45 protein-coding genes, 1 tRNA gene and 1 pseudogene (1 of these 47 only partly in view) are annotated in these 57,671 nt (G+C 59.9%); 23 read left to right on the forward strand and 24 right to left on the reverse strand.

Translation table 11 applies throughout. The annotated features are described in order from the left end of the window. Positions 1-67: 67 nt before the first annotated feature. Both AB4P96_RS27460 and AB4P96_RS27465 read right to left on the reverse strand, forming a co-directional pair. Entirely contained in the window at positions 68-1,423 is a 1,356-nt protein-coding gene (locus AB4P96_RS27460; protein ID WP_236460306.1) for a tryptophan--tRNA ligase, read from the reverse strand. A 24-nt stretch (positions 1,424-1,447) separates the two neighbouring features. Then, entirely contained in the window at positions 1,448-2,077 is a 630-nt protein-coding gene (locus AB4P96_RS27465; protein WP_138449139.1) for an alpha/beta hydrolase, read from the reverse strand. A 147-nt stretch (positions 2,078-2,224) separates the two neighbouring features. Between AB4P96_RS27465 and AB4P96_RS27470 the strand changes: the two genes are divergently transcribed. Then, the gene (locus AB4P96_RS27470; RefSeq protein ID WP_017138275.1) at positions 2,225-2,662 is read left to right on the forward strand and encodes a YhcB family protein; all 438 of its coding nucleotides are present in this window, start codon (positions 2,225-2,227) and stop codon (positions 2,660-2,662) included. A 192-nt stretch (positions 2,663-2,854) separates the two neighbouring features. Here AB4P96_RS27470 and AB4P96_RS27475 read toward each other — a convergent pair whose 3' ends face one another. From AB4P96_RS27475 to AB4P96_RS27485, 3 genes are all read right to left on the reverse strand, one after another. Further along, complete coding sequence (locus AB4P96_RS27475; protein WP_169986872.1) at positions 2,855-4,579, reverse strand: ABC transporter ATP-binding protein/permease; 1,725 nt, start codon at positions 4,577-4,579, stop codon at positions 2,855-2,857. A 99-nt stretch (positions 4,580-4,678) separates the two neighbouring features. Beyond that, on the reverse strand, positions 4,679-5,239 hold the full coding sequence (locus AB4P96_RS27480) for a response regulator transcription factor (RefSeq protein WP_003171731.1): 561 nt from the start codon (positions 5,237-5,239) through the stop codon (positions 4,679-4,681). Then, positions 5,232-6,494, reverse strand: a complete 1,263-nt coding sequence (locus AB4P96_RS27485; protein WP_017138277.1) for an ATP-binding protein — start codon at positions 6,492-6,494, stop codon at positions 5,232-5,234. The genes AB4P96_RS27480 and AB4P96_RS27485 overlap by 8 nt, the downstream gene beginning before the upstream one ends. A gap of 205 nt (positions 6,495-6,699) precedes the next feature. Between AB4P96_RS27485 and AB4P96_RS27490 the strand changes: the two genes are divergently transcribed. The 11 genes from AB4P96_RS27490 to AB4P96_RS27540 all read left to right on the forward strand — a co-directional run bounded on the left by AB4P96_RS27490 (position 6,700) and on the right by AB4P96_RS27540 (position 23,067). Beyond that, positions 6,700-7,413 carry an SIMPL domain-containing protein gene (locus tag AB4P96_RS27490; protein WP_017138278.1) on the forward strand — a complete coding sequence of 238 codons (714 nt, stop codon included), beginning with the start codon at positions 6,700-6,702 and terminating at the stop codon, positions 7,411-7,413. Between the two features lie 765 nt (positions 7,414-8,178). Next, the gene (locus AB4P96_RS27495) at positions 8,179-10,323 is read left to right on the forward strand and encodes a hypothetical protein (protein ID WP_395600313.1); all 2,145 of its coding nucleotides are present in this window, start codon (positions 8,179-8,181) and stop codon (positions 10,321-10,323) included. A gap of 142 nt (positions 10,324-10,465) precedes the next feature. Continuing rightward, positions 10,466-12,067 carry an ABC transporter substrate-binding protein gene (locus tag AB4P96_RS27500; RefSeq protein ID WP_176991554.1) on the forward strand — a complete coding sequence of 534 codons (1,602 nt, stop codon included), beginning with the start codon at positions 10,466-10,468 and terminating at the stop codon, positions 12,065-12,067. 258 nt (positions 12,068-12,325) lie between these two features. After that, positions 12,326-13,954, forward strand: coding sequence for an ABC transporter substrate-binding protein (locus AB4P96_RS27505; RefSeq protein WP_017138281.1), 1,629 nt, complete (start codon positions 12,326-12,328; stop codon positions 13,952-13,954). A 364-nt stretch (positions 13,955-14,318) separates the two neighbouring features. Further along, entirely contained in the window at positions 14,319-15,863 is a 1,545-nt protein-coding gene (locus AB4P96_RS27510) for an ABC transporter substrate-binding protein (RefSeq protein ID WP_370589437.1), read from the forward strand. A gap of 170 nt (positions 15,864-16,033) precedes the next feature. After that, the gene (locus AB4P96_RS27515; protein ID WP_017138283.1) at positions 16,034-17,428 is read left to right on the forward strand and encodes an OprD family porin; all 1,395 of its coding nucleotides are present in this window, start codon (positions 16,034-16,036) and stop codon (positions 17,426-17,428) included. Positions 17,429-17,508: 80 nt separating this feature from the next. Continuing rightward, positions 17,509-19,107: an ABC transporter substrate-binding protein gene (locus tag AB4P96_RS27520; protein WP_138449133.1), complete on the forward strand. Its 1,599-nt coding sequence runs from the start codon at positions 17,509-17,511 to the stop codon at positions 19,105-19,107. 77 nt (positions 19,108-19,184) lie between these two features. Continuing rightward, on the forward strand, positions 19,185-20,195 hold the full coding sequence (locus AB4P96_RS27525) for an ABC transporter permease subunit (RefSeq protein ID WP_026013789.1): 1,011 nt from the start codon (positions 19,185-19,187) through the stop codon (positions 20,193-20,195). A gap of 10 nt (positions 20,196-20,205) precedes the next feature. Continuing rightward, positions 20,206-21,117 carry an ABC transporter permease subunit gene (locus AB4P96_RS27530; protein WP_017138286.1) on the forward strand — a complete coding sequence of 304 codons (912 nt, stop codon included), beginning with the start codon at positions 20,206-20,208 and terminating at the stop codon, positions 21,115-21,117. Positions 21,118-21,127: 10 nt separating this feature from the next. Then, positions 21,128-22,096, forward strand: coding sequence for an ABC transporter ATP-binding protein (locus AB4P96_RS27535; protein ID WP_017138287.1), 969 nt, complete (start codon positions 21,128-21,130; stop codon positions 22,094-22,096). Then, complete coding sequence (locus AB4P96_RS27540; RefSeq protein ID WP_017138288.1) at positions 22,096-23,067, forward strand: peptide ABC transporter ATP-binding protein; 972 nt, start codon at positions 22,096-22,098, stop codon at positions 23,065-23,067. Before AB4P96_RS27535 ends, AB4P96_RS27540 begins: the two co-directional genes overlap by 1 nt. A 205-nt stretch (positions 23,068-23,272) precedes the next feature. Here AB4P96_RS27540 and AB4P96_RS27545 read toward each other — a convergent pair whose 3' ends face one another. Both AB4P96_RS27545 and AB4P96_RS27550 read right to left on the reverse strand, forming a co-directional pair. Next, positions 23,273-23,536 (reverse strand): hypothetical protein, encoded by a 264-nt coding sequence (locus tag AB4P96_RS27545; RefSeq protein WP_017138289.1) that lies wholly within the window; start codon positions 23,534-23,536, stop codon positions 23,273-23,275. A gap of 470 nt (positions 23,537-24,006) precedes the next feature. Next, complete coding sequence (locus AB4P96_RS27550; protein ID WP_017138290.1) at positions 24,007-25,590, reverse strand: peptide chain release factor 3; 1,584 nt, start codon at positions 25,588-25,590, stop codon at positions 24,007-24,009. Between the two features lie 332 nt (positions 25,591-25,922). On the opposite strand from AB4P96_RS27550, the gene AB4P96_RS27555 reads away from it, so the two are divergent. The 5 genes from AB4P96_RS27555 (at position 25,923) to AB4P96_RS27575 (ending at position 31,033) form a co-directional block, all read left to right on the forward strand. Continuing rightward, a complete protein-coding gene (locus AB4P96_RS27555) occupies positions 25,923-26,639 on the forward strand; it encodes an ABC transporter permease (RefSeq protein WP_017138291.1) in 717 nt (238 codons plus the stop codon). Positions 26,640-26,659: 20 nt separating this feature from the next. Next, positions 26,660-27,556: a glycine betaine ABC transporter substrate-binding protein gene (locus AB4P96_RS27560; RefSeq protein ID WP_017138292.1), complete on the forward strand. Its 897-nt coding sequence runs from the start codon at positions 26,660-26,662 to the stop codon at positions 27,554-27,556. A gap of 11 nt (positions 27,557-27,567) precedes the next feature. Next, complete coding sequence (locus AB4P96_RS27565) at positions 27,568-28,221, forward strand: ABC transporter permease (RefSeq protein ID WP_017138293.1); 654 nt, start codon at positions 27,568-27,570, stop codon at positions 28,219-28,221. Further along, a complete protein-coding gene (locus tag AB4P96_RS27570) occupies positions 28,218-29,375 on the forward strand; it encodes a betaine/proline/choline family ABC transporter ATP-binding protein (RefSeq protein ID WP_017138294.1) in 1,158 nt (385 codons plus the stop codon). The genes AB4P96_RS27565 and AB4P96_RS27570 overlap by 4 nt, the downstream gene beginning before the upstream one ends. A 494-nt stretch (positions 29,376-29,869) precedes the next feature. Continuing rightward, positions 29,870-31,033, forward strand: coding sequence for a type III PLP-dependent enzyme (locus AB4P96_RS27575; protein ID WP_017138295.1), 1,164 nt, complete (start codon positions 29,870-29,872; stop codon positions 31,031-31,033). A gap of 59 nt (positions 31,034-31,092) precedes the next feature. Here AB4P96_RS27575 and AB4P96_RS27580 read toward each other — a convergent pair whose 3' ends face one another. The 4 genes from AB4P96_RS27580 to AB4P96_RS27595 all read right to left on the reverse strand — a co-directional run bounded on the left by AB4P96_RS27580 (position 31,093) and on the right by AB4P96_RS27595 (position 33,168). Next, entirely contained in the window at positions 31,093-31,368 is a 276-nt protein-coding gene (locus AB4P96_RS27580; protein ID WP_080593787.1) for a type II toxin-antitoxin system RelE/ParE family toxin, read from the reverse strand. Further along, entirely contained in the window at positions 31,368-31,634 is a 267-nt protein-coding gene (locus tag AB4P96_RS27585) for a CopG family ribbon-helix-helix protein (RefSeq protein WP_017138296.1), read from the reverse strand. The genes AB4P96_RS27580 and AB4P96_RS27585 overlap by 1 nt, the downstream gene beginning before the upstream one ends. Positions 31,635-31,699: 65 nt before the next feature. After that, positions 31,700-32,485, reverse strand: coding sequence for a tetratricopeptide repeat protein (locus AB4P96_RS27590; RefSeq protein WP_395600314.1), 786 nt, complete (start codon positions 32,483-32,485; stop codon positions 31,700-31,702). A 2-nt stretch (positions 32,486-32,487) separates the two neighbouring features. After that, positions 32,488-33,168 (reverse strand): Fe2+-dependent dioxygenase, encoded by a 681-nt coding sequence (locus tag AB4P96_RS27595; RefSeq protein WP_099548350.1) that lies wholly within the window; start codon positions 33,166-33,168, stop codon positions 32,488-32,490. 206 nt (positions 33,169-33,374) lie between these two features. On the opposite strand from AB4P96_RS27595, the gene AB4P96_RS27600 reads away from it, so the two are divergent. Together AB4P96_RS27600 and AB4P96_RS27605 are read left to right on the forward strand one after the other, a co-directional pair. Further along, a complete protein-coding gene (locus AB4P96_RS27600) occupies positions 33,375-35,660 on the forward strand; it encodes a TonB-dependent siderophore receptor (protein WP_176991551.1) in 2,286 nt (761 codons plus the stop codon). Between the two features lie 136 nt (positions 35,661-35,796). Beyond that, positions 35,797-38,322, forward strand: coding sequence for a PepSY domain-containing protein (locus AB4P96_RS27605; RefSeq protein ID WP_395600315.1), 2,526 nt, complete (start codon positions 35,797-35,799; stop codon positions 38,320-38,322). Between the two features lie 131 nt (positions 38,323-38,453). Here the strand turns inward: AB4P96_RS27605 and AB4P96_RS27610 are convergent, their stop codons facing one another. From AB4P96_RS27610 to ptsP, 4 genes are all read right to left on the reverse strand, one after another. Next, positions 38,454-39,995, reverse strand: a complete 1,542-nt coding sequence (locus AB4P96_RS27610) for an alkaline phosphatase (RefSeq protein WP_099548346.1) — start codon at positions 39,993-39,995, stop codon at positions 38,454-38,456. Between the two features lie 191 nt (positions 39,996-40,186). Continuing rightward, a complete protein-coding gene (locus tag AB4P96_RS27615; RefSeq protein WP_395600316.1) occupies positions 40,187-41,905 on the reverse strand; it encodes a PTS fructose-like transporter subunit IIB in 1,719 nt (572 codons plus the stop codon). Between the two features lie 11 nt (positions 41,906-41,916). Next, on the reverse strand, positions 41,917-42,858 hold the full coding sequence (pfkB, locus tag AB4P96_RS27620; protein ID WP_017138303.1) for a 1-phosphofructokinase: 942 nt from the start codon (positions 42,856-42,858) through the stop codon (positions 41,917-41,919). After that, positions 42,859-45,717, reverse strand: coding sequence for a phosphoenolpyruvate--protein phosphotransferase (gene ptsP, locus AB4P96_RS27625; protein ID WP_395600317.1), 2,859 nt, complete (start codon positions 45,715-45,717; stop codon positions 42,859-42,861). 294 nt (positions 45,718-46,011) lie between these two features. On the opposite strand from ptsP, the gene cra reads away from it, so the two are divergent. Both cra and AB4P96_RS27635 read left to right on the forward strand, forming a co-directional pair. Then, a complete protein-coding gene (cra, locus tag AB4P96_RS27630) occupies positions 46,012-47,007 on the forward strand; it encodes a catabolite repressor/activator (RefSeq protein ID WP_017138305.1) in 996 nt (331 codons plus the stop codon). A gap of 2 nt (positions 47,008-47,009) precedes the next feature. Beyond that, positions 47,010-47,786 (forward strand): TatD family hydrolase, encoded by a 777-nt coding sequence (locus AB4P96_RS27635; RefSeq protein WP_017138306.1) that lies wholly within the window; start codon positions 47,010-47,012, stop codon positions 47,784-47,786. Here AB4P96_RS27635 and AB4P96_RS27640 read toward each other — a convergent pair. The 6 genes and pseudogenes from AB4P96_RS27640 to AB4P96_RS27665 all read right to left on the reverse strand — a co-directional run bounded on the left by AB4P96_RS27640 (position 47,733) and on the right by AB4P96_RS27665 (position 54,395). Next, positions 47,733-48,161 (reverse strand): hypothetical protein, encoded by a 429-nt coding sequence (locus tag AB4P96_RS27640; protein ID WP_017138307.1) that lies wholly within the window; start codon positions 48,159-48,161, stop codon positions 47,733-47,735. The two genes, AB4P96_RS27635 and AB4P96_RS27640, sit on opposite strands and share 54 nt — an antisense overlap. Positions 48,162-48,287: 126 nt before the next feature. Further along, positions 48,288-49,217 (reverse strand): methyl-accepting chemotaxis protein, encoded by a 930-nt coding sequence (locus AB4P96_RS27645; RefSeq protein WP_395601004.1) that lies wholly within the window; start codon positions 49,215-49,217, stop codon positions 48,288-48,290. Beyond that, positions 49,194-50,285 (reverse strand): annotated as a pseudogene (locus tag AB4P96_RS27650) (methyl-accepting chemotaxis protein); the annotation flags it as partial. The pseudogene AB4P96_RS27650 and the gene AB4P96_RS27645, both read right to left, overlap by 24 nt. 495 nt (positions 50,286-50,780) lie before the next feature. Then, positions 50,781-51,617 (reverse strand): regulatory signaling modulator protein AmpE, encoded by an 837-nt coding sequence (gene ampE, locus AB4P96_RS27655; protein ID WP_395600318.1) that lies wholly within the window; start codon positions 51,615-51,617, stop codon positions 50,781-50,783. Next, positions 51,614-52,177 carry a 1,6-anhydro-N-acetylmuramyl-L-alanine amidase AmpD gene (ampD, locus tag AB4P96_RS27660; protein WP_099550501.1) on the reverse strand — a complete coding sequence of 188 codons (564 nt, stop codon included), beginning with the start codon at positions 52,175-52,177 and terminating at the stop codon, positions 51,614-51,616. Before ampD ends, ampE begins: the two co-directional genes overlap by 4 nt. A gap of 61 nt (positions 52,178-52,238) precedes the next feature. Then, positions 52,239-54,395 (reverse strand): DUF1631 domain-containing protein, encoded by a 2,157-nt coding sequence (locus AB4P96_RS27665; RefSeq protein ID WP_395600319.1) that lies wholly within the window; start codon positions 54,393-54,395, stop codon positions 52,239-52,241. Between the two features lie 244 nt (positions 54,396-54,639). On the opposite strand from AB4P96_RS27665, the gene nadC reads away from it, so the two are divergent. After that, positions 54,640-55,488 carry a carboxylating nicotinate-nucleotide diphosphorylase gene (gene nadC / locus AB4P96_RS27670; protein ID WP_186618175.1) on the forward strand — a complete coding sequence of 283 codons (849 nt, stop codon included), beginning with the start codon at positions 54,640-54,642 and terminating at the stop codon, positions 55,486-55,488. Between the two features lie 54 nt (positions 55,489-55,542). Here the strand turns inward: nadC and AB4P96_RS27675 are convergent, their stop codons facing one another. From AB4P96_RS27675 to AB4P96_RS27685, 3 genes are all read right to left on the reverse strand, one after another. Beyond that, complete coding sequence (locus tag AB4P96_RS27675; protein ID WP_017134512.1) at positions 55,543-55,848, reverse strand: DUF6388 family protein; 306 nt, start codon at positions 55,846-55,848, stop codon at positions 55,543-55,545. Positions 55,849-56,014: 166 nt separating this feature from the next. Further along, positions 56,015-56,087: transfer RNA gene (locus AB4P96_RS27680), tRNA-Thr, on the reverse strand. A 64-nt stretch (positions 56,088-56,151) separates the two neighbouring features. Continuing rightward, a complete protein-coding gene (locus AB4P96_RS27685) occupies positions 56,152-56,565 on the reverse strand; it encodes a pilin (protein WP_017134511.1) in 414 nt (137 codons plus the stop codon). Positions 56,566-56,767: 202 nt separating this feature from the next. On the opposite strand from AB4P96_RS27685, the gene AB4P96_RS27690 reads away from it, so the two are divergent. After that, positions 56,768-57,671: the 5' portion of a type II secretion system F family protein gene (locus AB4P96_RS27690; RefSeq protein ID WP_395600320.1), read on the forward strand. 305 nt of this gene lie beyond the right edge of the window; only the first 904 of its 1,209 coding nucleotides appear in the window; the start codon lies at positions 56,768-56,770; its stop codon lies off the right edge, out of view.

Here is a 57,671-nt window from a genome sequence, read left to right on the forward strand (position 1 = left end):
AAGGCAACAAAAACGGGCCGTCACTGTAACGACGGCCCTGGATAATGGCAATCAACCCTTGGTCGGGTTAATCCTCGATGGGGGTCAACGCAACGCGCAAGGCGGCGATGGCAGCATCACGCGACGTTTCGTCGGCAAATTCAGCGCTGTCGGCCACGGCAGCACCGTCCAGCCATACGCTGAAGCCTGTGGCCTCAGTGCGTACGTCCAGCGCGTCGCCGCTTTGCAGTTGCTTGGTCACTGCGCCCGCCGCTTTGCCGTCGGCAAAGTTGCGCGACAACAGCAATTGCTCGCCATCGGCCGACAGCAGGCGGAAGCGGAAGCTGCCGTCGTCTTCACGGAAGCTCACGAAGCGCGCAGCCTTCGCGGCTTTCTTCTTGGCCGCCACCGGCGCGGCGGCCTGGTTGACGAACGAGCGCAGGCCCACGGCTTCACGCAGCTCGGCAAGGAACGGCGCGGCCACGGCGCGGGCTTTCTTGGCGCCGATCAGCAGCAGGTCTTCCATGTCCGAGGGGCGCGACATCAACTGGTGGTAACGCTCACGCGGCTCGCTCAGTTGGCTGTCGAGCAGTTGGAACAGGCGGCTCTTCGCCTCGCCCCAGCCCAGGCCTTGCAGCAGATCGGCGCGGAACTCTTGTTCCTGAGCCTTGCTGGCAAACGCCTGGAACAAGGTGAACAGATGCGAATTGTCCGGGTCCTTGGCTTCGCCGGGCGCACGCGAGTCGGTGACGATCCGCGAGATCGCGTCTTTCATGTCCTTGGCGCTGGTGAACAACGGGATGGTGTTGTCGTAGCTCTTGGACATCTTGCGGCCATCGAGGCCTGGCAAAGTGGCGACGCTTTCTTCGATCAACGCCTCAGGCATGGTGAAGAATTCTTTACCGTTGCCGAACAGGTGGTTGAAACGCTGGCCGATGTCGCGGGCCATTTCCACGTGCTGGATCTGGTCACGGCCGACCGGCACCTTGTGCGCGTTGAACATCAGGATGTCCGCCGCCATCAGCACCGGGTAGCTGTACAGGCCCATGCTGATGCCCGCGTCCGGGTCTTCGCCGGCTTCAACGTTCTTGTCCACCGAGGCCTTGTAGGCATGGGCGCGGTTGAGCAGGCCCTTGGCGGCAACACAGGTCAGCAGCCAGGTCAGTTCAGGGATTTCCGGGATGTCGGACTGGCGATAGAAGGTCACCCGGTTCACATCCAGGCCACCGGCGAGCCAGGTCGCGGCGATTTCCATGCGCGAGCGCTGGATGCGCTGCGGGTCATCGCACTTGATCAGGGCGTGGTAGTCGGCCAAGAAGTAGAAGGAATCGGCATTCGCGTCCTGGCTGGCGAGGATCGCAGGGCGGATCGCACCGGCGTAGTTGCCCAGGTGCGGCGTGCCGGTGGTAGTGATGCCGGTGAGAATACGGGTACGAGTCGTCATGGGTAATCGCTTATCAGACTGCTATCAATTCGAGAGGCGCGGCAGCACCAGATCCTTGAGGTCGGTGAGCTTGCCATGAAAAAAGTGTCCGCATTCTGCCACTTTCAGCAGCTCATGGGGGCGTTTCAGGGCGGCGGACCAGTCGTACACGGTCTGTGGGTCGACCACTTCGTCGGTTTCCGGCTGGATCAGGGTTAACGGGCAGCCTTGGGGCAGCACGTCGCTATCGCGCAGGCGCATCACCGCAGCGGCAACCATGAACAGGTGCGCAAGCTTTTCGCCCTTGGCTTCCAGGCGGCCACCGAGGCTGGCCGCGACGTAGCCGCCGAAGGAAAAGCCGAGCAAAGTGATCGGCAGCTCGGGGTGCTTTTCCCGCAGCCAGGTGGCGGCCGCCTCGGCATCATCCACCTCACCGGTGGCCATGTCGTGAGTACCGGCGCTCGCGCCGACGCCACGGTAATTGAAACGTAAAGTAATCAAACCAGCATCGCGGGCAGTGCGTTGCAGGGTCGAAACGACTTTATTGAGCATGGTCCCGCCTTGCACCGGGTTAGGGTGGCAGATCAGCGCCAGGCCACGTGGCTCGGGGTGATCCAGGTACAAGGCTTCCAATTGGCCCACCGGGCCAGCGATCAAAACGGGGGTTTCACGCATGAGCAAGGGATGAACTCCGTGACCTCTCAAAGGGTCGACTCGTCTAGCTAAAAGTCTGTGCATGGCATCATTGCGAGCTTAATCGCGGTATACAGCGCAGGTTTGAGCCGTTAACGTAAAGCAAAGCCGTTTATAGAGGAAGGACTCGTGGAACACTCGCTCTTAGTTTGGTTGTTGCCGACTCTTGCCCTGGTTGCCGGTGTCGCCATTGGATTCCTGGTTGCCCGCCTGCTGCCGAATGCCGCGCCTAACCGCACGCAGCGTCAGCTGGATGACATTCAGGAACGTTTTGACAGTTATCAGAACGAGGTTGTTACCCACTTCAACAGCACCGCGACCCTGGTCAAGAAGCTCACCCAGAGCTACCAGGAAGTACAGGATCATCTCGCCGATGGCGCCAACCGCCTCGCCCTCGACGACATCACCCGCCAGCGCCTGCTGGCCGCGCTGCATTCCGATGCACCGCAAGCCCCACGGGAGCGCCTGACGCCACCGCGGGAAAACCAGGAGCCGCCACGGGACTACGCGCCAAAAACGCCGAACGCCCCAGGCATGCTGGATGAGCATTACGGTTTGAAGAAGTAAGTTTTTTCAAACACTAAAAAGCCCGGTTGATCGATGATCAGCCGGGCTTTTTTGTGGGCCTCAATCAAGCAGGCGACACCGGTCAACTGTGGGAGCTGGCTTGCCTGCGATAGCGGTGTATCAGCAAAGCTTCCATTGCCTACACACCGCCATCGCGGGCAAGCCCGACTCCCACATTGACCGCGTAAGACCTTAAGCCGGTTGTTGCTCCTGCAACAGCCCGCCTTCAATCCGCACATGCCGCCCATGAAAACGCTTGAGGCTGCTGCGATGGCCGACACTGACGATGCTCACGCCCGGCAGTTCATCGATCAGCGCTTGATACAGGTTCGCTTCATCCTCTTCATCCATCGCCGAGGTGGCTTCGTCCATGTACAGCCACTGCGGCGCGAACAATAAGGCACGCGCAAAGGCCAGACGTTGCTGCTCACCGGGCGAGAGCATGCGTTGCCAATGGTTGGCCTCATCCAGACGGCTGACCAGATGGGGCAAGCGGCAGGTTTCCAGGACCTGTGCATAACGTTCGGCCGGGTAGGTGCTGTCGTCTTGTGGATAACTCAACACGGCCTTCAGGCTGCCAATCGGCAAGTAAGGCTTTTGCGGCAGGAACAGATAACGCGCCGCCGGCAGGCAAATGCTGCCGTGGCCCGCCGGCCACAAGGCGCCCATGGCGCGCAGCAATGTACTTTTACCGCTACCGGAACGCCCACTGAGCATCACACGCTGGCCAGGCTCTACCGTCATGTCGGCGTCGGTGAGCAGGTGGCGGCCGTCGGCCAGGTCCATGCCCAGGTCTTTGACCACCAGTTGCTCGCCTTGCGGGCGCACATCGATGGCCGGAGCACGTTGTTCGTTGTGGCTCATGGCCTCATGGAAACTCAGCAGACGGTCACTGCTGGCACGCCAGCTGGCGAGGTCGGAGTAAGCGGTGATAAACCAGCTGAAGTTGCCCTGCACATTGCCGAACGCCGAGTTGATTTGCATCAGCTCGCCCAGTTCGATCTTGCCGGCGAAATAGCGCGGTGCCGCCACGATAAATGCAAAGACAACCGCGATCTGCTCATAGCCTGCGGTGAAGAATGTCAGGCGCTTGGACACCTTCATGATGTCCCAATAGTTGTGCCAGACCTTGCCGAACCGCGCACTCAAACGTTGATTCTCGTTTGACTCGCCATTGTACAAAGCAATGCTTTCGGCATTTTCCCGCACGCGCACCATGGAGAAACGCAAGTCTGCTTCGAACCGTTGCTGCTGGTTGCTAAGGCCGATCAAACGACGGCCGATCAGGTGCGTCAGCCAACTGCCGACGGCGGCATACAGCAATGCGCACCAGAACATGTAGCCGGGGATGGTGATACCGAAGACTTCGATGCTGCCCGACACGCCCCACAAGATAATCGAGAACGACACCAGACTGACCACATTGCGCAGCAGGCCCAAACCCAGAGCTAATGTGTTCAAGGTAAAGCTATTGAGGTCTTCGGAAATCCGCTGGTCCGGGTTATCGGTGTAGCCGCCCTGCTCCAACTGGTAGTAGTTCTTGTTGTTAAGCCAGCGTGCAAAGTGCTTTTCGGTGAGCCACGCGCGCCAGCGAATGGTCAACATCTGGGTCAGATAGAGGCGGTAGACCGCGCCGAGAATAGCCACTGCAGCGATACCGCAGAAATAGATGATCTGTTGCCAGAAGGCCGCAGTGTCCTTTTTTTCCAGGGCGTTGTAGAAATCCTTGTACCAGTGGTTAAGCCACACGGAAATCGCCACGCTGAACAGCGTCAGACCAATCACCACAGCCAGCAACAACCAGGCCTTGCCCTTCTCTTCACTACGCCAATACGGTGTGATCATCGCCCAGGTTCGGCGCAAGAATTGCCCACGCACCGCGTCGTTGACCGCGGAATACTCAGCGTTCTGATTCATCGTTCAGGCTCTGTAAGAAAATGTGACAGGCGTTTGAACCGATCATAGACGATCGGTTCAGCGCGCTGTGCAGCCTGAAGCAGATTGTTCAGACTTTGTTCAGCGCCGTACAGGACGCTTCTGCAGCTTGCGTTGCAGGGTGCGACGGTGCATGCCCAGGGCACGGGCAGTGGCGGAGATATTGCCTTCGTGTTCGGTGAGCACGCGCTGGATGTGTTCCCACTGCAGGCGGTCCACCGACATCGGGTTTTCCGGCACCAGGGTATCGAGGTCGGCGTGCTCTGAGAGCAACGCAGCCAGCACGTCGTCGGCATCCGCCGGCTTGCACAGGTAGTTGCAGGCGCCGCGCTTGATGGCCTCGACGGCGGTGGCGATGCTGGAGTAACCGGTGAGGATCACCACGCGCATTTCCGGGTCGAGCTCCAGCAGCTTGGGCAGCAGCACCAGGCCGGAGTCGCCATCCATTTTCAGGTCGAGCGCGGCGTAGTCCGGCAGGTCGGCCTGGGCGATGGTCAGGCCTTCTTCAGCCGAACCTGCGGTGCTCACGCGAAAGCCACGACGGCTCATGGCGCGCGCCATCACGCGGGTAAAGGTGGCGTCGTCATCTACCAGCAACAGGTGCGGCAGTTCTTCGCCTTCGACTTGGATCTCGTCACTCATCGATATCTCCTCGTGCGACACGGGGCAGGCGCAGCTCGGTGAGCGTGCCACCTTCCTCATGACTATAGAGCTTCACTGAGCCGCCCGCGCGGGTCACGCTGGCCTTGCTCAAAAACAGGCCGAGGCCGAAGCCTTTGCCCTTGGTGGTAAAGAAGGGTTTGCCGATTTGTTCGGCAATGGCCAGCGGCACGCCCGCGCCGTGGTCACGAATGCTGATGGTGACGTTTTCGGCGTCCCAGTCCAGCTGCACGCCCAAGCCTTCGGGGCAAGCGTCGGCGGCGTTGTTCAGCAGGTTGAGCAAGGCCTGGGTCAGGTCCGGCGGCGGCGCCATGCGCGGCACACTGCCCTGCCCTAATAGATGAAAACGGTAACTGGCTTCGGGGCGCATCAGGTGCCAGCGATTCAGGGCTTCGTCGAGCCACTGGGTCACGTCCTGCATCTCCACCGCCAGGCGGCGATTGGCTTCGGCGGCGCGCACCAGTTGCTGCAAGGTCTGCTTGCATTGCTTGACCTGTTCACGCAGCACGCCGAGATCTTCTTGCAACACCGGGTCGTGATGGTCCTGGGTCATTTCGTTAAGCAGCACGCTCATGGTCGCCAGTGGTGTGCCCAACTCGTGGGCGGCACCCGCGGCCTGGGTGGCGACGGCCAGCAATTGCTGGTCACGCAGGCCTTCTTCGCGGCGAATGGCGCGCAGCTCTTCCTGACGGCGCAGTTCTTCGGCCATGCGTGCAGCGAAGAACGTGATCACTGCAGCAGACAGCGCGAAGCTCAGCCACATCCCGTAGATCTGCAGGTTTTCGCGGGCGATGGGAAAGGTTTGCAACGGATAGAACTGCGCCAGCAGCAAGGTATAGAGCGTCAGCGCAATACCCGACAGCACTACCGAATAGCGCCATGGCAAGGTCACGGCGGCGATGGTCAGTGGCACCAGGTAGTAAGAAACAAACGGGTTGGTGGAACCACCAGAGAAATAAAGCAACACACTGTGGATAAACAGATCGCAGGCCAACTGGAGTGCGTATTCCAGCTCGGTCACAGGCCACGTGGTACGCAGGCGGATGGCCGTGAACGCGCACAGCACAGTGGAAAACGCCAGGGTCACACCCAGTTGCAGCCACGGCAGCGGCAGCAGGTCGAACCAATAGGCAAGCCCGACGGAGCCGGCCTGTGCGGCCAGTACCAGGGTGCGGATGAACGTCAGGCGCCAGAGGTTCTGGCGTGTGGCGGAAGTCAGTTTTACGGCGGCGAGCATGAGCTCTCCCGGTGAGCGCTGCAGGCGGATCGGCACGAGTATAAACGAAGCAGACCCGCTGGCACGGCGCGTGTGGCTCTTTGACGCAGGCCGGCCAAACGACCGTTCGTCGGCGCCATCACAACTTGTAGCGAATGTGTAAACCCGAAGAACCCGATGCCACCGTCTACAGTCATACCCGATACGAACACCTTAAGGAGCTTCCATGTCTCGTTTCACTCGCAGTGCAGCTGTTATCACCCTGGGCGTCGCCACCCTTGCCAGCCTCCCCGCTTTGGCAGCCGAAGGGCTGAACTACAACCAGATTTCCCTGCGCGCCGAGGTCAGCCAGGAGGTTGCTCGCGACAAGATGATCGTCACGCTGTACACCGAATCGCAAAATGCCGACCCGGCCAAGCTTGCTGCCGAAATCACCAACACCATGAACAAGGCGTTGGGCCAGGCACGTGAAGTCAAAGCCGTAACCCTGCGCCAAGGCAGCCGCAACAGCTACCCGATCTACGACAGCAAGAACCAGAAGATCACCGGTTGGCGCGAACGCGCCGAACTGCGTCTGGAAAGCGCCGACTTCCCGGCACTGTCCAAACTCACTGGCGAGCTGTTGAACACCCTGAAAATGGAAAACATGGACTTCGCCATCGCCGACACCACGCGCAAGGCCAGCGAAGATGCGTTGCTCAAGGATGCGGTCGCCGCGTTCAAGGCCCGTGCCCAGCTCGCAACTGACGCGTTGGGTGGCAAGGGCTACAAGATCGTCAACCTGAACTTCAACACCAATGGTTACCCGATGCCTTACGCCCGCAATGGCGGGATGATGATGAAGGCGGCCATGGCGGATTCGGCGCCAACGCCAGAAGTAGAAGCCGGCACCAGCCAGGTCAACATGAGCGCTGACGGCGTGATTGAGGTCTTGCACTAAACCCTTTGCGATATTAGAAACGGCGCAGCCTGACAGGCTGCGCTTTTTTTTGACCGCGCTTATGTCGCCCAACAGCCCCACACCGACATCGCAAAATCACAACTCACATCACCGCGCTCGAACGCCATACAGCAACATTTCATTAACGACGACCGTAAAATTTCAAGTGGAAAGCTTTCCCACTCAAACTGCCATGCAACAGTTGACAGTACCTTCATGTAAAACTTTTCTTCTGCACAGTCGGAATAAGTTTAAGCATCAACTTTACGTGCTCAACCAGGGTGTAAAGTGGAACTCGACGCTTCCAGACACCCACTGAGTGATCATCACTGCTGCCTTGACTTAACAAGCAACGTGTTTATTCGACGTTCTCTGTGCGATGCCTGCTATTGCACCGCAGCGTAAACTTGCGGCCGCCTGCTGCCCAGTGAGGATCGACAGTTAAGTTCACAACCCACTCAGTAAATCGAGCCGACCATGCAAACAATGGCACCCTCTTCGCTGCACGCTTGCGCTACACCAACTACTCCCTTGGATTCAAACTATCCAGAACAAGCACACACGGGCAATCGCGTCACTCGCGATCTATCCCCTCCGGATAGAAATTCAAGAGGCTTACCGAGGGGCCAACCGTTTTATCGCGGTGGGTTTCATGGACACTCGCCCTTCGACGATCTTAAACCGGGTAATATCCAGGGAGTCATTTATGGGTGGAGCGTCACTCCCCCCCCGGCGAACGCCTCCCTGCAAGAACGGGAGGCACGTATGGGTGACTATGCGGATCGCGTAAGGTGGAAGTTAAAGCTTGTGGAACACGGTAGCGAAGGCGAAAGGAATATTAAATTCCAAGATGCCCGTCAATACATGGAACCCGCAGGTTACTTCAGTGGCGGTTTGCTGGCAGCCGGGTATGACCCGCATGAAACAATCACGGTGACGTTCACCGCTTACACCAAGGAGCTTAATGGTGCTTCTCACCTGACCAGCAAAGACGAGCGCACCTACTTTGCATGGGAGATTGCAGCCGGAGCCCTTAAGCACGATAGACCCGCGGGAGGCGGCGTGATTAATGCCCAAAGCATGCAAATCAGGCCAGAAGACCGAAATAAAATTAACGACTTGGAGTCGATGGGCGCCAAGCTTCAGCATCATTGGAAAAACGAGATAATCAAGCCCATGGCGGATCATTCGGGCGCACTGGCGAAGCGCTCAGGGTTGGCCGATGCCTATGTAGTGCGGGGCACCTTGCACAGTCTGCGCAACGACAAGGAAAGTTATAAGGCGCTCGGGGCTAAGGCACAAGAAGCCATCGACCGAACACTAGACAAAAACGGCAACGTGGTTATTCCAAATATCTACGGCTATCCGCTCGCCGGGTATGCGTTTATCCCTTACAAAAACTACCATGGCGATTATGATCACCGGCCCAATAGAGGCCTGATGATTGACTTGAAGAACGGCAAGGTCAGTAAAATAGACGGCGATGATGAATTTGCCAGTTGGGCAAAAGAAAACCGTAATGAGTTGCTACGGAGTTTCAACTCCAAGGACAGGCAGGGCGGCCAAAATACTCATTGGCCCCCGGCGGGCGATGTACTCGAAAATTTGATTATCGGTAAAGGTGCCACCTACCCGGGGCGGGCCGGTAAAACCAGCGAAAAAGTTGTACCGGTGGAGGAGACTTTTAATTATACCCAGTCGCGAAATTCACACTATTATTTAAAGTTTGGAAGCCTTAACTCCGGTATTGCCCACGCCTATCAGGAGATGAACACCAAAAATGCAAAATCGGACGATCAGACGCAGGTGTTTGGTGCCTCGAAGCAATCGTGGAAGGCCGCGAAAGAGGCGTGGGGCAATACCTTCGGTTACGTCCCCGTTGTCGGCAATACGGGCAATATCGTGTTTGGCATTCATGACGCCGCCACGGGTATGACAGCCAGCGATCGCGTTGGCGGCACTGCTGCCGCGGTGATATCTGCCCTGCAACTCGCGCACGAAGTTGCACAAATTGGGACGGATGCAGGGTTGGGTGAAGCCCCCATCGGACCTACTACCGCGGGCAGCGAAGTTTACGGCTGGAAATACAATGAGCAGACCAAGAGTTTTAATTTTGAGCGAAACATAAAAGTGTCGAGCGAAAGCGATATACACCCCGCCACCCACGCCGCGCCAAACGAACCGAGTACGCCACCGGCCATTGAGACAGAAGGCGTGCCCCCGACAATCGAAGCGCAAAACAGTAAACGTTCGATTCTAAGGTCCATTGAAGACTTACCGACCGGCGAGGCTCTTTTTTCTACGCCTGAAAAAAACGTAATTCTGAGTGGAGAACTCAATGACCTAAACATCCTTGACAAAAAACTCTACACATTTACCGATTTCAACAAAAAAGGCAGTGCAGAACGACTCAACATACTCGTCCATGGGAGCGTCGACCCTGCTACTGGTATCGCGAAAGTTTCATATGCCGGAAAACTCCATACGCCCGAAGAGCTACTTCAGACACTTAAAGACGCAGGTATTCACCCGGAGACGTTTGACAATATACGGCTGCTGACATGTGACTCTGCAAGTGGTGGAGATGCCTCCTTCGCGGCTGAGTTTCAGAGGCTCATACAGCGCCCTGTCAAAGGCTATCGTGGCACGCTCACAGGCAACCTCGTGCCGGAAGAAATAAATGCCGCGATTGAAAAAGTAGAAAAAGAATATTTGAAAGCCCTAAAACAAACTCAGAACTCCCCGCTGACTGATGCCGATAGGGCATTGGCCAGAGACGAAGCTGAAAAATACGTCGCCAAAGAATTGGCGAAAACCATAAACTTCAAACCCGTAAAGAAAAATCCCTATTGGAATCCGTTTTCATGGTGGGCATTTACTTATAAGCCAATGACCTTCCCACAACCATAACAGCGAGAACCTGCCGAAGGGCATCATCTGACTGCATTAAGTGAACCAGAGTCTCTACCTGATAACCCTGAACGGCGGTAACCTCGGTGACCGTCGCTTCCGTTTGGGCAGCTTTTATATGCCCACCACTTCAGGGGTCTCCATGGAAAGAATCACCTTAAAACCGTTGCTCCTTGCCGCCGGCCTCCTGGCCTTGATGCCGACCGCTCAGGCGGCGACTACCCTGGTCTACTGCTCCGAAGCCAGCCCCGCCGGCTTCGACCCCAGCCAGTACACCAGCGGCACCGATTTCGATGCCTCAGCCGAAACCGTCTTTAACCGCCTGACCCAGTTCAAGCGCGGTGGCACCGAGGTAGAGCCTGGCCTTGCAACAAGCTGGGAGGTCTCCAAAGACGGCCTGACCTACACCTTCCACCTGCGCGATGGCGTCAAATTCCACACCACCGACTACTTCACCCCTACCCGTGACTTCAATGCGGATGATGTGCTGTTCACGTTCAATCGCTTGCTCGATGCCAACAGCCCGTTCCGCAAGGCTTACCCGTCAGAATCGCCTTACTTCACCGACATGGGTTTGAACACCACGATCAAAAACGTCGAGAAACTCGACAACCACACCGTGCAGTTCAACCTGAACAATGTCGATGCCTCGTTCGTACAGAACCTGGCCATGAGCTTCGCTTCGGTGCAATCAGCCGAATACGCCGCTCAATTGCTCAAAGAAGGCAAAGCCGAAGAGATCAACCAGAAGCCGGTGGGCACAGGCCCGTTTGTGTTCAAGCGCTACCAGAAAGATTCGCAGATTCGCTACGTGGCCAATAAGCAGTATTGGAAGCCCGAGGATGTGAAGCTCGACAATCTGGTATTCGCCATCACCCCGGACGCCGCCGCGCGCCTGCAGAAACTCAAGGCCGGTGAATGCCAGGTCAGCGGTTACCCGCGTCCGTCCGACATTGAAATAATGAAACAAGCCCCCAACCTGCGCGTGCTGCAACAGGCCGGTTTCAACTTGGGCTTCCTGGCCTACAACGTGACGCATCCGCCGCTGGACCAGCTCAAAGTGCGCCAGGCGCTGGACATGGCCATCGACAAGCCCGCGATCATCAAGGCCGTTTACCAGAGCGCCGGACAATTGGCGCAGAACGCACTGCCGCCGGCGCAGTGGTCTTATGACCCCACTATCAAGGATGCGCCGTACGATCCGACCAAGGCCCGGGCGCTACTAAAAGAAGCAGGGGTTGCACCAGGTACCACCATCAATTTGTGGGCCATGACGGTACAGCGCGCTTCAAACCCCAACGCACGCATGTCGGCACAAATGATCCAGCAGGATTGGGCGAAGGTCGGTATCAAGGCCAACATAATCAGCTACGAATGGGGCGAATACATCAAGCGCGCCAAAAATGGCGAGCATGACGCCATGATTTATGGCTGGACCGGCGACAACGGCGACCCGGATAACTGGCTCGGCGTGCTCTACAGTTGTGCCGCCGTCAAGGGCAGTAACTACGCCAAATGGTGTAACCCGGCCTACGACAAGCTGGTGCAACAGGCCAAGGTCAGCAACGACCGCGAGCAACGCATCAAGTGGTATCAACAGGCGCAAAAAATACTTAAGGAACAAGTACCTATAACACCTATTGCGAACTCGACGGTTTTCCAGCCACTGCGTAAGGAAGTGCAAAACTTCAAGATCAGCCCGTTTGGGCTTACGCCGTTCTATGGTGTCAGTCTAGATAAGTAACATCATCGCCCCAACCGAGTGCGCCAGACGCCTCGGCTGGGCCTTTTTGGTGCGCACAATGCACCGAAAAAACCCTCTATATATATGCATTTATGTACAAACTTTCATAAATGCGACATTCCTGTACGTTCGTACCACAGTTTGCCTCTCGCAACGGTTCAGCATCTTGCAATGGGTATGGCCCCTGCATAAGTATCCGCAGGCCGACTCACGAGGTCGCCCTCACCACCAAAAATGACAACAAATCATGAGGCCAACATGCTTAAACACGCAGTCCTTCCGCTTTTAGTGAGTGCTGGCCTTATGGCCGCAGCTCCATTCGCCCAAGCGGCGACTAACCTGGTGTTCTGCTCCGAAGGGAGCCCGGCCGGTTTCGACCCAGGCCAGTACACCACCGGAACAGACTTCGATGCCTCGGCCGAAACCATGTTCAACCGTCTGACCCAGTTCGAACGCGGCGGCACTGCTGTGATTCCTGGGCTGGCCACCAGCTGGGACGTTTCCCCGGATGGCCTGACGTACACCTTCCACCTGCGTGATGGCGTGAAGTTCCACACCACCTCGTACTTCAAGCCGACCCGTACCTTCAATGCTGATGACGTGCTGTTCACGTTCAACCGCATGATCAATAAGGACGACCCGTTCCGCAAAGCCTACCCCACCGAGTTCCCGTACTTCACGGACATGGGGATGGACACCAACATCAAGAACATCGAGAAAGTCGATGACCACACCGTCAAGTTCACCCTTGGCACTGTGGACGCCGCTTTCATCCAGAACCTGGCGATGAGCTTCGCGTCGATCCAGTCGGCTGAATACGCCGCCCAACTGTTGAAAGAAGGCAAGGCACAGGACATCAACCAGAAGCCAATCGGCACTGGCCCGTTCGTGTTCAAGAGCTACCAGAAAGACTCCAACATCCGTTACACCGGCAACAAGGATTACTGGAAGCCTGAAGACGTGAAGATCGACAACCTGATCTTCGCCATCACCACTGACCCGTCGGTGCGTATCCAGAAGCTGAAGAAAAACGAATGCCAGGTGACCCTGTTCCCGCGTCCAGCCGACCTCAAGGCGCTGGGTGAAGACAAGGACCTGAAACTGCCGCACCAGGCCGGTTTCAACCTGGGCTACATCGCTTACAACGTTATGCCGGTGCTCAAGGGCCAGACCGCCGCCAACCCACTGTCTGACCTGCGTGTACGTGAAGCGCTGGACATGTCGGTGAACAAGCAGCAGATCATCGACTCCGTGTACCAGGGCGCAGGCCAACTGGCCGTCAACGCCATGCCGCCGACCCAGTGGTCCTACGACACCACCATCAAGGATGCCCCGCATGATGTGACCAAAGCCAAGGCTTTGCTCAAGGAAGCGGGCGTCAAGGAAGGCACCGAAATCACCCTGTGGGCCATGCCGGTTCAACGTCCGTACAACCCGAACGCCAAGCTGATGGCCGAGATGCTGCAGAACGACTGGAAACAGATCGGCCTGAAGGTCAACATTGTCAGCTACGAGTGGGGCGAGTACATCAAGCGTTCCAAAGGCGGCGAGAACCAGGCCATGATCATTGGCTGGAGCGGTGACAATGGTGACCCGGACAACTGGCTGAACGTGCTGTTCGGCTGCGACTCGCTGTCCGGTAACAACTTCTCCAAATGGTGCGACAAGAAATTCGACGGCATCGTCAAAGAAGCCAAAGCCACATCGGATGTCGCCAAACGCACCGAGCTGTACAAGCAGGCGCAACATATCCTCAAAGATGCAGTCCCGATGACACCTATCGCGCACTCGACGGTGTATCAACCCATGCGCAACACCGTGCAGGACTTCAAGATCAGCCCGTTTGGCTTGAACTCCTTCTACGGCGTTAGCGTAAGCGGCAAGTAAGGCTCAGTAGCGGCGACGTTTCATAACGTCGCCGTTATTGCATCCGCCCAGACCGTAGGAAACAGACCACATCCGCAACATTGCCGTCCTACAGCAATGAACTGCGACATGTGCATCCGTTGCCTACAAGGTCAATCCGTTTTGGCGCATTTACTGCAAGCTCCGCGACCCATACCGTCGTAGGACAGCAGAGGCTCCAACCTAGGAAAGGCACTTGCTGTATGTGGGATCAGTGATGTCTCCCAGGCCCGACGCCTGGGTGATTGTTCGCTGGTGACAACAACAAACAAGGATCGGGATCGTCATGCGCCATACCACTGTTCTATCCGCAATTTTTGGCACCAGCCTGCTGGCTGTGGCCACGATGGGCCAAGCCGCCGAAAAGAAGAGCCTGGTGTTCTGCTCTGAAGGCAGCCCGGCCGGGTTCGACACCGCGCAGTACACCACCGCCACCGACAACGACGCGGCGGAGCCCTTGTACAACCGCCTGGTTGAATTCGAAAAAGGCGCGACTGACGTGGTGCCTGGGCTGGCAACCAAGTGGGATATTTCCGAAGACGGCCTGACTTACACCTTTCACCTGCGTGAAGGGGTGAAGTTCCACAGCAACAAGGAATTCAAGCCGACGCGCGACTTCAACGCCGACGACGTGCTGTTCACCTTCAACCGCATGCTCGACCCTGAATACCCGTTTCGCAAGGCCTACCCCACCGAGTTTCCATACTTCAACGGGATGAGCCTGAACAAGAACATCGCCAAGGTCGAGAAGACCGGCCCTTACACCGTGGTGATGACCCTGAACACGGTTGATGCCGCGTTTGTGCAAAACATCGCCATGAGCTTTGCCTCGATCCTGTCGGCCGAGTACGCCGAACAGTTGCTTAAACAAGGTAAACCCAGCGACATCAACCAGAAGCCGATCGGCACAGGCCCGTTCGTATTCCAGCGCTACCAGAAAGACTCGCAGATCCGTTATGTGGGCAACAAGCAGTACTGGGACCCGAGCCGCGTCAAGCTGGACCAACTGATTTTCGCCATCAACACCGACGCCTCGGTGCGGGTGCAGAAGCTCAAGGCTGGCGAGTGCCAGGTGACCCTGCACCCGCGCCCCGCTGACGTCGACGCGCTCAAGGCCGACCCGAACCTGCAACTGTTGACCAAGCCAGGTTTCAACCTCGGCTACATCGCCTACAACGTGCGCCACAAACCTTTCGACCAGCTCGAAGTGCGCCAGGCGCTGGACATGGCGGTGAACAAGCAAAGCATCCTCAATGCCGTGTACCAGGGCGCGGGCCAACTGGCGGTCAACGCCATGCCGCCGACCCAGTGGTCCTACGACGACAGCATCAAGGACGCCGCCTACAACCCGGAAAAAGCCAAGCAACTGCTCAAGGCCGCCGGCGTTAAAGAAGGCACCGAGATCACCCTGTGGGCCATGCCGGTGCAGCGCCCGTACAACCCCAACGCCAAGCTGATGGCCGAAATGCTGCAAAGCGATTGGGCCAAGATCGGCCTCAAGGTCAAGATCGTCAGCTACGAATGGGGCGAGTACATCAAGCGCACCAAAAACGGCGAGCACGATATCAGCCTGATCGGCTGGACCGGCGACAACGGTGACCCGGACAACTGGCTGGGCACCCTCTACAGCTGCGACGCCATCGGCGGGAACAACTACTCCATGTGGTGTGACCCGGCGTACGACAAGCTGATCAAGCAAGCCAAGGTCGTGACCGACCGCGAACAAAGGACTGTTCTGTACAAACAGGCGCAGCAATTGCTTAAACAGCAAGTGCCAATCACGCCAGTCGCCCACTCGACGGTCAACCAGCCGTTAAGCGCCAAAGTCGAAGGTTTCAAAGTCAGCCCCTTCGGCCGCAACGTGTTCTCGGGCGTCAGTTTCAACCCATAAGAAAATAACCGGATGGTGCGGAGCCAAATCGGCTCCGTAGCAAACGTGCAGCCTTTTGTTGGGATTTATCCTACGGCAAACGTTTGCAATAGCTTGAACGAGTTACACACCCAATAGCCGGTTCACCTAAAAAGACCGGCATTAAAAAGAGAACCAAAGGAGCTCCACCCATGAAACTGAGCAGCAAAGCGCTTCTGGCCCTGGCCATCAGCAGCATCACGGCAACCGCCTTCGCTGAAACCCAGAGCCAGGACTTCGTTCCAACCACATTGGCCGGCACCAGTGCCCAAAGCGAGGCCAAAGGCTTTGTCGACGGCGCAAGCCTGGGCGGTACCACCCGTAACTGGTTCTCCAACGAACAGAAGTTCCGTGGCGGCAAGTTCACCTACCAGAAGCACGGCGAAGCGCGCACTGACGCTTACCGTACCAACTGGGTACAGGGCACCATCCTCAACCTGAGCTCGGGCTTTACCCAAGGCACCGTGGGCGTCGCTACCGAAGTCGCGGCCTACAACGCTCTGGTTCTGGACCGCAGCAAGCGCGACATCAAGGGTGGTTCCAACCGTACCCTGGCCGACTCCAACGGTGATGCAGTCGACCAGTGGAGCAAACTGGGCCTGGCCAACGTGAAGTTCCGTGTGTCGAACACCACCTTGACCGCCGGTCGCCAGAACTTCAGCAGCGGCATCGTCGACACCATCGGCAACCGTGCGCTGCCATCGAGCTTCGAAGGTTTCGCCCTGAACAGCGAAGAATTCAGCAACCTGTCGTTCCAGGGCGCTTACTTCGACCGCGTGTCGCCACGTACCGAACAGAGCCTGTCGAAATTCCGCAGTGAATACGGCAATGGCCAGGAAGCGGATCACGTCTACACCGCCGGCGTGAACTACCAGCCGTTCAAGAGCCTGAAAACCAGCTTCTTTGGCGCTCAAGTCAAAGACTTCTGGAACCAGTACTACTTCGGCGCCACCCACGAACTGGGTGATGCTCAGACCCTGGCCCTGACCACCGGCCTGAACTACTACAAGACCGTCGACGAAGGCAAAAAGTTGATGGGCAAGATCGACAACGACACCTACTCGCTGTCGCTGGGCCTGACTCACCAGGCTCACAGCCTGACCTTCTCGTACCAGGAAGTTAACGGTAACGAGTACTTCGACTACCTGCACGAAACCAACGGCATCTACCTGGCCAACTCCCTGACGTCCGACTTTAACGGCCCGAACGAGAAATCGTTCCAGGTCGCTTACGGCCTCAACATGGCCGAATACGGCGTGCCTGGCCTGAAGTTCAACATCTACTCGGCTCGCGGCTGGGGCATCGACGGCACTCACTACACCGGCGACGGCGGCGTGAAAGGCTTCGCTTACAACGGCATCCAGAATCAGGATGGCGAGAAACACCAGGAATACGGCATCGGTACTTCCTACGCCCTGCAGAGCGGCCCACTCAAGGCCACCACCATCCGTGGTACCTACGTGACTCACCGTGCCAGCGCCAACCAGGCTGACGGCAACATCCGTGAGTTCCGCCTGGTCACCACCATCCCGTTCAACATTCTTTAATTAGCGCCAGGTAGACGGCGGGCTCATCACGAGCCCGCCGTCTACGCTTGTCTGGTTTAATCGATTGCAGAGGGCTCTGAATGAAAATGCTCCCGCTACAAGCTGCCATTGCCGCTGCGCTGTTGAGCGTTGCGATCGGCGTTTCAGCCAAACCGCTGGTGGTCTGCACCGAAGCCAGCCCGGAAGGTTTTGACCCGGTTCTGTACACCACCGCAGTAACCGCCGACGCCGCCGCTGAAACCATGTTCAACCGCCTGGTGGACTTCAAGCCCGGCACCACCGAAGTTGTACCGGCACTGGCCAAGGCCCTGCCCGAGATCAGCGCTGATGGCCTGACCTACACCTTCCACCTGCGTGACGATGTAAAGTTCCACACCACCGACTACTTCAAACCCACGCGCAACATGAACGCCGACGACGTGCTTTGGAGCTTTCAGCGCCAGCTGGACCCGAATCACCCTTGGCACAACAAGTCTCTCGTGGGCTACCCGTATTTCGAAAGCATGGGCTTCAAGGAACTGCTCAAGAGCGTAGAGAAGACCGACGATCACACCGTCGTCTTTACCCTGACCCGTCCTGAAGCACCTTTCCTTGCCGACCTGGGCATGGCGTTCTCTTCAATCCACTCGAAGGAATACGCTGACCAGTTGCTCAAATCCGGCAAGACCGAAGACCTCAACGCCAAGCCGATCGGCACTGGCCCGTTCGTCTTCATCCGTTACCAGAAAGACGCCCAGGCGCGGTTCAAGGCCAACCCCGACTACTTCCGCGGCAAACCGGCAGTCGACCCGCTGATCCTGGCGATCAGCGTCGACAACAACGTGCGCCTGCAGAAGCTCAAGGCCAACGAATGTCAGATCGCGTTGTTCCCCAAGCCGGATGACATTCCAAGCATCAAGAAAGACCCGAACCTGAAAGTCGATGAACTGGCGGCGATGACCACCAGCTACACCGCACTGAACACCACCCACAAGTACATGAGCGATGCACGGGTGCGTCACGCGATCAACATCGCATTCGACAAGGCCGGCTATACCGAAGCCCTGTTCGGCAAAGGCAATGCCGTGGTGGGCACCGGCCCTTACCCGCCAACCTTGCTGGGTTTCAGTGACAAGCTTAAAAACCCACCCCGTGACCTCGACAAGGCCCGCGCCCTGCTCAAGGAAGCCGGCGTGCCGGAAGGCACCGAGTTCACCCTGTTCACCCGTAACGGTGGCGGCCCGACCAACCCCAACCCGATGCTCGGCGCCCAGCGCATGCAGGCGGATCTGGCGCAGATCGGCCTGAAAGTGAACATCAAAGTGATGGAATGGGGCGAGATGCTCAAGCGTGCTAAAAACGGCGAGCACGATATGGTTTCGGCCGGCTGGGTCGGTGATAACGGCGACCCGGATAACTTCCTCACGCCAAACCTGAGTTGCGATGCAGCGAAAAACGGCGAAAACTACGCCCGCTGGTGTAACAAAGAGTTTCAAGACTTGATCGACAAAGCGCGCGCGATCGCTGAACCCGGCCAGCGCGCTGCGCTCTATGAACAAGCACAGGACGTTTTCGAAAAAGATCAACCATGGCTGCCCATGGCTTACCCGAAATTGTTCACCGCCATGCGCAAGAACGTAGAAGGCTTTACCCAAAGCCCTCTGGGTACAAATAACTTCGCCACCACCCAGGTGAAGTAAATAAGAGAAGACGCTCGGCACCGTCGACATTGACGGTGCCGAACCTGCCTAACCGGCTGATTGAGGTACACAACAAGATGTTTAGTTTTATTGCCCGCCGATTGGGGTTATTGATCCCCACGTTTTTCGGCATCACGTTGCTGACGTTTGCGTTGATTCGCATGATTCCCGGCGACCCCGTAGAAGTCATGATGGGCGAACGCCGTGTCGACCCCGAGATGCACGCACAGGCAATGGAACGCCTTGGCCTGAACAAGCCACTCTATGCGCAATACTTTGACTATGTAGGCAAGCTCGCCCACGGCGACCTCGGCGAATCCCTGCGCACGCGCACCAGCGTGTGGACCGAATTCACCGCCCTCTTCCCTGCGACCCTGGAACTGTCCATGGCCGCCCTGTTGTTCGCCGGTATCCTGGGCCTGTTGGCCGGGGTGATCGCGGCCCTTAAACGAGGATCCCTGTTCGACCATGGGGTGATGGGCATCTCCCTTGCGGGATATTCGATGCCGATCTTCTGGTGGGGCCTGATCCTGATCATGTTCTTCTCGGTAAGCCTGGGCTGGACCCCGGTTTCCGGGCGTATCGACCTGCTCTACGACATCGAGCCGCGCACTGGCTTCATGCTGATCGACACCTTGCTGGCTGACGAGCCGGACGCGTTCTGGGATGCCCTGCACCACCTGATCCTGCCGGCCATCGTGCTCGGCACCATCCCGCTGGCGGTGATTGCGCGCATGACCCGTTCGTCGATGCTCGAAGTACTGCGTGAAGACTACATCCGCACCGCCAAGGCCAAAGGCCTGTCGCCGGCGCGCGTGGTATTCGTGCACGGCCTGCGTAACGCGCTGATCCCGGTACTGACCGTGGTCGGCCTGCAAGTCGGCACCCTGCTGGCCGGTGCGGTCCTGACCGAAACCATCTTCTCGTGGCCCGGCATCGGCAAATGGCTGATCGAAGCCATTGGCGCGCGGGACTACCCGGTGGTGCAAAACGGCATCTTGCTGATCGCCTGCCTGGTGATCATGGTGAACTTCGTGGTGGATATCCTCTACGGCTTCGCCAACCCACGCATCCGTCACCAGCGCTGAGATCATGACCATGAGCACACCTACTCAAGCGGTAGCAGTCGATCAAAGCCTGCTGTACCCGTCCCCGTACAAAGAATTCTGGCAAGCCTTTTCCAAAAACAAAGGCGCGGTTGCCGGCCTGCTGTTTATGTTGCTGATCGTGTTCTGCGCGATTTTCGCCCCGTGGGTTGCGCCACATAACCCCAGCGAGCAATACCGCGACTTCCTGCTCACCCCACCGGCCTGGCTGGAAGGTGGGCAAATACAGTTCCTGTTGGGTACTGACGAGCTGGGCCGCGACCTGCTCTCGCGCCTGATCCAGGGTTCGCGCCTGTCGTTGCTGATCGGCTTGTCGTCGGTGGTGATGTCGCTGATCCCGGGCATCCTGCTGGGCCTGTTCGCCGGTTTCTTCCCACGCGTGCTTGGCCCGACCATCATGCGCTTGATGGACATCATGCTGGCCCTGCCATCGCTGCTGCTGGCTGTTGCCATCGTCGCAATCCTCGGCCCTGGCCTGATCAACACCGTCATCGCCATCGCTATCGTGTCGCTGCCGTCTTATGTCCGCCTGACCCGCGCTGCGGTAATGGGCGAACTGAACCGCGACTACGTGACTGCCGCCCGCCTCGCCGGCGCTGGCCTGCCACGCCTGATGTTCATCACCGTGCTGCCCAACTGCATGGCGCCGCTGATCGTACAGGCCACCTTGAGCTTCTCCTCGGCGATCCTCGATGCTGCCGCCCTGGGCTTCCTGGGCCTGGGCGTACAACCGCCAACCCCTGAGTGGGGCACCATGCTGGCTTCGGCCCGCGACTACATCGAACGCGCCTGGTGGGTGGTGAGCCTGCCGGGTTTGACCATTTTGCTCAGCGTGCTGGCAATCAACTTGATGGGTGACGGCCTGCGCGATGCGCTGGACCCGAAACTCAAGAACGCCGCCTGAGGAGATTCCCATGTCACTGTTAGAAATCAAGAATCTCAACGTGCGCTTCGGCGACAAGACCGCCGTGCCGGTGGTCGATGGCCTCGACATTTCCGTCGACAAAGGCGAAGTACTGGCGATCGTTGGCGAGTCGGGCTCGGGTAAATCCGTGACCATGATGGCGCTGATGGGCCTGATCGAGCACCCCGGTATCGTTACTGCCGACGCGCTGAACTTTGACGGCAAGGACATGCTCAAGCTGAGCAACCGCCAGCGTCGCCAGATCGTCGGCAAAGACCTGGCGATGGTGTTCCAGGACCCGATGACCGCGCTGAACCCCAGCTACACCGTGGGTTTCCAGATCGAAGAAGTGCTGCGCCTGCACCTGAAAATGTCCGGCAAGCAAGCCCGCAAACGCGCTATAGAACTGCTCGAAAAGGTAGAAATCCCAGGCGCCGCCAGCCGTATGGATGCTTACCCGCACCAACTGTCCGGCGGTATGAGCCAGCGCGTGGCAATCGCCATGGCGATTGCCGGCGAGCCGAAGCTGCTGATCGCCGATGAGCCGACCACGGCATTGGACGTGACCATCCAGGCGCAGATCATGGAACTGCTGCTGGCCCTGCAAAAAGAGCAGAACATGGGCCTGGTGCTGATCACTCACGACCTCGCGGTCGTGGCTGAAACCGCCCAGCGCGTGTGCGTGATGTACGCCGGCCAGGCCGTGGAAGTCGGCCAGGTGCCGCAACTGTTCGACATTCCGGCGCACCCGTACAGCGAAGCACTGCTCAAGGCCATTCCCGAGCACAGCCTGGGCGCCACGCGCCTGGCCACGCTGCCGGGTATCGTGCCTGGTCGTTATGACCGCCCGCAGGGTTGCCTGCTGTCGCCACGCTGCCCGTATGTGCAGGAATCCTGCCGTGCCCAGCGCCCCGGCCTTGACCCGAAAAGCAATAGCCTCGCGCGCTGCTTCTACCCCTTGAACCAGGAGGTGGCGTAATGGCCGTCGTTCTTACCGCCCGCGACCTCACCCGTCACTACGAAGTGTCCCGTGGCCTGTTCAAGGGCCATGCACTGGTGCGCGCGCTTAATGGTGTGTCGTTTGAACTGGAAGCCGGCAAGACCCTCGCCGTGGTAGGCGAGTCGGGTTGCGGTAAATCCACCCTGGCCCGTGCGCTCACGCTGATTGAAGAGCCGTCGTCCGGCTCCTTGAAAATCGCCGGCCAGGAAGTCGCCGGCGCCGACAAGGCCCAGCGCAAGCAATTGCGCAAAGACGTGCAGATGGTGTTCCAGAGCCCGTACGCCTCGTTGAACCCGCGCCAGAAGGTCGGTGACCAGCTCGGCGAGCCGCTGCTGATCAATACCAACCTGTCCGCCGCCGAACGCCGCGAGAAAGTGCAGGCCATGATGAAGCAAGTGGGCCTGCGCCCTGAGCATTATCAGCGCTACCCGCACATGTTCTCCGGTGGCCAGCGCCAGCGCATCGCCCTGGCGCGCGCCATGATGTTGCAGCCTAAAGTGCTGGTGGCGGATGAGCCGACCTCGGCGCTGGACGTGTCGATCCAGGCCCAGGTACTCAACCTGTTCATGGACCTGCAGCAGGAATTCAACACCGCCTACGTGTTCATCTCCCACAACCTGGCGGTGGTGCAACACGTCGCCGACGACGTGATGGTGATGTACCTCGGCCGCCCCGTGGAAGTCGGCCCCAAGGAAGACATCTACGCGCGCCCGCTGCACCCCTACACCCAGGCGCTGCTGTCGGCCACCCCGACCATCCACCCGGACCCGAACAAGCCGAAGATCAAGATCGTCGGCGAACTGCCCAACCCACTGAACCCGCCGCCTGGCTGCGCGTTCCACAAGCGTTGCCCGTATGCCACGGCGCGGTGCAGCAGTGAGGAGCCGCAGTTGCGAGCGTTGGATAACCGTCAGGTGGCTTGCCACTATGCGGAGCAGTTTGTGGCGTGACGAGATCGCTGGATCGTTCCCACGCTCTGCGTGGGAACGCCGCCCAGGACGCTCTGCGTCCCGTCGCTCGATTAAGGCGTGACGCAGAGCGTCACAGGATGCATTCCCACGCGGAGCGTGGGAACGATCGACTTAGAGGAGTTCTACCGCCCCACCCGTCGGATTGCGCATCAGTCCGGCAGGCGGGGCTTTTTTTCATCTCGACTCAGGTATCGCTGTCACCTTCAGAGTTGTCATCGTCATCTGGCGGCGCTTGCTGGTCATCATCATCCTTTGAGCCGCCCTGGTCTTCATCACCGGCCTCAGACTCGCTCTTGGCCAACTGCAAACCACCCACCTGCGCCGTCTTCGCCGCCACATAGCCTGGGGCCTGGCTCTGCACAGCCGTACTGGCCCACGCCGAAGAAGCGCCCAGCGATAACATCACCAACACTTTCAGCAACAGCACCAAACGTTGAAAGATAGTCATGGTCGATTTCCGTCCAGTCAGTGAAACACGTGCGCCAGCGTTCGACCGGCGCTGTGAATGAAGCTAGTTCCGTTCTCGGGTTTATGCCAATCAGGACTCACGTATCCTGTCCTCACCGTCATTGTAGGGGTTTTCTTGATATTCCTTGGGCGCGGGCTGAGCCTGGGGCTGCCAGCAGCATCAGCTGGACGGCACGTTGAGTTATACGCAAGGTCGCCTCCGGATCCGTCGGTGAGTGGGTGAAGTATTTGAAAACGCTAGACCGGATGCGGGATTCGCGCCAATGGCCCGGACAGATGAAGATCAAAATGTGGGAGCTGGCTTGCCTGCGATAGCGGTGGGCCAGCCACTGATAGGGTTACTGACAGACCGCCATCGCAGGCAAGCCAGCTCCCACAATGGACCAGCGTCGCGCACACAAAAAAGGGCGAAGCCATGACAGCTTCGCCCTTTGGTGTACCGCACAGACCTTAGTGGTGTTCGCGGGTCGCCCGGAATTTCACATCCGGCCAGCGCTCTTCCATCAGCGCCAGGTTGACCCGCGTCGGTGCCAGGTAGGTCAGGTGACCACCGCCGTCGATCGCCAGGTTTTCTACGGCCTTGTTGGAGAACTCTTCCAGCTTCTTCTTATCGCTGCAATCGATCCAGCGCGCGGAGTACACGGTGATTGGCTCGTAGGAGCATTCGACCTTGTATTCCTCTTTCAAGCGGCTGGCGACCACATCGAACTGCAGTACACCGACGGCGCCGAGGATGATGTCGTTGCTGCGCTCGGGGAAGAACACTTGGGTGGCACCCTCTTCCGCCAGCTGCTGCAGGCCTTGGCGCAGTTGCTTGGATTTGAGCGGGTCACGCAGGCGTACGCGGCGGAACAATTCCGGGGCGAAGTGCGGGATGCCGGTAAAGCCCAGGGCTTCGCCTTCGGTGAAGGTGTCGCCGATCTGGATGGTGCCGTGGTTGTGCAGACCGATAATGTCGCCGGCAAACGCCTCTTCCAGCTGTTCACGCTCGGAGGAGAAGAATGTCAGGGCGTCGCCGATGCGCACGTCCTTGCCGGTGCGCACGTGGCGCATCTTCATGCCTTTTTCGTATTTGCCGGAGCAGATGCGCATGAAGGCGATCCGGTCGCGGTGTTTGGGGTCCATGTTCGCCTGGATCTTGAACACGAAGCCGGTGAATTTCTCTTCGACCGGTTCCACGGTGCGCTCGTTGGCAACCCGGGCCAGGGGTTTCGGCGCCCAATCCACCACGGCGTCGAGCACGTGGTCGACACCGAAGTTGCCCAGTGCAGTACCGAAGAACACCGGCGTCAGCTGGCCGTCGAGGAATTCCTGCTGGTTGAACTCGTGGCAGGCGCCCTGCACCAGTTCCAGCTGGTCGACAAAACGGTCGTACTCGTCACCCAGGTGGGCGCGGGCTTCGTCCGAGTCGAGCTTCTCGATGATCTTGGTTTCGGTGCGTTCGTGACCGTGGCCGGCGGTGTAGACAATGATGTAGTCGTCGGCCAGGTGGTACACACCCTTGAAGTCGCGGTAGCAACCAATCGGCCAGGTGATCGGCGCGGCCTTGATCTTCAGGACGGCTTCGATTTCATCCAGCAACTCGATCGGGTCGCGAATGTCGCGGTCGAGTTTGTTGATGAAGCTGACGATGGGCGTGTCACGCAGGCGGCACACGTCCATCAGCGCGATGGTCCGTGGCTCAACGCCCTTACCGCCATCGAGAACCATCAAGGCCGAGTCCACCGCGGTCAGGGTGCGGTAGGTGTCTTCGGAGAAGTCTTCGTGGCCGGGGGTGTCGAGCAGGTTGACCATGTGGTCGCGATACGGGAACTGCATGACCGACGTGGTAATGGAAATACCCCGTTGTTTTTCCATTTCCATCCAGTCGGATGTCGCATGGCGGTCGGATTTGCGGGATTTCACCGTGCCGGCCACAGCGATTGCCTTGCCCATCAGCAACAGCTTCTCGGTGATGGTGGTTTTACCGGCATCGGGGTGGGAAATAATGGCGAAAGTGCGGCGTTTCGCGACTTCGGCGGCCTGGTGGGTCATGGGAAATCGCCTGGCAGGTGAGTCAAAAAAGGGCGGCGAGTATAGCGCAAACCCCAGGCGCCGGACCACCGTTCACCCGATTGGGGGTGGCTAAATGCTGCCAAGTATGGAACCTTTTAAAAGGTAGAGACGTCCACTCCCCTGCTACCGCACTCGGAACAGGGGCTGAAAAATCAGCAAGTTAGCCTGACGAGGCTGCGCTCATGGCTCGATCGCATACCGCGTTGCCGGTATCGGCGAGCTGCTTTTCGCGAACACATTCGAAGGCAGCCAGCAATGGCATTGCCGCCGGAGAATGTGTTCGCCGACAAAAGAAAAAAAGGAGTCCGCCTGTGGCTATTCGCTATGGCAAAGGGCTGATAGGAGGTGCGGTTGTCGTCGCACTCCTGGCCCTGCTGGTCCACTGGATCGGCATCAACACGATCGAACTGTACCGCGACGATTTGTTGTTTTACCTGCAAGCACACCTGATCCTCGTTCTAGTCTCCATGCTGGCCGCCCTCGTTGTGGGCATCCCCGCCGGCATCCTGCTCAGCCGACCGAACATGGTCGGGCGCGCAGAACGCTTCATGCAGATCTTCAACATCGGCAACACCGTCCCTCCCCTGGCCGTACTGGCCATCGCCCTCGGCGTCCTCGGCATCGGCAGCGGCCCGGCCATCTTCGCGTTGTTCCTCGCCTCGTTGCTGCCCATTGTGCGCAACACCTACGAAGGCCTCAAAAACGTTCAAGGCTCACTCAAAGAAGCCGCCACCGGCATCGGCATGACGCCGCGCCAGGTGCTGTTTCGCGTGGAACTGCCCAACGCCGTGCCGATCATCATCGGCGGTGTGCGCGTGGCCCTGGCGATCAACGTCGGCACCGCCCCGCTGGCGTTCCTGATTGGCGCCAACAGCCTGGGCAGCCTGATTTTCCCCGGCATCGCCCTGAACAATCAGCCGCAACTGCTGCTCGGCGCCGCGTGCACCGCGCTGCTGGCATTGCTGCTCGACGGTCTGGTGACCATGGCCAGCCGCCTCTGGCTGGAACGCGGAGTGCGTGCGTCTTAAGGCTTGGCAAAGGAAATCACATGAAAAAACTGACTTTGATATTGAGCTGCGTCCTGCTGTTTGCAGGCATTGCGCAAGCCGCCGAAAAACCGGTGATTCGCATCGGCGCCCGGGTGTTCACCGAACAGACCCTGCTCGCCGAAATCACTTCCCAGTACCTGCGCACCAAGGGCTACGACACCCGTGTGACCGGCGGCCTGGGCAGTAACCTGGCGCGCAGTGCCCAGGAAAGCGGGCAGCTTGATTTAATTTGGGAGTACACCGGCGTGTCGCTGGTGGCTTACAACCATATCGACGAGAAGCTCGACAGCGAACAGTCTTACGCTCGGGTGAAAGAACTCGACGCGAAAAAAGGCCTGGTCTGGCTGTCGCCGTCGAAATTCAGCAACACCTACGCCCTGGCATTGCCGGAGAACGTGGCTAAGGAGTTCCCGCAGGTCAATAGCATCAGCGACCTGACCCAAGCCCTGGCGGAAAAAACCAAGGAAAACCGCCTGGTAGCCCTGGACACCGAGTTCGCCAACCGTTCCGACGGCATGGCCGGCATGGTCAAGCTGTATGACATGAACCTCACGCGTAAAAACACTCGGCAGATGGACGCCGGCCTGGTCTACACCGCGCTGCGTAATGGCCAGGTGTTTGCCGGGTTGGTCTACACCACCGACGGTCGCCTGAACGCCTTCAAATTGAAGCTGCTGGAAGACGACAAGCACTACTTCCCGGACTACACCGCAGCGCCCGTGGTGCGTCAGGTTTATCTCGACGCCCACCCGCAATTGGCCGCCGACCTGAAGCCGCTGGCTGCGCTGTTTGACGACGCCACCATGCGCCAGTTGAACGCACGGGTCGACGTCGACCATGAAAGCCCATCCGCCGTGGCCGCAGATTTTCTGCGCCAACATCCCATCAGCCAATAAGAGGAGAAGACATGGAATTCCTGAACGCCTTTTCCCATCTTGATTGGGCACTTGTCCTGCAACTGACCTGGCAGCACATCACCCTGGTCGGCATTGCGGTAATCCTGGCGATTGTCGTCGGCGTGCCCCTCGGCGTGCTGATGACCCGCTTCCCGACCCTGGCCGGCCCGCTGCAAGCCAGCGCCACGGTGCTGCTGACCGTGCCGTCCATCGCGCTGTTCGGCCTGCTGCTGCCGTTCTACTCCAAGTTCGGCCAGGGCCTGGGGCCGATGCCGGCGATTACCGCGGTGTTCCTCTACTCACTGCTGCCGATCATGCGTAACACCTACCTCGCCCTCACGGGCGTGGAGCCGGGCATTCGCGAAGCCGCCAAAGGCATCGGCATGACCTTCGGCCAGCGCCTGCGCATGGTCGAACTGCCGATTGCCGTGCCGGTGATCCTCGCCGGTGTGCGCACCGCCGTGGTGATGAACATTGGTGTAATGACCATCGCCGCCACCATCGGCGCCGGTGGCCTGGGTGTACTTATTCTGGCTTCCATCAGCCGCAGCGACATGTCGATGCTGATCGTTGGCGCCGTGCTGGTCAGTCTCCTGGCCATCTTCGCCGACCTGCTTCTGCAATGGCTGCAACGCTCGCTGACTCCAAAAGGACTGCTCAAATGATCGAACTTCAAAACCTGACCAAGACTTTTCAAAGCAACGGCAAGACTGTCTCCGCCGTGAACGACGTAAGCCTGACCGTCAACGAAGGCGAAATTTGCGTATTCCTCGGCCCGTCGGGCTGCGGCAAGAGCACCACGCTGAAAATGATCAACCGCCTGATCAAGCCCACCTCGGGCAAAATTTTGATCAACGGCGAAGACACCACCGACCTCGACGAAGTGACCCTGCGTCGCAACATCGGCTATGTGATCCAGCAGATCGGCCTGTTCCCGAACATGACCATCGAAGAAAACATCGTGGTGGTGCCCAAGCTCCTCGGTTGGGACAAGCAGAAATGCCACGACCGCGCCCGCGAGTTGATGAGCATGATCAAGCTCGAACCCAAGCAGTACCTGCATCGCTACCCACGCGAATTGTCGGGCGGCCAGCAGCAGCGCATCGGCGTAATCCGTGCGCTGGCGGCGGATGCGCCGTTGCTGCTAATGGACGAGCCGTTCGGCGCGGTCGACCCAATCAACCGCGAAATGATCCAGAACGAGTTTTTCGAGATGCAACGGGCGCTGAACAAGACCGTGATCATGGTCAGCCACGACATCGATGAAGCCATCAAGCTGGGCGACAAGATTGCGATCTTCCGCGCCGGCAAGCTGCTGCAGATCGACCATCCGGACACCTTGCTGGCGCACCCGGCTGACGAGTTCGTGAGTAACTTTGTCGGTCAGGACAGCACCCTCAAGCGCCTGCTCTTGGTGAAAGCCGAAGATGCAGCCGACAACGCCCCGTCGGTGAGCCCGGAAACTCCGGTGGCGGATGCGCTGGAGCTGATGGATGAAACTGACCGCCGTTATGTGGTGGTCACCTGCGCCGAGAACAAGGCACTGGGGTATGTACGACGTCGCGACCTGCACCGTCAGACCGGCACCTGCGGGCAGTACCTGCGCGAGTTCAACGCCACGGCGGCGTACGACGAGCATTTGCGCATCCTGTTGTCGCGTATGTATGAGTTCAACCGTTCGTGGTTGCCGGTGATGGACGCCGAGCGGGTGTTCCTCGGTGAAGTGACCCAGGAATCGATTGCCGAGTACCTGAGTTCCGGTAAGTCGCGTGGGGGCAAGACCAGTATCGTGTCGCCTGCCGAGACAGCACTGGCCTGATTAACTTCTGTGGCGAGGGAGCTTGCTCCCGTTGGGCTGCGCAGCAGCCCCAGAACAGACGACTCAATAGTTTCAGGTAAACGGGGTTGACTGATTTTGGGGCCGCTTCGCGCCCCAGCGGGAGCAAGCTCCCTCGCCACAAAGCGCTCCAAATCCCCCTCAAATAACACTCCCGGGGGAACATCAATCCGTCACACCTGTCGGTTACATAAGTAGCTGCACCGGGTCCCGCGACGAACGCGTGCAAAAACGCGACATTTTTAGTTGATCTATGGCCCCTCACGTCCTAAAGTTCGCGCCGAACGTCCATGCTGGAAACGATCCATCCGGCTCAAGTACTGACGACGAGACAGCAAGGCCAAGGGACGCGGTTATCCCATGGCCTTTTTGCTTTCGGCGACATGCCTTGGGAAGTAGGCGAACCAAAGTGGGGATACGGAGGACGTTCAGTTGCACCCATTGATTACTACAGTTTGCCCTTAGGAGTTCCCAGCATGTCGATCAACGTCGAAGATTATTTCGCGCGCGCCACTTTTGACAAAATGAAGGCGTTCGCCGACAAGCAAGAAACCCCGTTCGTGGTGATCGACACCGCGATGATCAGCCAGGCCTACGATGACCTGCGCGCCGGTTTCGAATTCGCCAAAGTCTATTACGCGGTCAAGGCCAACCCGGCCGTCGAGATCATCGACCTGTTGAAAGACAAGGGTTCGAGCTTCGACATCGCCTCGATCTACGAGCTGGATAAAGTGATGGACCGTGGCGTCAGCCCGGACCGTATCAGCTACGGCAACACCATCAAGAAATCCAAAGACATCCGCTACTTCTTTGATAAAGGCGTGCGCCTGTTCTCCACCGACTCCGAAGCCGACCTGCGCAACATCGCCAAGGCCGCGCCGGGTTCGAAAGTGTATGTGCGTATCCTCACCGAAGGCTCGACCACGGCTGACTGGCCTTTGTCGCGCAAATTCGGCTGCCAGACCGACATGGCCATGGACCTGCTGATCCTCGCCCGCGACCTGGGCCTGGTGCCTTACGGCATCTCCTTCCACGTCGGCTCACAACAGCGCGACATCAGCGTGTGGGATGCCGCCATCGCCAAGGTCAAAGTGATCTTCGAACGCCTGAAGGAAGAAGACGGCATCCACCTCAAGCTGATCAACATGGGCGGCGGCTTCCCGGCCAACTACATCACCCGTACCAACAGCCTGGAAACCTATGCCGAAGAAATCATCCGCTTCCTCAAGGAAGATTTCGGCGACGACCTGCCGGAAATCATCCTGGAACCGGGCCGTTCGTTGATCGCCAACGCCGGTATCCTGGTCAGCGAAGTGGTACTGGTTGCACGTAAATCGCGCACCGCCGTCGAGCGCTGGGTGTACACGGATGTGGGCAAATTCTCCGGCCTGATCGAAACCATGGACGAAGCCATCAAGTTCCCGATCTGGACCGAGAAGAAAGGCGAGATGGAAGAAGTGGTCATCGCCGGCCCGACCTGCGACAGCGCCGACATCATGTACGAAAACTACAAGTACGGCCTGCCGCTGAACCTGGCGATTGGTGATCGTTTGTACTGGTTGTCGACCGGTGCCTACACCACCAGCTACAGCGCGGTTGAATTCAATGGCTTCCCGCCGCTGAAGTCTTACTACGTGTAAGAACGCTGCACACAAAAAACCCATGACATGTCATGGGTTTTTTTACGGGCTTGCACATTTCAACGATCTTCGCGCACGTGCCATAAACGCAAAATATAGAGTGTTGATTCTTGAATTTCGTAGCGCATTTCGTAATGACCAACCAACAGTCGTCTTACGTCCCGCGGTTCAAATTCTTCAACGCGTTCACCGATGCGCGGGTTACTTAACAAACTCAAAGGTGCTTGGGAAAGTGACTGCACCGTGCGCGCCGCCGCCATGCGATTTACGACGGCCAGGAAGTCGAAAAGTCGAGCCAGATCCGATAAGGCCTTACTGGTCCACTTCAACTCCATCAGCGAGGTACCGGCAGCGGCGAATCAGTGCTTAAACTATCCGCCCAGGCTTGAACCGCTTGCTGATCAATCACCCGACCGGCATCGACATCGGCCATGGCCTCTCGTGTCAGCCGGCTGCGTGCTTCCTCCATATCGACCCAATCGGCGAGCGCTTGCTTAACGATCCAACCCCGCGAACGATCCATCCGTGCCGCCATCTGATCGACTTTTTGCGCCAAGGCGGTGGGGACGTGAGCGGTCAGTACTTTAGTGTCGGCGCCCATAAATCCTCTCTTCGCAGCATTGCGAAACATATGATTAAATCTGAATCAGCTTCAATCATAGTGATTTAGAGCGGTGCGGCAACTGCTAACCCATGCCGCTTATCGTTTAATTGAGCCACTCGCTGCTCGAAATCTTTAGCCAAAGACCTGATTTCCGGCTGCGCTGCATTTAACAGCGCCTTGTGCGCGGTGCGCAAAAACTTGAGGTTCCCTCCAGCCAGTGCTTGGCGCAGCCAACCCAGCGCCTCCTCGATCAGGCCCCTATCAGCCAGCACCGCCGCATAGCTGAACTGCCCGCGAAAATCCCCGCCTTCGGCTGAACGGCGATACCATGCTACGGCCGCATCCAGATCCTGAGGGCAATACTGGCCGTCTTCCAGATAACGCCCCAGCAGGTTCATCGACTTGGCATGGCCCTGCTCTGCGGCCAGCCGGTAAAACGCAAACGCTTGCGCCCGGTCTTGCGCAACACCGCGGCCGGTCGCCAGCAAGTTGGCGTAGTTGTACTGCCCCCAATCCAATCCAGCTTCTGCCGCCAGACGATAATTGCGCGCAGCCGCTGCTTCATCGACGGCGCAACCCCAACCATGCTCCAGGCAACGCCCGGTCATATTGCGCGCCATCCAATGCCCGCCATGGGCCGCGATCTGGAACCAGCGCAGTGCCAGCGCTTCATCGCGTGCAATGCCGCGCCCTTCCAGCAGGATTTGCCCGAGCAACGCTTGAGCGTCGACCACGCCTTCCTTCGCCGCCATCAAAATCGCCTGCGCAGCGCGCACCGGGGAGTCGTCGAGCATGCTTTGCAGTTGCTCGACATTGAGCACTTCTTCACGGCGCAATAAAAAGCCCATGCTTACACCTCAACCCAGCGGCGCAGCAGGTTGTGGTAGGTGCCGGTAAGCTGGATCAGCGCCGGGTGGTCGGGTACGTCCGTGGTCAGTTGCTGGATAGCGCCGTCCATTTCGAACAGCAACGTTCGCTGGCTGTCTTCGCGCACCAGGCTTTGGGTCCAAAAAAATGAGGCGTAGCGCGTGCCACGGGTCACGGCGTTGACTTTGTGCAGGCTGGAGCCGGGGTACAGCACCATATCGCCCGCCGGCAGTTTTACCCGTTGCAGGCCAAAAGTGTCCTGAATTTCCAGTTCGCCGCCGTCGTATTCCTCCGGGTCGCTGAAGAATAGCGTGGACGACAGATCCGTGCGCACCCGCTCGTGGCTGCCGCGCGCCTGGCGCACGGCATTGTCGATATGAAAATCGAAACTGTCACCGGCCGTGTAGCAGTTGAGCAACGGCGGGAAGACTTTGTGCGGTAGCGCCGCCGACATAAACAGCGGGTTGTTCCACAAACGCTCCAGCATTGCCGCGCCGATTTCCTTGGCCAGCGGATGGCCTTCGGGCAATTGCAGGTTGTGCTTGGCCTTGGCGGATTGGTGCCCGGCGGTGATTTTACCGTCGGCCCACTCAGTGTTTTCCAGGGCTTGGCGAATGCGCAGCACCTCCTCGCGAGAGAACAGGCCGGGAATATGCAGCAACATGGGGCAATACCTGAAAACAGAGAGGTGCTAATGGTATTGATTCTTATCTGCCCTGTAAAACGCGGCGGACGAATGAGTGGGTAAAAACCGTAAGGCAAAAGTGTAAAGAATGTAAATTCAGTGCGAATAGTAATGTATCGCAATTGATAGAAAGTCTTGTTGACCCTATATTCCGCGGCCTCACCTCCTTGGGGAAAGGACTTGTTATGTCGCGCACTACGCTAAAAACACCTGCCAGTTCACCACGCATGCTGGCTTCGGCCATCGGCGTTGCACTCAGTGCCAGCTCTGCCGCCCAACTGGCGCAAGCGGCCGAAAGCACCGAACCAAAAGGCGAGCGCAACAGCATCTCCCTCGGCGCCACCAGCATCACCGGCCAGGAACAGGACAACACCTCCTACCAGGTCGAAAAAGCCTCGTCGCAAAAATACACCGCGCCGCTGGTGGACACCCCGCGCTCGGTCACCGTGGTGCCGCAGCAAGTGTTGAAAGACACTGCCGCCACGTCGCTGCAGGATGCCCTGCGCACCGTACCGGGCATCACCTTTGGCGCCGGCGAAGGCGGCAACCCCCAGGGCGACCGCCCGTTCATCCGTGGTTTTGACGCCCAGGGCGACACCTACCTGGATGGCGTGCGCGACACCGGCGGCCAGAGCCGCGAGATCTTCGACATCGAGTCGATCGAAGTCAGCAAAGGCCCCAATTCCTCGTTCGGAGGCCGTGGCTCGGCCGGCGGCAGCATCAACCTGGTGAGCAAGACGCCACAGGCGCGTGACTTCACCAACGGCGGTTTCACTTACGGCTCCGACCAGACCCGCCGCTACGTACTCGACGTGAACCGTCAGTTCCTCGACAACGCCGCGTTCCGTTTGAACCTGATGAGCCACGAGCAGAATGTGGCCGGCCGCGACACCATCAACTACGACCGCTGGGGGGTGGCACCGTCGCTGACTTTCGGCCTGGGCACACCGACCCGCGTCAACTTCAGCTACTACCACATGGAAAGCGACGACCTGCCGGACTCGGGCATTCCGTATGGCTACAGCTCGCCGACCGCCACTGCCCACGGGCATGACAAACCCACCGACGGCGGCGACAGCAACAACTTCTACGGTTTGAAAGACCGCGATTTCCGCAAGACCCGCGCCGACATCAGCACGTTCTCCATCGAGCACGACCTGAACGACAACATGACGCTGAAAAACACCCTGCGCCATGGCAGCACCGGCCAGGATTACGTACTCACTCAGCCGGACGACAGCCAGCGCAACGTCAGCCGTTTCGGCACCGTGTGGCGCCGCGCCAACACCCGCGTGTCAACCACCGACACCACCACCAACCAGACCGATCTGTTCGGCAACTTCCAACTGGCGGGCATGAAACACTCGTACTCCACCGGCCTGGAATTCACCGGTGAAGAAACCCGCGTCAGCAGCTACACCGTCAGCCCGAACAGCAACCCGACCTGCACCGTGGCCAAAGGCAGCCTGGGCGGCCAGTGCACCTCGCTGAGCAACCCGACACCGGATGACGCCTGGACCGGCAGCGTGGCACGCAACTACATGGGCACCAACACCAAGGCCACCAGCCGCGCAGCCTATGTGTTCGACACCATCGAGCTGGACCCGAAATGGCTGCTGAACGTCGGCGTGCGTTACGACACCTTTGATACCCAAGCCAACACCAACGCCGTAGCCGGGCGCAGCAAGCTCAAGGACGACAGCCAGTTCTTCAACTGGCAGGCGGGTCTGGTCTGGAAGCCGCTGGAAAACGGCAGCATCTACACCTCCTACGCCACCTCGGCGCAGCCAGTCGGCGGGCTGGTGGGTGAAGGGCAAGAAACCAATGGTTTCGTCACCGGCATCAACACCAGCGACCTGAAACCCGAAGAGACCGTCAACTACGAGCTGGGCACCAAGTGGGACCTGTTCCACAACCGCCTGTCGTTGACGGCAGCAGTGTTCCGTACCGAGAAGAAAAACACGCGAATCCTGGTGGACTCCAACACCTTCGAAAACGGCGGCGAATCCCGTGTCGATGGCCTGGAACTGTCGGCCAGCGGCAAGCTCACCGATCAATGGCAGGTGTTTGCCGGCTACAGCTACCTGAAAAGCGAACTGGTCGACCCAGGCAAGATCGGCAACCGTCAAAACGTAGTGTCGGCCGGCTCCAACAAAGGCAACCAAATGCCCAACACGCCGAAGAACACCTTCAGCCTGTGGACCACTTACGATATCACGCCAAAACTGACCATCGGCGGCGGCGCGTTCTACGTCGATCAGGTGTACGGCGACCCTGCCAACACCGTGTACGTGCCGGCTTACACCCGCTACGACGCGATGGCCAGCTACAAGCTGACCAAGAACGTCGACCTGCAATTGAACGTGCAAAACCTGACCGACAAGACCTACTACGACAAAGCCTACGCGGCGCACTTTGCCAACCAGGCCGCCGGGCGTACGGCGCTGTTGACCACCAGTTTCCACTTCTAAACCCGGTCAACGTTCAGCCAAAAGCCCCACGCATCGGATGCGTGGGGCTTTTGCGTGTAAAACAGAATTTTTCTCGTTAACCCACGGCATAATGCGCGCCGTGACAACGACATCCAGATGAGCGAGGCGGTCCGACGTGTTGAAAAAAACCCTGTTCCAATTGCACTGGTTCTTCGGCATCACTGCCGGGCTGGTGCTGGCGTTGATGGGGATAACCGGGGCTGCGGTCTCGTTTCAGGATGAAATCCTGCGGGCGCTCAACCCCACAGTCTTGAAGGTCGAAAAACGCGAAGCCGGTGTGCTGCCGCCTGCCGAACTGGTGCGCAAGCTTGAGGCCACCGAAGGCAAGACCGTATCGATGCTGTGGGTGGAAAGCGACAGCGGCAACGCCGCGCGTGTGTTCTTCACCGCCCCGCCGGGCGAACGGCGTGGCCAGATGCGCTACTTCGACCCCTACACCAGCGACTACATGGGCGACGCCGTCGGCCAGGATGTGCTCGGCTTTATCTTGCAGCTGCACCGCTTCCTCGCCATGGGCGAAACCGGGCGTAACATCACCGGCGCCTGCAGCCTCATCCTGGTGTTCTTCTGCCTCTCGGGCCTGTACCTGCGCTGGCCGCGCCAAGTGGCAAGCTGGCGCGCCTGGCTGACGCTGGACTGGCGCAAGAAAGGCCGCAGCTTCAACTGGGACCTGCACTCGGTGGTCGGCACCTGGTGCCTGTTGTTCTATCTGTTCTCGGCGCTCACCGGCCTGTATTGGTCCTACGACTGGTACAGCCAGGGCCTGAACAAACTGCTGTCCGACGCGCCGCAAAACGAGCGCCTGCGCAAACGCGGCCCGCCGCCCGAAGGCCCGGCGCCGGTGGCCAACTACGACGCCATATGGAGCAGCATCTACGCCAACGCCGGCCCCGGTTTGATCGCCTACAACATTCGCATGCCGGCCGTCGCCGGGCAGCCAGCCATTGTGTATTACCTGCTCAACTCATCGCCCCACGACCGCGCGCTGAACCAGATCAACCTGGACCCGTCCTCCGGCGAGGTCAAAACCCACGCCCCATACGCCAGCAAGACGCTCAAGTCCCAATTGCTCACTAGCATTTATGCGTTGCACACCGGCAGCTACTTCGGTTGGACCGGGCGCATCCTCCTCACCCTCAGTTCGCTGATGATGCCGTTGTTCTTTATCACCGGCTGGCTGCTGTACCTGGACCGTCGCCGCAAAAAGCGCCAAGTGCGCGACGCCCGCAAAGGCCTCGGCGCCAACCACAGCGATGCACCGGCCTGGCTGATCGGCTTTGCCAGCCAGAGCGGTTTTGCCGAGCAGTTGGCCTGGCAAACCGCCGGGCAATTGCAGGCCGCCGGCTTGCCGGTGAAAGTGCAGCCGCTGGGCAGCGTCAGCCAGCACGACCTGAGCCAATCGCAGCATGCGCTGTTCGTGGTCAGCACCTTCGGCGACGGCGAAGCCCCGGACAGCGCCCGGGGTTTTGAGCGCAGCGTGCTCGGCCAGGATCTGTCGCTCAAAGGCTTGAACTACTCGGTGCTGGCCCTCGGTGATCGCCAGTATGAACACTTCTGCGGTTTTGCCCGGCGCCTGCACTTCTGGCTGACCCACCAGGGCGGCACGCCGTTGTTCGCGCCGGTGGAAGTCGACAGCGGCGACAGCGAAGCGCTGCTGATGTGGCAACAACAACTGGGCCAAATCACCGGCCAAGCACCGGCAGCGGCCTGGCAAGCGCCTCAGTTTGAAAACTGGACCCTCACCCATCGCACCCTGCTTAACCGCGACAGCGTTGGCTCAGACATCTACCTGCTGGGCCTCACGCCGCCTGCGCCGCAAAGCTGGCTGGCCGGTGACCTGGTGGAAGTGCTGCCGCGCAATTGCCCGTGGGCCATCGAGCATTTCCTCGCAGGCCTGGGCCTGGTCGGCAGCGATGGTGTGTTGATCGACGGCCTGGCGCAAACCCTCAACCAGGCTTTGGCCACCCGCCAACTGCCGGACAACCGCGCGCATCTGGTGGGCCTGCACGCACAAGCGCTGGTCAACGCGCTGGTGCCCTTGGGCATGCGCGAATACTCCATCGCCTCGATTGCCAGCGACGGCGTGCTGGAGCTGATCGTACGCCAGGAGCGCCACCCCGACGGCAGCCTGGGCCTGGGCTCGGGCTGGCTGACCGAATACGCCGCCATCGGCTCCGGCGTCAGCCTGCGTCTGCGCCGCAACAGTGGCTTCCACTTGCCCGAAGCGCCGGTGCCGCTGATCCTGCTGGGCAACGGCACCGGCCTGGCCGGCCTGCGCAGTTTGCTTAAAGCGCGCATCGCCGATGGCCAGCAGCGCAACTGGCTGTTGTTCGGCGAACGCAATATTGCCCACGACTACCTGTGCCAGGACGAGCTGCAAGGCTGGCTGGCCAGCGGTGACCTGGCCCTGCTGGACCTGGCGTTTTCCCGCGACCAGGCAGAGAAAATCTACGTACAGGACCGCCTGCGCGAATCGGCAGACGTATTGCGTAGATGGCTGGCCGAAGGCGCCGCGATTTATGTGTGCGGCAGCTTGCAGGGCATGGCCACGGGTGTGGATCAAGTGCTGCACGAGGTGCTGGGCAGCGAAGCGGTGGAGCGTTTGATTGAGCAGGGCCGCTATCGTCGGGATGTGTACTAAGCCCTCATAAACACCGAGGAGCAACTGTGGGAGCTGGCTTGCCTGCGATGCAGGCACCTCGGTGTATCAGTGACACCAGGGTGATGCCATCGCAGGCAAGCCAGCTCCCACAGTTTTACGTGCATTGCAGGTCAGGCGGGCTGCAGCTTTTGCTCGAACACCGAGACCCCATCCAAGTCCCGCAAGATCACGGTCAACTCCGCCGTCTGCCCGTCAATCTGCACTTCACCAAAAAACTGAAAACCGGCAAACGGCGAAGTGTTCTGCGCAGGCGGAGCCTTCTGGAACACCACCTCCGGTCCAAAGGTTTTGTCCAGTTGATTAGGCCCGAAGCTCCCCGCATTCAGCGGCCCGGCCACAAACTCCCAGAACGGCTCGAAATCCTGAAACGCCGCGCGGTCCGGGTGGTAATGATGCGCCGCGCAGTAATGCACATCCGCCGTCAGCCACACATGGTTGCGCACCTGCTGCGCGCGCAAAAACCCTAACAGTTCGGCAATCTCCAGCTCACGACCTTGGGCCGGGCCTGGGTCGCCGTTGGCGATGGCTTCCCAACGTGGCACGCCGGGGCTGACTTCACCGTCGGGCACGCCGAGGCCGATAGGCATGTCGGCGGCGACGACTTTCCACTGCGCCTGGGAGGCCTTGAGTTCGCGCTTGAGCCAGTCCAGTTGCTCACGGCCCATAAAGGGCTTTTCGCCGCCCAGGTTGTCGTCGTTAGGCCCGCGATAACTGCGCATGTCCAGCACAAACACATCCAGCAACGGCCCGTAGCTGAGCTTGCGATAGATGCGCCCACCGCCATCGGCGCTCTGGCGGCGCATCGGTGAATACTCCAGCCAGGCCTGGCGTGCGCGGCCGACCAAGGTGTTGATGTCCTTGGTCTGGTAACGCTCATCGAGCACCTTGCTCGGCGACCAGTTGTTGATCACCTCGTGGTCGTCCCACTGCCAGATCTGCGGCACTTCGGCATTGAAGCGGCGCACGTTTTCATCCAGCAGGTTGTAGCGGTAATTGCCGCGATATTCGTCGAGGGTTTCGGCGACTTTGCTCTTGGCTTCGGTGGTGATGTTGCGCCAGATGCGCCCGTCTTCAACGGTCAGCTGGGCCGGCACCGGGCCGTCGGCGTAGATAGTGTCACCGCTGTGGATAAAAAAGTCCGGCAGGCGCAGGCGCATGGCTTCGTAAATGCGCATGCCGCCGATGTCCGGGTTGATGCCGAAGCCCTGGCCGACAGTGTCGCCGCTCCACACAAAACGGATATCACGACGCTGCTGCGGAACGCTGCGCAAGTGGCCGAACCACGGCTCGCTGGCCACGCCGGTCTGGGCGTCTTCAAAGTGCACACGGTAGAAAATCGCCTGATCGACCGGCAGCCCGGTGAGTTCGACGCGGGCGGTAAAGTCGGTGCGGCTGTCGGCCAGGGGCGAGATAAATTTGCGCGGGTTGCTGAACACACTGCGGGTGTCCCACTCCACCACCATCTTCGCCGGGCGGTCGCTGCGGCTCCAGATCATCGCCCGATCGCCCAGCAAGTCGCCGGACTGCACGCCGTCGGTGAGTTGGGGGCGGTCCTTGACCGAGGCGATCACTGCCGGCGCCAGGCCCGGCAGCAACAAACCGGCGCCAACGGCTTGCATCACGCGGCGACGGCCGAGATCGAAGTGGCTCATGCAGGTGCCCTCTTGAGTATCAAAAGGGCAACTTAAACACGGGAGCATGAAGCGGATGTGACACCGACCATAAGAACACTGGAGATCAAAGGTGGGAGCTGGCTTGCCTGCGATAGCGGTGAATCAGTCACTGAAAGGGTGACTGACAGAAAGCAATCGCAGGCAAGCCAGCTCCCACAGTTTAAACAGCATCAGGCCTTGGCTGAGGTGACCGCCATCTCCGCCGCCTCGGGGCGCTTGATCAGCGCATACACCAACCCGGTCACCAAGCTGCCCGCCACAATCGCCAGCAAATACAGGAGCGCATGGTTCATTGCATTCGGAATCACCAACACAAACAAACCACCATGGGGTGCGGCGAGTTTGCAGCCGAAATACATCGACAGCGCGCCGGTCAACGCGCCACCGGCGATGCTGGCCGGGATCACCCGCAGCGGGTCTTTGGCGGCAAATGGAATCGCGCCTTCAGAGATAAAGCACAGGCCCAGGATCATTGCGGCCTTACCCGCCTCGCGCTCGGTCTGGGCGAACTTGCGCCGCGCCAGCAAGGTGGCGATGCCCATGCCGATCGGCGGCACCATGCCAGCGGCCATGGTCGCCGCCATCGGTGCACCGCTGGACGCGGCCAGCAGGCCGACCGAAAACGCATACGCTGCCTTGTTGATCGGCCCGCCCAAATCCACACACATCATGCCGCCCAACAAAATGCCCAGCAGCACCGCATTGGTGGTGCCCATGGTGCTGAGAAAATCCGTCAGCCCCGTGAGCAACCGCGCCACCGGCGGGCCGACCAGATAGATCATCGCAAGGCCGGTGAACAAGCTCGCCAGCAGCGGGATGATCAGGATCGGCTTGAGCGCCTCCAGGCTTTGCGGCAATTGCACCGCGCGGGTGATCAGCTTGACGCAGTAACCGGCAAGGAAACCGGCGAGGATGCCGCCGATAAACCCGGCGCCCAAGGTGCCCGCCAGCAAGCCGCCGATCATGCCCGGCGCCAGGCCCGGACGGTCGGCAATCGAATAAGCGATGTAGCCCGCCAGCAACGGCACCATCAGCATAAAGGCCTGGTCGCCGACGGTTTTGAGGGCGGCAGCCAAGGTGCCTTTTTCTTCAAAAGCATGGATGCCGAACACAAACGACAAGGCGATCAACAGCCCGCCCGCCACCACCATCGGCAACATGAACGACACGCCGGTGAGCAAGTGCTTGTACACGCCGGTTTTTTCTTTTTTGCCGACCGCACCGCTGGCGGCGTTTTCTACCGCGCCTTCGGCCAGCGCCTTGTTGAGCGTGGCCTCGGACTGCTTGAGGGCGATGCCGGTACCGCAGCGGTAAATCTTTTTGCCGGCGAAACGCTCAGTGGCGACTTCGATATCCGCCGCCAGCAACACCACATCGGCATCGGCGATGGCCTGCGCGCTCAACGGCGTGCGTGCGCCCACCGACCCCTGGGTCTCGACCTGCAAGTCATAGCCCAGGCGCTTGGCCGTTTGCTGCAAGGCTTCGGCGGCCATGAAGGTGTGGGCCACGCCGGTCGGGCAGGCCGTGATCGCGACGATACGCGGGGCATTCTTCGCCGCCACCGGCGCTTGGCTGGCGACGTATTCCTGGGCCTCTTCGGCACCACGGCGCAGCACCGCGTCGACATCCGCCAGCGCCTGGGCCGGCGTGCTCTGGAATACACGCTTGCCGACAAACCGCTGCATATCCACCGGCGTGCTACTGACCAGCAACACCCATTCGGCAGCATCGATTGTGGCTTGAGACAACTGGCGCTCAGGGTGCTGCACATCTACGACTTCGGTGCTGGTGCTCCAGCCCTGGCGCTGCGCGGCGGCGTCCAACAAGCGGGCGCACAGCACACTGGTGACCATGCCGTTCGGGCAGGCGGTAACAATGGCTAACTTCATCACAAACCCTCTTATTGTTCTGTCAGCGTGCGCACATGGACGCCGCTTTCGAGGCGCGCCAACTGCGCGTCATCGCTGATGCCAAAACCGATCTGCGTGACCGCCATGGCGGCAATCGCCGTGGCCCGGCGCAAGGTGGTTTCCGGCAGATCAAACCTGAGCAGACCGTGCAGCATCCCGGCCAGCAACGAATCGCCCGCACCCACCGTGCTGGCGACGCTGACCTTGGGCGGCGTGGCATGCAGCGCGGTGCCTGGGCTGAACCAGTTCACGCCCTCGGCGCCGTGGGAGACCACCACATGCTCCACGCCTTGAGCATGCAAACGCTCGGCGGCCTGGGCCTGCTGTGCGATGGAGTCGGTGGCGCAATCGAGGGCTTCGGCGAGTTCTTCGGTGTTGGGTTTGATCAACCACGGGCCGGCCTTGATGCCCGCGCGCAAGGCTTCGCCGCTGGTGTCGAGGACGACTTTCAGGCCGAGGCTTTTCAAATGCACAAGCAAACTCTGAAACCACTGCGCGCTGACGCCGCGCGGCAAACTGCCAGCGACTACTACGGCAGCATGCCCCGGGGCGATCAGGGTCAATTGATTGAGCAAGGCCAATTGTGCCTGCTCACTGACCTGCGGCCCCGGCGCATTGATGTCGGTCACCCGGCCATCCTGTTCAGCGATCTTGATATTGCTGCGGGTTTCGCCCGGTACGCGAATAAACGCATCGGCAAAACCACGCCGTGCGATCAGCGCGTCAAACGCTTGCGGGTTGTCTTCCCCCAGAAAGCCACCGACGGTGACTTCATGCCCCAAGTCCGCCAGCACCTGGGCGACATTCACACCCTTGCCGGCAGCATGGGTCAACAGGGTTTCGCTGCGGTTGACTGCACCGGGTTCCAGGTGTGCCAGGCGTACCGTAAGGTCCAACGCCGGGTTCAGCGTCAGGGTCAGAATCTTCGCCATTTACACGGCCTCCACTAGGGCTCGCACTTGCGCGGGCGAACCCACCGCAAGCGCTTTTTGCGCCAGGCCCTGGGCCTCGCTCAGACTGAATTCACGCACCCGCGCCTTCACTTCGGGAATGCTGCGGGCTGACACACTCAACTCATCCACACCCAGCCCGACCAGCACCGGCACCGCCAGCGGGTCCGCCGCCAGTTCGCCGCACACGCCGACCCATTTGCCATGGGCATGGGCGGCGCGCACGGTGATGTCGATCAGTTGCAACACGGCCGGGTGCAGGCCATCGGCCTGGGCCGACAGGGTTGGGTGGCCACGGTCGATGGCCAGGGTGTACTGGGTGAGGTCGTTGGTGCCGACGCTGAAAAAGTCGACTTCCTTGGCGAGTACCGGCGCGAGCAAAGCGGCAGACGGTACTTCGATCATGATGCCCAGTTGCAGGTCGGCCACCGGGATTTCCAGACGCAGGCGCTCGGTCATATCGCGGGCGGCTCGCCATTCATCAACACTGCCGACCATGGGAAACATGATGCGCAGCGGGCGGTTGTCCGCCGAGCGCAACAGCGCACGCAATTGCGCTTCCATGATCTGCGGGCGCTGCAAGGTCAGGCGAATGCCGCGCACACCGAGGAAGGGGTTTTCTTCCTCGGCAATCGGCCAATACGGCAGCGGTTTGTCGCCGCCCACATCCAGGGTGCGCACCACCAGCGGGCGACCGCCAAGGCCGTCGAGCACACGGCGGTATTCGGCTTCCTGGGTGGCTTCATCCGGTGCTTGCGGGTGAGCCATAAAAATCAGTTCGGTGCGCAACAGCCCAATGCCTTCGGCGCCCTGCTCCACTGCCGCCGCAACGCCTGCGCTTTCACCGATATTGGCGAACACTTCTACGGCATGGCCATCGCGGGTCATGGCCGGTTCGTGACGCTGGGCCGAGGCCGCTTGCAGGCGCTGTTCGCGGGTGTCGCGCTCGACCGTGGCGCGTTGCAGGGTGGCCGCGTCGGGGTCGACATGCAATCGACCGCGCTGGCCGTCGAGCAATAGCTGTGTGCCAGCGGCCAGCAACAACACCGCCGCGCCGGCGCCTACCAAAGCAGGAATGCCCAAGGCACGCGCAACGATGGCACTGTGGGCCGTGGCGCCGCCACGGGCGGTGAGGATGCCGGCGACGCGGGTTGGGTCCAGGCGGGCAACGTCAGAGGGGCCGACTTCATCCATCACCAGGATGTAAGGTTCGCTCGGCTCCTGGGCGGTTTCCAGGCCGCATAATTGCGCCAGCACTCGGCGGCCAATATCACGCAGGTCGGCGGCGCGCTCAGCGAGCAAGGCATCCTGCAACGACTCCTGCTGCTTGGCGGCGGCTTCGATCACGCTCATCCAGGCAGCTTGCGCGCTCTCGCCTTGCTTGAGTCGCGTGTCGACTTCGTCGGTCAGCTCCGGGTCGTCGAGCATTTCCTGGTGGGTGATGAAAATCTCGCGGATCGCCTTGGATTGGCTGCGCTCGATCAAACCCTGGATATCAGCGCGCACCTCGGTGAGCGCGGCGTGCAGGCGCTGGCGCTCAATGGCCGCAGACTCGCCACGCAGCGGGTAATCGAAGACCTGCTGGGTCTGGATATGCGCCGGGCCGATGGCAATGCCGGGCGCGGCGGCGATGGCCTGGACCTGGCTGCCGGACACAGGCGCGCTGATCGCCGGTTCAATATCAAGGATGGCAGGTTGGGCACTCACGGTCGGCAGCGGCTCGACTTCCTCACCGAGCCCTTGCTCCACCGCTGCCAGCAGCGCGGGCAATGCATCACCGGCAATCACAGGCTCGGCGACAAACTCCAGCACCTGGCCGCGACGGGCGCCGAGGCTCAGCAACTTACTCAGGCTTTTCACCGAGACGGCACCCACCGGGCCATCAACGATGCGCACGCGGATATCGCCGTCAAAACTTTTCGCCAATTGCGCGAGGATCTTCGCCGGCCGCGCATGCAAACCATGGGCATTGGCCAGGGTGATGCGCGCATTCGGCCAGTCCGGCGGCAGTTCACCGCCCAATACTTCAAGCACCGCCCGGCTGCTGGTAGCGCGGCCCAATTCCTGGCCGCGACCTTCAATCAACAAGGCGCACAGGCGTTCGAGCAAGGTTTGATGCGCCTCACCCAGGCTGGCCAGGCAGAACAGGCCGTTCAGGGGCTGGCCGAGGTAACGCATCGGTTTGTCCGGCGTCACGAACGCAAGGCCTGGGCGCTTCACCGTCTGCTCGCTGTGCAGCCACCACAGGCCATCGCCCAACGGCAGCGCGTCGACTTGCTGCAACACGGCGGCGAAACCATTACTGACACAATCGGCCTGACGCAACAGGCGTGCGCCACGCCAGACCAGCTCTTCAAAATCGTCGGCCGATACGCCCAGGCTGATCATCTGCGCGTCCAGCGCCAGTTCCTGTGGTGCGCCTTGCAGCAGTTTCAGCAAGGCTTCGGCGGAGCCGGCACGGCGCAGCGCCTGGCCCAGGTCGGTTTCTCCGAGGGCGCGGGTGAGCAGTTGCAGCAGGCGCAGGTGTTCATCGGATTTGGCCGCGATGCCGATCGCCAGGTAGACGATCTGGCCGTCGCCCCAATCCACCCCTTCGGGAAATTGCAGCAGGCGTACGCCCGTGGAAAACACTTGGTCACGGGTTTCCGGCGTACCGTGGGGGATGGCAATACCTTGGCCGAGAAAAGTCGAGCCTTGGGCTTCACGGGCTTGCAAGCCGCTCAGATAACCCTCGGCGACCAGGCCATCGGCCACCAGTTTGTCCGCGAGCAGGTGCAAGGCAGCAGATTTATCCACAGCCACCTGGCCCATGGAAATCTGCTCTACAGTGAGCTCAAGCATGCCGTTCTCCTAGTTAGTGCACTGTGGGCACTAGGTATTGTTTTGAATAAATCAGCGCAGGCGCGTTCATAAATAACTGACTGAGTGGTCAATTGGCAGTAGTCACTCAGTGGCGAACATCGTAAAAATACGCTTGCTGAAACGTTTAATCTAGAATTTATGGCAGATTATGCGCTAATTATGCAAGCTTGAAGGACCACTCGGCACTTGAGCTCAGACAATAGTCGTGTGCAGGAATCGGTTACGATTGGACAAAATGTCGGGGCAAGCTCTAAAAAACAAGGAAATCCCGGTTTGAAACTCAGTGATATCGCACGTCTGGCCGGTGTGTCCGTTACCACCGCCAGCTATGTCATCAACGGCAAGGCCGAACAGCAACGCATCAGCAGCGCCACCGTCGAGCGTGTGCGTGCTGTGGTCGAAGCCCATGGCTTTACGCCCAACCCTCAGGCCGCCGGGCTGCGCAGTCGGCACACGCGCACCTTGGGCTTTATCTTGCCCGACCTGGAAAACCCCAGCTACGCACGCATCGCCAAGCTGTTGGAACAAGGCGCGCGGGCGCGCGGCTACCAACTGCTGATCGCCAGCTCCGATGATGAAGCCGACAGCGAACGCCAACTGCTGCAACTGTTCCGCGCGCGGCGCTGCGATGCACTGTTCGTGGCCAGTTGTTTGCCGGCCAGCGATGACAGCTACCGTGAGCTGCAAGCCAAGGGCCTGCCGGTGATCGCCATCGACCGGGTGATGGAACCCGGGCAGTTCTGCTCGGTGGTCAGCGACGACCGCCAGGCCTGCCAGCAACTCACCAGCAGCCTGTTGCAGCCGCTGCCCAAGCAGATCGCGCTGATCGGCGCACACCCCGAACTGAGCATCAGCCAGGAACGCGCTGCCGGTTTCCGTGAAGCCTTGAGAGACTTCAAGGGCGACGTGCTGATCGAGCAGGGTGAAGCCTTCAGCCGTGACTGTGGCCGCCAACTGATGGAAGAACTCCTGCAACGCCTGGGGCATTTGCCTGACGCGCTGGTGACGACTTCCTACGTGCTGCTGCAAGGTGTGTTCGACGCGTTGCATGACTTCCCGCTCAAGTCCCGGCCGTTGCGCCTGGGCACGTTCGGCGACACCCAACTGCTCGACTTCCTGCCCTTGCCGGTCAACGCCATGGCCCAGCAACATCAACTGATCGCCGACACCGCCCTGCGCCTGGCCCTGGCGGCCATCGAAGAAGAACAGTATGAGCCCGGCGTGCATGCCATCGGCCGGACCTTCAAGCAGCGCATTCACGAGGCTTGAGCGTGGAGCTGATCGACACCCACACCCACCTGGACTTCCCGGATTTCGACACGGATCGCCGGGCAGTTCTCGCCCACAGCCGCCAACTCGGCGTGCAGCGCATGGTGGTGCTGGGTGTGTATCAGCAGAACTGGCAACGGCTGTGGGATCTGGTGCAGGACGATGAAAGTTTATTTGCCGCCTTCGGCCTGCACCCGGTGTATCTGGAAGATCATCGCCCCGCCGACCTGATCGAGTTGGGTGATTGGCTGACCCGTCTACAGGGCCATCGGCAACTGTGCGCCGTCGGTGAGATCGGGCTGGATTACTTCCTCGAACAACTGGACCGCGAACGTCAGCAAAGCCTGTTTGAAGCGCAGCTGAAACTGGCTGTGGATTTCCAGCTCCCAGCCCTGCTGCACGTGCGCCGCAGCCACGCGGCAGTGATCGCCACCCTCAAACGCATCCGCCTGCCGCGCGGCGGCATCATTCATGCGTTTGCCGGCAGCGTTGAGGAGGCCCGCGAATACATCAAACTCGGCTTTAAACTGGGCCTGGGCGGCGCGGCCACTTGGCCCCAGGCGCTGCGTATGCACAAGGTGCTGACCCAGCTGCCGCTTGAGGCGCTGGTGCTGGAAACCGATTCGCCGGACATGGCGCCGGCCATGTACCCCGGCCAGCGCAACAGCCCGCAACACCTGCCGGCTATCTGCGACGCCTTGGCCGAACGCATGGGCATCAGCCCTTCAGTGCTGGCCGAAACGAGCACACGCAACGCGTGCGAGCTGTTCAACTGGTAGCACGTTGACCACCTGCAAATCCAAGGTCAGTCGCTGCCGGTGGCGCACGTAACGCAGCGTCAGAAAGTGCATAAGTACCACTATCAATGAAACGTTGAGCTGCCCGACCATACTGATCAGGCCGAGCCACTCGGCCACCATCGCCACGATCAGCACCGCGCTGGTCAGTACCATCATGCTGGGGTGCACCATGGCCCAGTGGTCCAAGGATTTGAACTGGCGCAGTTGCCTGGGGCAGTTCAACTCCAGGACCCGCTGACAATACGGGCAATCAAACGGCTCACGGATGGCAATGGCGTTCAATTGCCAGGGCTTGAGTTCGAAGGTGATGTCGCAATGGGCGCAGTGCCCTTTGATGCCGATAACCGCCGTCATCGCGTTGCCTCCCGAGTACCCGGATTGGGTGAAACAAATTCTCACCCAATCACATGATCAAAACAGGCACACCGAAAAATAAGGACAGGCACCACAAACCATCAAGCCTATTCCTATGCGCAGGTCTTACACACGAAACGCCCCGATCAAGTGCTTCAGTTCAATGACCTGCAACGACAGCTGCCGGCTGGCGGCCTCGGTCTGCTGCGCGCCCTGGGCCGCATGTTCGCCGGCTCGATTGATTTCGACGATGTTTTGGTCGATATCCTGCGCGACTGCGGTTTGCTGCTCGACGGCGGCGGCGATCTGCTGGTTCTGATCGACGATCATGCCCACGGCGCCAAGGATATTTTCCAGGGCCTGCTGGACCTTTTCCGACTGAGCCACGGTACCATCGGCCATGGTATGGCTGGTGCCCATGGCCTTCACCGCTGCGCCTACACCGCTGTGCAAACGGCTGATCATCTGTTCGATTTCTTCGGTGGAATGCTGCGTGCGCCGGGCCAGGGTGCGCACCTCATCGGCCACCACCGCAAAACCACGCCCCTGCTCACCGGCGCGCGCCGCCTCGATCGCCGCATTGAGCGCCAGCAGGTTGGTTTGCTCGGCGATGCTTTTGATCACTTCCAGCACGCTGCTGATGGACTGGCTGTCGGCGGCCAGTTGATTGATCACCCGCACCGATTCATCAATCTCCGACGCCAGGCGCGCAATGCTGCCCTGCTGGGATTGCACCAGGCCACGGCCGGTGACGGTTTCGTGGTTGACGCTTTGGGCGCTATTGACCGCCGCGGCCGCGCTGCGTGCCACTTCCTGGGCGGTGGAAGACATCTGATTCATCGCCGTCGCCACCTGTTCAATCTGGCTGCGCTGGCCGGACACCGCCTGATTGCTTTGCGAAGACACGGCCTGCACCTGGCCGGCTTGCAGCTCGACCTGGCTAACGGTGTGCCCCACGCGTTCGATCAAGTCGTGGATCTTGGCCACAGTGCCGTTGAACACTTGGCCCAGGTCGCCCAGTTCATCGCGACTGTGGGCCACAAACGTGACGGTCATGTCGCCGGCCGCCACCTTGTCCATCATCGCGCCCAGTCGGCGCAAGGTGGTGCGCGTGGAGGCATAGAAGCCTGCATACAAATAGAAGATCAGCAAGAACACCGCCACCAGGGCACACACCAGCACCACCATGTGCGTGCGGTTTTGCGCCAGGCGCTGCTGCAGTTGCTGCTCAAGGAACCTCAGGGTGGTGTCATTGAGCTGGTAGGTCTGGGCCATCAGTCGGCTGACATCTTCGTAGAACCCCTGCCACGGCGCGTCGAGGGTTTGCGCCATGACGACCTGCTCTTCAAACAACTCGCTGCCTTGTTTGAGGCTGGCACTGCTGGCCTGGGCCAAGCTGTCGAGCGCCGTGTGCGCGGCGGTACTGGCGCCCAGGGCATCCTGCAGCTTCAAGGCGTATTCAGCCTGGAGTTTTTCCAACTGTTGCAACAGTTCGTCAAAGCGCGTGCTGGAGGATGAATTGAGAAAGCCCTGGCCGAGGGAGTACGCACCCATGGCCCGCCCTTCGCCGAGGGTTTGGGTGACTTGCGCGGTGACGCTGGTGAGCAGCTCACTGAGCTGGCGCAAATCACTCTGAGGGTCGCGGCTCAAGCCGGACTGGCTGGCAATGATCTGGCTCAACATCTGCGCCTTGTTGAGTAATTTGCCGATCAGCGCGCTTTTGCTCAGCAGCGAGGTTTCCTGCTGCTGGGCCTTGAAGGCGGCGATTAACTCGTCGCGTTTGCCGTCAAAGGCGCTGGCTTGCTCAGCGTCGGCGGTCATGGCGTTGAGGCTTAGCAGGCGGCTCAGTACGCTCTGCTCAAGGGTACTGATCTTGCCTTCGAGGTCGCCGGCCTTACCTGATTGCCCCAGCACCGCGTTGATCTGCACCTGATTGTTCAGTGTCTCCAGATCGCGCCGCAGGGCCAGGCTGCTGCCGAGCAAATCGAGGCTTTGCAGTTCAATGCGGGTGCCCTGGAATTGCGACCAGGAGTCACGCACCAGAAAATAGTTGGTCGCCAGCATCGGCAGCAGGAACAGCACGCTGATCAGGCTGAACTTCATGCCAAAACTCAGGCGGTTCATCAGGGCGACAGCGGGATAGAGCAAGCGCTTCACGGGTGAGCTCCCTTTCTTATTTTTATTGAGGCGCAGGGCGGCGGCAGATAGCCACTATTTGGCGCTCTGACTGTATAGCTCAATTTGAAAGGGAGTTTTGTAACGTAAGGTTAACGGCTTGGAAATTCACCACAGACCCAATGTGGGGATGCAGGCACCTTGGTGTATCAGGCATACCGAGTTGATGCGATCGCAGCATAGGTATCTACACAACTTTTGAAGGCAGCCACTTTCTCCTGTGGCGAGCAGGCTTGCCCTGCGTTGGGCTGCGAAGCAGCCCCAGTAAAGGCACTGCAATTTTCCTGAAAGAACTCAGCGTCTGGGTTTGGGGCCGCTTCGCAGCCCAACGCAGGGCAAGCCTGCTCGCCACAACAGCCTAACCGGTTGTGTAGATACCTATGGCCATCGCAGGCAAGCCAGCTCCCACACTTTGACCGCATGCAGCCATCCTGTTGCGAGGAGCTAAGGCAACACCGTCCAGATCGCGAACCCGGCATACCACAGCACCGCAGCCCGCAGCAGCAGTTCCCACAGACGATCCAGGCTGTTGATGCCATCGGCCCCCACCACCGGTGGTGGAATTTCAGCCGCCACCAAGCCAACTTTTTCCATCAGTTGCGCAGCGCTGATGTCCCAGCTCAACAGCTCATGCAGCATCACCCGGCTGACCGCGACAAAGTTACCCACCAGGGCAAAGCTGGCCGCCAACAGACGCACCGGCAGCCAATCAAATGCGTGACGCAATTGCCCGGCGCGTTCGGCGACCAGCGGGTTCTGGCTGTTCTCGCTGGCCAATGCCAACAGGCGATAAGCCAGGGCCGCGACCGGGCCAAGCAGGAAATACCAGAAAATCACCGCAAAAAAGCTTTGGTAGGCCTGCCACAGCAAATGGCCTTGAACCCGCTCCAGCAGTTGCTCGCCACTGTCGGCGGCCACCTTCAGGTCGCGCTCGGCAACGTGCTCGGCAGCTTGCAGGTCACCGCGCCGCCAGGCGTCGCGAAACGGCCCAAGCTCGCCCAGCAGGTCGCCGCGCCCCAGGCTGTAGATCACCACCAGCAAATGCACCGGCAGCGCCAACAGGCCATAAGCCACGGGCTCCAGCATCAACAGCAACAACCCCAGCACGGCCACCGGCAACAACACCAGCAGTACCAGGATCAGCCAAGGCTGCTTGCCCATGCGCGGGCTCGACTCCAGCTTGGCCAGCTCGCGCAGCCATCCGCCGTCACGTTGCAACCGCCGACGCAGGGCCGAGAACTTCTCGATCCACACCGCCAGCACCAACACCAGGAAACTCATCGTGCGTGTCCTCCATCCTGCAGGGCGCTGCGAAAGCGCGTCCAATCAAAAGCCGGGCCTGGATCGGTCTTGCGTCCCGGTGCGATATCACTGTGACCACAAATACGCTGCTGGGTAATGCCTGGGTAGGCCGACAACAGTTGCCGGGCCAGGTCGATCAGCGACACATATTGCGCATCGGTGAACGGTAGCTCGTCCGTGCCTTCCAGTTCGATCCCGAGGGAAAAGTCATTGCACACTTCACGCCCCTCGAAACTGGACACCCCGGCATGCCAGGCACGCTCCAGGCACGACACAAATTGTGTCACCAAGCCGTCGCGCTCAATCAGAAAATGCGCAGACACCCGTAGGCTGGCAATGCTTTCAAAGTAGGGATGCTCCGTGACGTCCAGGCGGTTCTGGAAAAACTCCTGCACTTTGCCAGTAGCAAACTGCCCCGGTGGCAGGCTGATGTTATGCACCACCAACAGTGAGATCTCGCCGGCGGGGCGCTCGTTGAAGTTGGGCGACGGGCAATGACGGATGCCCTGGCACCAACCGCTGGTGGGGTCCAACTGCATACGGGTTCCTTGAATGAGACGAGGTGTTACCAGTATGCCGCGTTCAGCCCTGCGGTTGCGATCACTTGCCGCGATTGAGTTGGCGCAGCGTGCCAATCACCGACGTCAGCGCGCGGTCGAACAGCAGCCCCTCATCAAGGCTGCGCAGCGCGCCCTGCTTGAGGGCCATGGCCAATTGGCCGGCACTTTTCTCGAGGGCTTTGAGCCCGGTGCGGCTGACAAAAATATAGCGGTTGGCCGGCGCCATGATGGCCTTCAGCTTGCAACGCAGCCGGCTGCCGTCCTCCTGCTGGAACTCAAACCAGTGACCAATGTGCAACTGCTGGACCTTGAGCAACTCCGGATCATCACTGGGCAGACTCGGGATGGCGTCAGGTACCTCGTTACTGAGCGAAAACGGCTCACGCACCTCGATCAGCGTGTCCAGGCGCTCGCCTTCGAACGACTGCAGGTGCATGGCCTGCAAACGTACAAAAAATTCGCGGGTGCTGAAGGGGTCGAACGCAGCACTGGTCAACCCATCACGCAAGGCTTTGAGCAGGCCGGGCAGTTGCTCAAGCAAGTGCCGGCCGGCCTCGGTGTCTTTTTGCAGGCTGACGCTCCAGATCAATTCGTCCATGGTGCGCACGGCCGCCTGCCATTGCACTGACTGCTCGCCCTGCTTGAGGCTGGCCAGCAACAGCACCTGGCTCCAGGCCTGCTGGATAAACTGCACCACGGACTGCGGCAACACTCGGCCCACCAACCGTCGATTGAGCACCTCGGCCACCCGCTGACGCGCGGCGTCTTTGCGCACCCGGCCTTCTTCGGCCTCACAGGTGTGCTGTTCGAGCAACTCGCTGCGGTGGCGCTCGTCGGCAGTAGAGGCACTGAACTGCGCCAGCACCTGGGGGAAAATCGCCAGGTCTTCAACGAACTCATTCAACAGCCGTTGCACCACCTGCTCAGTGCGCAGGTACAGGCTGTCACGCTGATAATCATCGCGCGGGCTCCATGTCATGGCGGCGCTGGCGATTTCATTGAGCAGACGTCGCGCCGGGTGGCTGGCACGGCTGAAAAAACTCTTGTCCAGCACCGCCACTTTCAACAGCGGAATCTGCAAGCGTGCGATCAAGGCCTTGAATACGTCAGGCACGCAGTGGTCAGTGAGGATGAACTCGAACAACAGCGCGACCAGGTTGATCACATCCTCATCGGCGTCTTCCACCACACGGGACTTGCCGCTCTTGACGCTCACGCGAGTCAGCAACTGCTCAAGCTGGTTACGCAGGTCGAAGTCGTCTTCGGCTTCTGGCTCCGGCACGTATTGTTGCAGGTGGGAGAGCAGGCGCAGCAAATCGCGGGTGGCGATGGGCTGGGGTTCGGCGCTGGCTTCCAGGGTGGGCGCGACGCTGCCACGCACGGCAGCGAGCAACTTCTGCAACGCGGCGAAGGCTTGCTGGCCGTTTTCATCCATGGGCTGATCAACGGCCTGCACACTGCCTTCGCGCTGCTGCTCGCGAGCTTCACGCCCACCTGGGCGGCGTGACGGCACAGCCTTGAGCTGCGGCAAAACGCCAGTGGCAACCAGCAGTTGGTTGGCCTCGGCGTACAGTTGGTCGGCGTCACTGAGCACATACTTTTCGAACAGCTTGAGCATGATCAGCTTGACGCGAATCTCCACCCCCAGGCTGCGCCCCGCACGCAGGAAGAACTCGCACAGCAGTGCCGGGCCCAGCGGGTTATCGCGCTCATCCAGGGGGTTGCCGAGCAGCGCACCCAGGCGCGCGGTTAATTGCCCCAGCGCCAGGCCATCGCGATGGCGCACCCGGCCGAGCATGGCCTCCAGCGCGACGGCTTTTTCCAGCTCATCACTGGACGTACCCGGCGCCGCCTCATAGGACACCATCGGCACCAGGTGAAACTCACCGCGCTCGGCCTGGCCCAGGTCGATAAATGCGGCGAACAATTGCTCCATGAACACGCGCTCGAAATTCTTGCGCTTGAGGCGCAGGTCACGCATGGCTTCAAAGAAAATATGGTGGTCGACGTTGCTGCGGGCCTTGTCGGCCATTTCAAACAAGGTGTCGTCAGCGTTATCGAACAGCTCCTGCAAACCTTGCTGCAACTGCTGTGCAGCCTTGTCGCGAACCTGCAGCAACACCACCGGCAGGCGCGCGAGCGGCGATGGCGTGGCCTGTGCCCGATTGATGGGCACCACCTTTCCGTCAATGTGCATCCTGGCCTCCTGAAACGGCGGTGATGAGTTGGGGAAAAATCGGCTACAGGCCCCATCGGGCTGCAAACACCGGTTATCTCCAAGGACGTCAAAGCTATGACGCCAATCGCAAGGCGCGAGATTATCTTGCAAATGGGGGCTGTTGCGCCAGTGAACTCTGCCAATGCGCTGTAAATGAGTGGCGAGTATGGGTTCGGCGGCGCGCTGCCCCTATAATCGAGGCACTTTGTTTGTGGAGCCTGTTATGCCGAATCTCCGTCTTGCCGACCTCACCGCCGAAATCGAAGCCAACGTGCGCCGCGCACTGCTGGAAGACATCGGCAGCGGCGACATCACTGCGCAACTGATCCCGGCCGAACGGCTGGCCAAGGCCACCATCATTACCCGCGACGCAGCCGTTATCGCCGGCACCGCCTGGGTGGACGCGGTGTTCCGCCAGCTCGACCCACGGGTTGCGGTGCATTGGCAGGTGGCCGACGGCGAGCGTGTGAGCCCCAATCAAGTGCTGTTCCACCTTGAAGGCCCGGCACGCTCACTGCTGAGCGGCGAAAGGTGTGCGCTGAATTTTCTGCAGATGTTGTCAGGCGTCGCCACGCGCGCGCAGTACTTGGCGGACTTTGTCGCCAGCACTCAGGTCAAGTTGCTGGACACCCGCAAAACCCTGCCGGGCCTGCGCCTGGCGCAGAAGTACGCCGTGACTTGCGGCGGTTGCCACAACCATCGCATCGGGTTGTATGACGCGTTCCTGATCAAGGAAAACCATATCGCCGCCTGTGGCGGGATTGCCGAGGCGATTACCGCCGCCCACAAGATCGCGCCGGGCAAGCCAGTGGAAATCGAAGTGGAAAGCCTGGAGGAGCTGCGTGAAGCACTGGCGGCGGGCGCCGATATCATCATGCTCGACGAATTGAGCCTGGATGACATGCGTGAGGCCGTGCGCCTGAATGCCGGCAAGGCCAAGCTGGAAGCCAGCGGCGGGATCAATGAAACCACCTTGCTGCCTATCGCGCAGACCGGGGTGGATTACATTTCCATCGGTGCGATGACCAAGGATGTGAAGGCGGTGGATTTGTCGATGCGCCTGAGCACCTGAGCAAGCAACATCCGAGCAAAAGGAGCGAGGTTGCTCGCTCCTTCAATTTCGCGCTCAGATCGCGAGATTATTCATCCCGCAATACTCGTTCCAGTCAACGCCCAGTACCTCGGCGGCCTCCTTGTGCAAGGCCAGGCGCGCCGCTTCGAACTCTTGCGGCGTCGAGGTGTACTTGAGGGTCAGTTCCCATGGCTGCAGGCCCTGGGCCTCGGCCTCATCCTCGAAGGCCCACTGGATCTGGTCCTTTTGATCATCGGCGCTCAGGTCCTTGATCTCGTCGAGCAGTTCCGGCGATTCCGCGACGTATTTTTTGAGGGCTGCTTCGTGCCGCTGTTCCTGGGTCATTTCTTGTGTGGTCATGTTGTTCTCTTAGATCATGGAATGGGGATGCATCTGGGTCATCAAGGTTGCGCAGATACAAAAGAGTGGGCACGAATGCCGCCTCGTCTGGCCTTCAGAACCATTCTGGGATCATCTGAAAACGTTGCCTTTGAAACAGTGTCGCCGTTGAAACAGTGTTGCCTTGTGCCCGAGACAGGAGTCGAACCTGCGACCTTCGCGTTACGAGTGCGCTGCTCTACCAACTGAGCTACACGGGCGGTGGGCTAAAGCTAGCACCGCATTGGGCAGGCAGCAACAAACTCGCTGACCGCCCGGCAGGCATTACGCCCCGTCGGCGCCGCAACCCTTGGCGGCGTACTGCGCCTCGACCGTGGTGGCACAGGCCCAACCCTGGGTGGCGCTGCGCGTCAAGGTGATGGTCTTGCCCAGTACCGGCGCAGGTGCATCGAGGATTTCGCAGGTAATGGAACCGACGCCCGTGGCCACATCGCCGGTTACGGTGATCGTGCAGTTGGCAGTCGGGCTGGTGCCACCAATCAAAGGCAAGGTCGGCACAGTGCCCTGGTTAAGGGTGTCTTCAAAACCGGCCTTCAACGCCGCAATTTCAGCCAGCCCCGCCGTGAACTTGGCCTTGGCCTGGTGCTTGGTGTACATGGGCAGACCGATGGTGGCCAAAATGCCGATGATTGCCACGACGATCAACAACTCGATCAAGGTAAAGCCTTTCTGACGCATCACATTCACTCTCCAGAATAAAAACCTTATCAAGGCGCGTCCTGCGCCCCGCAGTGTGCAGCGGCGCCAGTGTACTCATCCGTGAGCGCCCAATTGTGGGTAAGACGCACATTCTGACATTTTATCGTGCGCCCACGAGCGGTCCGAATCCGTCATCTGACTAAGCTATAAATCTACGACGACCTGTGTGCGGACCTGTGCCATGAATGACGCTTCAACGATCTACGCCTGGGAAGGCACCAACCGCAAAGGCCGCCGGGTGTCCGGGCAAGCCACCGGGCATAACCTGGCACTGATCAAGGCACAGCTGCGCCAGCAGGGGATTTACCCCGGACGCGTGCGCAAAAAGGCTTCGCACCGGCCATATTTTGCCGCGCCGATAAAACCCGCCGACATCGCGCTGTTCACGCGCCAATTGGCGACCCTGTTAAAGGCAGGCACTGCGCTGCTGCAGGCGTTCGACATCATCTGCGAAGGCTTCGAAAACCGGCAGATGCGCGCGTTGATAAAAGGCTTGAAGCAGGAGATTGCCGCCGGTAGTAGCCTGGCAGCAGCGCTGCGCAAACAGCCGCGTCACTTTGATGACTTGTATTGCAACCTGATTGCCGCAGGCGAACAGGCAGGCGCCCTGGAAACATTGCTCGAACGGGTGGCGATTCACCTGGAAAAAAGCCAGCAGCTCAAGGCGCGAATCAAAAAAGCCATGACCTACCCTATCGCCGTGATCGTCGTCGCCTGCCTGGTCAGCGCAGTTTTGCTTATTCACGTGGTGCCGCAGTTCCAGAACCTCTTCGCCGGGGTAAACGGCCAACTGCCGGGCTTTACCTTGCTGGTGATTGCGCTGTCCAACTTCCTGCAGCACGCCTGGTGGATGCTTGCCTTGGGGCTGAGTATGGCAATAACTGCGCTGCGCCATGCCTATCGGGCTTACCCGGGGTTTCGTGACGGGCTGGATGCCGCTTTGTTGAACGCGCCCCTGGCTGGCACACTGCTGAGGCGCTCAGCCATCGCCCGTTACGCCCGTACACTTTCAACCACCTTTGCCGCGGGCGTGCCATTGGTGCAGGCTCTGGACTCCGTGGCAGGCGCGGCAGGTAATGGGTTGT

Origin of the sequence: Pseudomonas sp. B19125 (genome assembly GCF_044218855.1) — a bacterium.
In the GTDB taxonomy this organism is placed as follows: domain Bacteria; phylum Pseudomonadota; class Gammaproteobacteria; order Pseudomonadales; family Pseudomonadaceae; genus Aquipseudomonas; species Aquipseudomonas edaphica.

Bases quoted from the DNA above. Each gene is read 5' to 3' on its own strand.
- AB4P96_RS27545 (WP_017138289.1), bottom strand. From the start codon at position 23,536: ATGACTATCTTTCAACGTTTGGTGCTGTTGCTGAAAGTGTTGGTGATG.
- AB4P96_RS27590 (WP_395600314.1), bottom strand. From the start codon at position 32,485: ATGGGCTTTTTATTGCGCCGTGAAGAAGTGCTCAATGTCGAGCAACTG.
- AB4P96_RS27500 (WP_176991554.1), top strand. From the start codon at position 10,466: ATGGAAAGAATCACCTTAAAACCGTTGCTCCTTGCCGCCGGCCTCCTG.
- AB4P96_RS27640 (WP_017138307.1), bottom strand. From the start codon at position 48,161: ATGACGGCGGTTATCGGCATCAAAGGGCACTGCGCCCATTGCGACATC.
- AB4P96_RS27505 (WP_017138281.1), top strand. From the start codon at position 12,326: ATGCTTAAACACGCAGTCCTTCCGCTTTTAGTGAGTGCTGGCCTTATG.
- ptsP (WP_395600317.1), bottom strand. From the start codon at position 45,717: ATGCTTGAGCTCACTGTAGAGCAGATTTCCATGGGCCAGGTGGCTGTG.
- AB4P96_RS27585 (WP_017138296.1), bottom strand. From the start codon at position 31,634: ATGGGCGCCGACACTAAAGTACTGACCGCTCACGTCCCCACCGCCTTG.
- AB4P96_RS27495 (WP_395600313.1), top strand. From the start codon at position 8,179: ATGGGTGACTATGCGGATCGCGTAAGGTGGAAGTTAAAGCTTGTGGAA.
- ampE (WP_395600318.1), bottom strand. From the start codon at position 51,617: ATGAGTTTCCTGGTGTTGGTGCTGGCGGTGTGGATCGAGAAGTTCTCG.
- AB4P96_RS27460 (WP_236460306.1), bottom strand. From the start codon at position 1,423: ATGACGACTCGTACCCGTATTCTCACCGGCATCACTACCACCGGCACG.
- AB4P96_RS27515 (WP_017138283.1), top strand. From the start codon at position 16,034: ATGAAACTGAGCAGCAAAGCGCTTCTGGCCCTGGCCATCAGCAGCATC.
- ampD (WP_099550501.1), bottom strand. From the start codon at position 52,177: ATGCAGTTGGACCCCACCAGCGGTTGGTGCCAGGGCATCCGTCATTGC.
- pfkB (WP_017138303.1), bottom strand. From the start codon at position 42,858: ATGGCGAAGATTCTGACCCTGACGCTGAACCCGGCGTTGGACCTTACG.
- AB4P96_RS27540 (WP_017138288.1), top strand. From the start codon at position 22,096: ATGGCCGTCGTTCTTACCGCCCGCGACCTCACCCGTCACTACGAAGTG.
- AB4P96_RS27465 (WP_138449139.1), bottom strand. From the start codon at position 2,077: ATGCGTGAAACCCCCGTTTTGATCGCTGGCCCGGTGGGCCAATTGGAA.
- AB4P96_RS27520 (WP_138449133.1), top strand. From the start codon at position 17,509: ATGAAAATGCTCCCGCTACAAGCTGCCATTGCCGCTGCGCTGTTGAGC.
- AB4P96_RS27475 (WP_169986872.1), bottom strand. From the start codon at position 4,579: ATGAATCAGAACGCTGAGTATTCCGCGGTCAACGACGCGGTGCGTGGG.
- AB4P96_RS27530 (WP_017138286.1), top strand. From the start codon at position 20,206: ATGAGCACACCTACTCAAGCGGTAGCAGTCGATCAAAGCCTGCTGTAC.
- AB4P96_RS27565 (WP_017138293.1), top strand. From the start codon at position 27,568: ATGGAATTCCTGAACGCCTTTTCCCATCTTGATTGGGCACTTGTCCTG.
- AB4P96_RS27610 (WP_099548346.1), bottom strand. From the start codon at position 39,995: ATGAGCCACTTCGATCTCGGCCGTCGCCGCGTGATGCAAGCCGTTGGC.
- AB4P96_RS27615 (WP_395600316.1), bottom strand. From the start codon at position 41,905: ATGAAGTTAGCCATTGTTACCGCCTGCCCGAACGGCATGGTCACCAGT.
- AB4P96_RS27665 (WP_395600319.1), bottom strand. From the start codon at position 54,395: ATGCACATTGACGGAAAGGTGGTGCCCATCAATCGGGCACAGGCCACG.
- AB4P96_RS27595 (WP_099548350.1), bottom strand. From the start codon at position 33,168: ATGTTGCTGCATATTCCCGGCCTGTTCTCTCGCGAGGAGGTGCTGCGC.
- nadC (WP_186618175.1), top strand. From the start codon at position 54,640: ATGCCGAATCTCCGTCTTGCCGACCTCACCGCCGAAATCGAAGCCAAC.
- AB4P96_RS27490 (WP_017138278.1), top strand. From the start codon at position 6,700: ATGTCTCGTTTCACTCGCAGTGCAGCTGTTATCACCCTGGGCGTCGCC.
- AB4P96_RS27645 (WP_395601004.1), bottom strand. From the start codon at position 49,217: ATGACCGTCACGTTTGTGGCCCACAGTCGCGATGAACTGGGCGACCTG.
- AB4P96_RS27510 (WP_370589437.1), top strand. From the start codon at position 14,319: ATGGGCCAAGCCGCCGAAAAGAAGAGCCTGGTGTTCTGCTCTGAAGGC.
- AB4P96_RS27575 (WP_017138295.1), top strand. From the start codon at position 29,870: ATGTCGATCAACGTCGAAGATTATTTCGCGCGCGCCACTTTTGACAAA.
- AB4P96_RS27535 (WP_017138287.1), top strand. From the start codon at position 21,128: ATGTCACTGTTAGAAATCAAGAATCTCAACGTGCGCTTCGGCGACAAG.
- AB4P96_RS27550 (WP_017138290.1), bottom strand. From the start codon at position 25,590: ATGACCCACCAGGCCGCCGAAGTCGCGAAACGCCGCACTTTCGCCATT.
- AB4P96_RS27485 (WP_017138277.1), bottom strand. From the start codon at position 6,494: ATGCTCGCCGCCGTAAAACTGACTTCCGCCACACGCCAGAACCTCTGG.
- AB4P96_RS27570 (WP_017138294.1), top strand. From the start codon at position 28,218: ATGATCGAACTTCAAAACCTGACCAAGACTTTTCAAAGCAACGGCAAG.
- AB4P96_RS27675 (WP_017134512.1), bottom strand. From the start codon at position 55,848: ATGACCACACAAGAAATGACCCAGGAACAGCGGCACGAAGCAGCCCTC.
- AB4P96_RS27685 (WP_017134511.1), bottom strand. From the start codon at position 56,565: ATGCGTCAGAAAGGCTTTACCTTGATCGAGTTGTTGATCGTCGTGGCA.
- AB4P96_RS27580 (WP_080593787.1), bottom strand. From the start codon at position 31,368: ATGGAGTTGAAGTGGACCAGTAAGGCCTTATCGGATCTGGCTCGACTT.
- AB4P96_RS27480 (WP_003171731.1), bottom strand. From the start codon at position 5,239: ATGAGTGACGAGATCCAAGTCGAAGGCGAAGAACTGCCGCACCTGTTG.
- AB4P96_RS27560 (WP_017138292.1), top strand. From the start codon at position 26,660: ATGAAAAAACTGACTTTGATATTGAGCTGCGTCCTGCTGTTTGCAGGC.
- AB4P96_RS27525 (WP_026013789.1), top strand. From the start codon at position 19,185: ATGTTTAGTTTTATTGCCCGCCGATTGGGGTTATTGATCCCCACGTTT.
- AB4P96_RS27600 (WP_176991551.1), top strand. From the start codon at position 33,375: ATGTCGCGCACTACGCTAAAAACACCTGCCAGTTCACCACGCATGCTG.